At 65.8% G+C, this 56,207-nt stretch carries 55 protein-coding genes and 1 pseudogene (1 of these 56 only partly in view); 35 read left to right on the top strand and 21 right to left on the bottom strand.

What is annotated here, in order from left to right:
- A pseudogene (locus WA983_RS02340) lies at positions 1–129 on the top strand (tRNA uridine-5-carboxymethylaminomethyl(34) synthesis GTPase MnmE); the annotation flags it as partial.
- 45 nt (positions 130–174) lie between these two features.
- On the opposite strand, the gene WA983_RS02335 reads toward WA983_RS02340, so the two are convergent.
- The gene (locus tag WA983_RS02335; protein ID WP_424311545.1) at positions 175–471 is read right to left on the bottom strand and encodes an antibiotic biosynthesis monooxygenase family protein; all 297 of its coding nucleotides are present in this window, start codon (positions 469–471) and stop codon (positions 175–177) included.
- A gap of 226 nt (positions 472–697) precedes the next feature.
- On the opposite strand from WA983_RS02335, the gene WA983_RS02330 reads away from it, so the two are divergent.
- A complete protein-coding gene (locus WA983_RS02330; RefSeq protein WP_424311544.1) occupies positions 698–1,195 on the top strand; it encodes a MarR family winged helix-turn-helix transcriptional regulator in 498 nt (165 codons plus the stop codon).
- Between the two features lie 76 nt (positions 1,196–1,271).
- Positions 1,272–1,697: an organic hydroperoxide resistance protein gene (locus tag WA983_RS02325; protein ID WP_424311543.1), complete on the top strand. Its 426-nt coding sequence runs from the start codon at positions 1,272–1,274 to the stop codon at positions 1,695–1,697.
- A 179-nt stretch (positions 1,698–1,876) separates the two neighbouring features.
- Here WA983_RS02325 and WA983_RS02320 read toward each other — a convergent pair whose 3' ends face one another.
- A complete protein-coding gene (locus WA983_RS02320; protein ID WP_424249273.1) occupies positions 1,877–2,161 on the bottom strand; it encodes a heavy-metal-associated domain-containing protein in 285 nt (94 codons plus the stop codon).
- 142 nt (positions 2,162–2,303) lie between these two features.
- On the opposite strand from WA983_RS02320, the gene dinB reads away from it, so the two are divergent.
- Positions 2,304–3,437, top strand: coding sequence for a DNA polymerase IV (dinB, locus tag WA983_RS02315; RefSeq protein WP_424311542.1), 1,134 nt, complete (start codon positions 2,304–2,306; stop codon positions 3,435–3,437).
- Positions 3,438–3,459: 22 nt separating this feature from the next.
- Here dinB and WA983_RS02310 read toward each other — a convergent pair whose 3' ends face one another.
- Entirely contained in the window at positions 3,460–4,332 is an 873-nt protein-coding gene (locus tag WA983_RS02310) for an MOSC domain-containing protein (protein ID WP_424311541.1), read from the bottom strand.
- Positions 4,333–4,475: 143 nt separating this feature from the next.
- Here WA983_RS02310 and WA983_RS02305 point away from each other — a divergent pair, with 143 nt between their 5' ends.
- The gene (locus WA983_RS02305) at positions 4,476–4,799 is read left to right on the top strand and encodes an EamA family transporter (RefSeq protein WP_424249280.1); all 324 of its coding nucleotides are present in this window, start codon (positions 4,476–4,478) and stop codon (positions 4,797–4,799) included.
- Between the two features lie 52 nt (positions 4,800–4,851).
- Positions 4,852–6,042 carry an acetylornithine transaminase gene (locus WA983_RS02300; RefSeq protein WP_424249282.1) on the top strand — a complete coding sequence of 397 codons (1,191 nt, stop codon included), beginning with the start codon at positions 4,852–4,854 and terminating at the stop codon, positions 6,040–6,042.
- Positions 6,043–6,080: 38 nt separating this feature from the next.
- Here WA983_RS02300 and WA983_RS02295 read toward each other — a convergent pair whose 3' ends face one another.
- The gene (locus WA983_RS02295) at positions 6,081–6,662 is read right to left on the bottom strand and encodes a PIN domain-containing protein (RefSeq protein ID WP_424249284.1); all 582 of its coding nucleotides are present in this window, start codon (positions 6,660–6,662) and stop codon (positions 6,081–6,083) included.
- Complete coding sequence (locus WA983_RS02290) at positions 6,650–7,840, bottom strand: TIGR03862 family flavoprotein (RefSeq protein WP_424249290.1); 1,191 nt, start codon at positions 7,838–7,840, stop codon at positions 6,650–6,652. The genes WA983_RS02295 and WA983_RS02290 overlap by 13 nt, the downstream gene beginning before the upstream one ends.
- A gap of 202 nt (positions 7,841–8,042) precedes the next feature.
- Here WA983_RS02290 and WA983_RS02285 point away from each other — a divergent pair, with 202 nt between their 5' ends.
- On the top strand, positions 8,043–9,164 hold the full coding sequence (locus WA983_RS02285; RefSeq protein ID WP_424249286.1) for a 5-methyltetrahydropteroyltriglutamate--homocysteine S-methyltransferase: 1,122 nt from the start codon (positions 8,043–8,045) through the stop codon (positions 9,162–9,164).
- A gap of 4 nt (positions 9,165–9,168) precedes the next feature.
- On the opposite strand, the gene WA983_RS02280 is transcribed toward WA983_RS02285, so the two are convergent.
- From WA983_RS02280 to hydA, 4 genes are all read right to left on the bottom strand, one after another.
- A complete protein-coding gene (locus WA983_RS02280) occupies positions 9,169–10,128 on the bottom strand; it encodes a DMT family transporter (protein ID WP_424249292.1) in 960 nt (319 codons plus the stop codon).
- Between the two features lie 118 nt (positions 10,129–10,246).
- Positions 10,247–10,633: a hypothetical protein gene (locus WA983_RS02275; protein ID WP_424249287.1), complete on the bottom strand. Its 387-nt coding sequence runs from the start codon at positions 10,631–10,633 to the stop codon at positions 10,247–10,249.
- A 154-nt stretch (positions 10,634–10,787) separates the two neighbouring features.
- Entirely contained in the window at positions 10,788–12,962 is a 2,175-nt protein-coding gene (locus tag WA983_RS02270) for a malate synthase G (protein WP_424311540.1), read from the bottom strand.
- Positions 12,963–13,169: 207 nt separating this feature from the next.
- Positions 13,170–14,573: a dihydropyrimidinase gene (gene hydA / locus WA983_RS02265; RefSeq protein WP_424252148.1), complete on the bottom strand. Its 1,404-nt coding sequence runs from the start codon at positions 14,571–14,573 to the stop codon at positions 13,170–13,172.
- 385 nt (positions 14,574–14,958) lie between these two features.
- Here hydA and WA983_RS02260 point away from each other — a divergent pair, with 385 nt between their 5' ends.
- The 5 genes from WA983_RS02260 (at position 14,959) to WA983_RS02240 (ending at position 19,680) form a co-directional block, all read left to right on the top strand.
- Complete coding sequence (locus WA983_RS02260) at positions 14,959–16,029, top strand: TRAP transporter substrate-binding protein (RefSeq protein WP_424252146.1); 1,071 nt, start codon at positions 14,959–14,961, stop codon at positions 16,027–16,029.
- A 23-nt stretch (positions 16,030–16,052) separates the two neighbouring features.
- Positions 16,053–16,682 (top strand): TRAP transporter small permease subunit, encoded by a 630-nt coding sequence (locus WA983_RS02255; protein WP_424252144.1) that lies wholly within the window; start codon positions 16,053–16,055, stop codon positions 16,680–16,682.
- Positions 16,675–17,973, top strand: a complete 1,299-nt coding sequence (locus WA983_RS02250; protein WP_424252142.1) for a TRAP transporter large permease — start codon at positions 16,675–16,677, stop codon at positions 17,971–17,973. Before WA983_RS02255 ends, WA983_RS02250 begins: the two co-directional genes overlap by 8 nt.
- A 46-nt stretch (positions 17,974–18,019) precedes the next feature.
- The gene (locus tag WA983_RS02245) at positions 18,020–18,748 is read left to right on the top strand and encodes a maleate cis-trans isomerase family protein (protein ID WP_424252140.1); all 729 of its coding nucleotides are present in this window, start codon (positions 18,020–18,022) and stop codon (positions 18,746–18,748) included.
- A 269-nt stretch (positions 18,749–19,017) separates the two neighbouring features.
- Entirely contained in the window at positions 19,018–19,680 is a 663-nt protein-coding gene (locus WA983_RS02240; protein ID WP_424252138.1) for a GntR family transcriptional regulator, read from the top strand.
- Between the two features lie 21 nt (positions 19,681–19,701).
- On the opposite strand, the gene pyk is transcribed toward WA983_RS02240, so the two are convergent.
- From pyk to gcl, 6 genes are all read right to left on the bottom strand, one after another.
- Complete coding sequence (gene pyk, locus WA983_RS02235; protein WP_424311539.1) at positions 19,702–21,120, bottom strand: pyruvate kinase; 1,419 nt, start codon at positions 21,118–21,120, stop codon at positions 19,702–19,704.
- Positions 21,117–21,545: a GlcG/HbpS family heme-binding protein gene (locus tag WA983_RS02230; protein ID WP_424252134.1), complete on the bottom strand. Its 429-nt coding sequence runs from the start codon at positions 21,543–21,545 to the stop codon at positions 21,117–21,119. The genes pyk and WA983_RS02230 overlap by 4 nt, the downstream gene beginning before the upstream one ends.
- Positions 21,546–21,577: 32 nt before the next feature.
- A complete protein-coding gene (locus tag WA983_RS02225) occupies positions 21,578–22,840 on the bottom strand; it encodes a glycerate kinase type-2 family protein (protein ID WP_424252132.1) in 1,263 nt (420 codons plus the stop codon).
- Between the two features lie 143 nt (positions 22,841–22,983).
- Complete coding sequence (locus tag WA983_RS02220; RefSeq protein WP_424252150.1) at positions 22,984–23,874, bottom strand: 2-hydroxy-3-oxopropionate reductase; 891 nt, start codon at positions 23,872–23,874, stop codon at positions 22,984–22,986.
- A gap of 39 nt (positions 23,875–23,913) precedes the next feature.
- A complete protein-coding gene (hyi, locus tag WA983_RS02215) occupies positions 23,914–24,690 on the bottom strand; it encodes a hydroxypyruvate isomerase (protein ID WP_424252130.1) in 777 nt (258 codons plus the stop codon).
- A gap of 58 nt (positions 24,691–24,748) precedes the next feature.
- Entirely contained in the window at positions 24,749–26,530 is a 1,782-nt protein-coding gene (gcl, locus tag WA983_RS02210) for a glyoxylate carboligase (protein ID WP_424311538.1), read from the bottom strand.
- Between the two features lie 229 nt (positions 26,531–26,759).
- Between gcl and WA983_RS02205 the strand changes: the two genes are divergently transcribed.
- The 16 genes from WA983_RS02205 to WA983_RS02130 all read left to right on the top strand — a co-directional run bounded on the left by WA983_RS02205 (position 26,760) and on the right by WA983_RS02130 (position 41,547).
- Complete coding sequence (locus tag WA983_RS02205; protein ID WP_424311537.1) at positions 26,760–27,677, top strand: LysR family transcriptional regulator; 918 nt, start codon at positions 26,760–26,762, stop codon at positions 27,675–27,677.
- Positions 27,674–28,588, top strand: coding sequence for a DMT family transporter (locus WA983_RS02200; protein WP_424251519.1), 915 nt, complete (start codon positions 27,674–27,676; stop codon positions 28,586–28,588). The genes WA983_RS02205 and WA983_RS02200 overlap by 4 nt, the downstream gene beginning before the upstream one ends.
- A 7-nt stretch (positions 28,589–28,595) precedes the next feature.
- On the top strand, positions 28,596–29,552 hold the full coding sequence (locus WA983_RS02195) for a LysR family transcriptional regulator (RefSeq protein ID WP_424251517.1): 957 nt from the start codon (positions 28,596–28,598) through the stop codon (positions 29,550–29,552).
- 151 nt (positions 29,553–29,703) lie between these two features.
- Positions 29,704–31,161 carry a 2-hydroxymuconic semialdehyde dehydrogenase gene (locus WA983_RS02190; RefSeq protein WP_424251515.1) on the top strand — a complete coding sequence of 486 codons (1,458 nt, stop codon included), beginning with the start codon at positions 29,704–29,706 and terminating at the stop codon, positions 31,159–31,161.
- 40 nt (positions 31,162–31,201) lie between these two features.
- On the top strand, positions 31,202–31,630 hold the full coding sequence (locus WA983_RS02185; protein ID WP_424251513.1) for a RidA family protein: 429 nt from the start codon (positions 31,202–31,204) through the stop codon (positions 31,628–31,630).
- Positions 31,631–31,715: 85 nt separating this feature from the next.
- Entirely contained in the window at positions 31,716–32,291 is a 576-nt protein-coding gene (gene nbaC / locus WA983_RS02180; RefSeq protein WP_424251511.1) for a 3-hydroxyanthranilate 3,4-dioxygenase, read from the top strand.
- Positions 32,292–32,323: 32 nt separating this feature from the next.
- Positions 32,324–33,316 carry an amidohydrolase family protein gene (locus tag WA983_RS02175; RefSeq protein WP_424251509.1) on the top strand — a complete coding sequence of 331 codons (993 nt, stop codon included), beginning with the start codon at positions 32,324–32,326 and terminating at the stop codon, positions 33,314–33,316.
- A gap of 16 nt (positions 33,317–33,332) precedes the next feature.
- Positions 33,333–34,118, top strand: a complete 786-nt coding sequence (dmpE, locus tag WA983_RS02170; RefSeq protein ID WP_424251507.1) for a 2-oxopent-4-enoate hydratase — start codon at positions 33,333–33,335, stop codon at positions 34,116–34,118.
- Between the two features lie 31 nt (positions 34,119–34,149).
- On the top strand, positions 34,150–35,055 hold the full coding sequence (locus WA983_RS02165; protein WP_424251505.1) for an acetaldehyde dehydrogenase (acetylating): 906 nt from the start codon (positions 34,150–34,152) through the stop codon (positions 35,053–35,055).
- Between the two features lie 10 nt (positions 35,056–35,065).
- Positions 35,066–36,094, top strand: coding sequence for a 4-hydroxy-2-oxovalerate aldolase (gene dmpG, locus WA983_RS02160; RefSeq protein ID WP_424251503.1), 1,029 nt, complete (start codon positions 35,066–35,068; stop codon positions 36,092–36,094).
- A complete protein-coding gene (gene dmpH, locus WA983_RS02155; RefSeq protein WP_424251501.1) occupies positions 36,091–36,879 on the top strand; it encodes a 2-oxo-3-hexenedioate decarboxylase in 789 nt (262 codons plus the stop codon). The genes dmpG and dmpH overlap by 4 nt, the downstream gene beginning before the upstream one ends.
- 48 nt (positions 36,880–36,927) lie before the next feature.
- Positions 36,928–38,097, top strand: coding sequence for an ABC transporter substrate-binding protein (locus WA983_RS02150; RefSeq protein WP_424251499.1), 1,170 nt, complete (start codon positions 36,928–36,930; stop codon positions 38,095–38,097).
- A 62-nt stretch (positions 38,098–38,159) separates the two neighbouring features.
- The gene (locus tag WA983_RS02145; RefSeq protein WP_424251497.1) at positions 38,160–39,080 is read left to right on the top strand and encodes a branched-chain amino acid ABC transporter permease; all 921 of its coding nucleotides are present in this window, start codon (positions 38,160–38,162) and stop codon (positions 39,078–39,080) included.
- Positions 39,081–39,087: 7 nt separating this feature from the next.
- Positions 39,088–40,074 carry a branched-chain amino acid ABC transporter permease gene (locus WA983_RS02140; RefSeq protein WP_424251494.1) on the top strand — a complete coding sequence of 329 codons (987 nt, stop codon included), beginning with the start codon at positions 39,088–39,090 and terminating at the stop codon, positions 40,072–40,074.
- Between the two features lies 1 nt (position 40,075).
- Positions 40,076–40,837, top strand: a complete 762-nt coding sequence (locus WA983_RS02135) for an ABC transporter ATP-binding protein (RefSeq protein ID WP_424251492.1) — start codon at positions 40,076–40,078, stop codon at positions 40,835–40,837.
- Positions 40,834–41,547, top strand: a complete 714-nt coding sequence (locus WA983_RS02130) for an ABC transporter ATP-binding protein (RefSeq protein ID WP_424251491.1) — start codon at positions 40,834–40,836, stop codon at positions 41,545–41,547. The genes WA983_RS02135 and WA983_RS02130 overlap by 4 nt, the downstream gene beginning before the upstream one ends.
- A gap of 82 nt (positions 41,548–41,629) precedes the next feature.
- Here WA983_RS02130 and WA983_RS02125 read toward each other — a convergent pair whose 3' ends face one another.
- Both WA983_RS02125 and uraD read right to left on the bottom strand, forming a co-directional pair.
- Entirely contained in the window at positions 41,630–42,139 is a 510-nt protein-coding gene (locus WA983_RS02125; RefSeq protein WP_424251489.1) for an ureidoglycolate lyase, read from the bottom strand.
- A 46-nt stretch (positions 42,140–42,185) separates the two neighbouring features.
- The gene (gene uraD / locus WA983_RS02120; RefSeq protein WP_424311536.1) at positions 42,186–42,716 is read right to left on the bottom strand and encodes a 2-oxo-4-hydroxy-4-carboxy-5-ureidoimidazoline decarboxylase; all 531 of its coding nucleotides are present in this window, start codon (positions 42,714–42,716) and stop codon (positions 42,186–42,188) included.
- 128 nt (positions 42,717–42,844) lie between these two features.
- Here uraD and WA983_RS02115 point away from each other — a divergent pair, with 128 nt between their 5' ends.
- On the top strand, positions 42,845–43,792 hold the full coding sequence (locus tag WA983_RS02115) for a LysR family transcriptional regulator (RefSeq protein WP_424251486.1): 948 nt from the start codon (positions 42,845–42,847) through the stop codon (positions 43,790–43,792).
- Here WA983_RS02115 and WA983_RS02110 read toward each other — a convergent pair.
- Together WA983_RS02110 and WA983_RS02105 are read right to left on the bottom strand one after the other, a co-directional pair.
- Complete coding sequence (locus WA983_RS02110; RefSeq protein ID WP_424251485.1) at positions 43,768–45,150, bottom strand: NCS2 family permease; 1,383 nt, start codon at positions 45,148–45,150, stop codon at positions 43,768–43,770. The genes WA983_RS02115 and WA983_RS02110 overlap by 25 nt on opposite strands.
- Before the next feature lie 140 nt (positions 45,151–45,290).
- Positions 45,291–46,274, bottom strand: a complete 984-nt coding sequence (locus tag WA983_RS02105; protein WP_424251483.1) for a LysR family transcriptional regulator — start codon at positions 46,272–46,274, stop codon at positions 45,291–45,293.
- Positions 46,275–46,475: 201 nt separating this feature from the next.
- Between WA983_RS02105 and xdhA the strand changes: the two genes are divergently transcribed.
- Genes xdhA through WA983_RS02080 form a run of 5 tightly spaced genes read left to right on the top strand, consistent with a single transcriptional unit; the run spans position 46,476 to position 54,282 of the window.
- Entirely contained in the window at positions 46,476–47,960 is a 1,485-nt protein-coding gene (xdhA, locus tag WA983_RS02100) for a xanthine dehydrogenase small subunit (protein WP_424251481.1), read from the top strand.
- Positions 47,961–47,970: 10 nt separating this feature from the next.
- A complete protein-coding gene (gene xdhB / locus WA983_RS02095; RefSeq protein ID WP_424251479.1) occupies positions 47,971–50,346 on the top strand; it encodes a xanthine dehydrogenase molybdopterin binding subunit in 2,376 nt (791 codons plus the stop codon).
- 35 nt (positions 50,347–50,381) lie between these two features.
- Positions 50,382–51,419, top strand: coding sequence for a xanthine dehydrogenase accessory protein XdhC (gene xdhC / locus WA983_RS02090; RefSeq protein WP_424251477.1), 1,038 nt, complete (start codon positions 50,382–50,384; stop codon positions 51,417–51,419).
- A 10-nt stretch (positions 51,420–51,429) separates the two neighbouring features.
- Entirely contained in the window at positions 51,430–52,764 is a 1,335-nt protein-coding gene (gene guaD, locus WA983_RS02085; RefSeq protein ID WP_424251475.1) for a guanine deaminase, read from the top strand.
- Positions 52,765–52,785: 21 nt separating this feature from the next.
- The gene (locus WA983_RS02080; RefSeq protein WP_424251473.1) at positions 52,786–54,282 is read left to right on the top strand and encodes an AMP nucleosidase; all 1,497 of its coding nucleotides are present in this window, start codon (positions 52,786–52,788) and stop codon (positions 54,280–54,282) included.
- On the opposite strand, the gene caiE is transcribed toward WA983_RS02080, so the two are convergent.
- On the bottom strand, positions 54,275–54,889 hold the full coding sequence (gene caiE / locus WA983_RS02075; RefSeq protein ID WP_424251472.1) for a carnitine operon protein CaiE: 615 nt from the start codon (positions 54,887–54,889) through the stop codon (positions 54,275–54,277). The two genes, WA983_RS02080 and caiE, sit on opposite strands and share 8 nt — an antisense overlap.
- 148 nt (positions 54,890–55,037) lie before the next feature.
- Between caiE and WA983_RS02070 the strand changes: the two genes are divergently transcribed.
- Positions 55,038–55,586: a YaeQ family protein gene (locus WA983_RS02070; protein ID WP_424251470.1), complete on the top strand. Its 549-nt coding sequence runs from the start codon at positions 55,038–55,040 to the stop codon at positions 55,584–55,586.
- Between the two features lie 47 nt (positions 55,587–55,633).
- Here WA983_RS02070 and WA983_RS02065 read toward each other — a convergent pair whose 3' ends face one another.
- A protein-coding gene (locus WA983_RS02065) for a TSUP family transporter (RefSeq protein WP_424311535.1) crosses the window boundary here: on the bottom strand, positions 55,634–56,207 show its 3' portion. 176 nt of this gene lie beyond the right edge of the window; only the last 574 of its 750 coding nucleotides appear in the window; its start codon lies beyond the right edge, outside the window; the stop codon is at positions 55,634–55,636.

Raw genomic sequence — 56,207 nt, 5'->3', positions numbered from 1 at the left:
GACCAGGTGCTGGACCTGTTCGCCGAGGAACTGCGTCTGGCGCACGAGGCGCTGTGCGGGATCACGGGCCAGTTCACCAGCGATGATCTGCTGGGGGAGATTTTTTCGAGGTTTTGTATTGGGAAGTAGCGGGATCAACGCGCCACACGCCCGGCGCGTTGCGGTCGGCGCCCCTTATTCCTCCACCACCACCTCCGAATGCACCACCTCCGGTGCCTTCTCGAAGAAACCGCCCACCAGCCCGCGCCAGGCCTGGAAATCCTCGGACTGGCGGAAATGCACCATGTGGTCGTCCAGGGTTTCCCAGTACACCATCAGCACGTATTGCTCGGGTTTTTCGATGATGTGGTGCAGCTCGACGCGCGTGCAGCCGCGGGCGCGGTGAAAGAGCGGCAGCGCCTGGCGGACGCCGGCCTCGAAGTCGGGCTGGGTGCCGGGTTTCACGGTGATGTGGGCCATTTCGCGGATCATGTCGAGTTCCTGTGGGTAAAGGGTGAAGACGGAGCCATGATTATGCACCGTGTCATGCGCCGTGCTGACCTGCGCCTGCCAGGCACGGGGATCTGGTGCCGTCTGGACGCGAGGTTGCTCCGGCCGCAGGCGGCCGGGCTTCAGCACGGTTCTCGCTGCTTTCACAGATTCGGATACGGGAGAAATGTAGCTTGCTATTAAATAGTGCACTATATAAAATGACTCCATGAATCGCCTCGCCACATCCGTTCCCGCCGAACCGACCGCCAGCCTGACGCTGGATGCTCAGCTATGTTTTGCGCTGTATTCGGCGCAACTGGCGATGGGCAAGATCTATCGGCGGCATCTGGCGGATCTGGGCCTGACCTATCCGCAATACCTGGTGATGCTGGTGCTGTGGGAAGCCGATGGGCAGACGGTCACGGCTTTGGGCGAACGTCTGTATCTGGATTCGGCCACGCTGACGCCGCTGCTCAAGCGCCTGCAGGCCATGGGTCTGCTGCGTCGCGACCGCGCGGCCGACGATCAGCGCCAGGTGCGGGTGTCGCTGACCTCGGCCGGGCGCGACCTGTGGCATCGTGCCGGCGGCGTCCCCAAGGGCGTGCTGTGCGCGACGGGGTGTTCGCCCGATCACGCACGGGTACTCAAGGCCGAACTGGAAGAATTGCGGGCGAACCTGCTGACCGCGTCTGTTGCCCTCTCAAACCGCACGGTGCCGGATTGACCCCGGCCCGTTCACGGGATGCCGCCGATCGTGGTGCCGGCCGTCTCCCTGGAATCGCACCACAAGGAGTCCAAGCATGACAGTTGAAAACGTTCTCTACACGGCCCACGCCTCGGCCACCGGTGGCCGCGACGGCAGCGCCAAGTCCTCGGATGGACGCCTGGACATCAAGCTGTCCGTGCCCAAGGAATTGGGTGGTGATGCTGGTCCCGGCACCAACCCCGAACAGTTGTTTGCCGCAGGCTATTCGGCCTGCTTTCTGGGCGCCCTGAAGCTGGTCGCCGGCAAGGAAAGCGTCAAGCTGCCGGACAACACCCAGGTGTCGGGCGCGGTGGGTGTCGGCCCCATTCCGACGGGCTTCGGCATTGCGGTGGAACTGACGATCGCCGCTCCCGGCGTCGATCACGCGAAGCTGACCGACCTGGTCCAGAAGGCCCATATCGTCTGCCCGTATTCCAATGCCACGCGCAACAACATCAAGGTCACGCTGACGGTGGCGTAAGCTCGCGCAGTGCAGTGAATGAAGACGGCCGGTGTTTTAGAACCGGCCGTTTTTTTATTCGGACACGGAGCAGCCCGCAGGGACTTCTCAAATTGGGATATCCCTCCACCTCGCCACCTGCAGGTGGCTCGGATGATTCCGGCGGCAGACAGCCCGCAGGGGCTGTCCGCCGTCCGGAATCATCCCCCACATCCCCCGCAGCAGTTGCCGTCTTCGCCATGGGCTGGTTTCAGGGCCTCGTAGCCGGCGTCCTGGACGGCGACTTGCAGGCGCTGGACGGAGACCTGGGCGGTGTCGAAAGTGACGGTGACTTTTTCATCGGCAAGGGATACCGAGACCTGGGAGACGCCGGGTACGGCGGCCAGGGCGCGGTCCACCGTGTCGGCGCAGGAGGGGCTGCGCAGGCCGACCAGGCGCAGGGTGGCGGTTTTCTGGGATGAGCGCTTCAGGGTTGCAGCTTCCATGGGGTCCTCGCGTGCGGGGAAAGCCCTTGATAAGGGCAAGGTTATAGATTCATTTGAAATACATCTTCTCTGCCGGCTAGTATAGCAGGGGTACATCGTCCCGGATTCACCCGGACGATGTACCCAGACTTACGCCAGGCCCATGTCCCCCGCACCCCCCGTCCGCCGTATCGCGCATCTGGACATGGACGCGTTCTACGCGTCCGTGGAATTGCTGCGCTATCCCGATCTGCGCGGCCAGGCCGTGGTGATCGGCGGCGGCGGTGCGCGGCCCGAGGGGGGAGAATATCTCCGCTTGAGGGACTATGTCGGGCGCGGGGTGATCACGACGGCCACCTACGAGGCCCGCGCCCTGGGTGTGCATTCGGCCATGGGCATGATGAAGGCCGCGCGCCTGGCACCCGACGCGGTGCTGCTGCCGGTGGATTTTCCGGCGTATCGCCACTATTCCCGGCTGTTCAAGGCTGCCGTGGCGTCCATCGCGTCCTGCATCGAGGATCGCGGCATCGATGAGATCTACATTGATCTGACCGATCTGCCGCAGCCCTCCGCCGAACTGGCCCGCGTGTTGAAGCGGGCGGTGCGCGAGGCCACGGGGCTGAGCTGTTCCATCGGCATTTCGCCGAACAAGCTGCTGTCGAAGATTGCGTCCGACCTGGACAAGCCTGACGGCATCACGCTGATCGGCCCAGGCGACCTGGAGCGGCGCATCTGGCCGCTGCCGGTATCCAAGGTCAACGGCATCGGCCCCAAGGCCACGCGCAAGCTGCAGGACCTGGAGATCGAGACCGTCGGCCAGTTGGCGCAGGCCGCGCCGGCGCTGCTGCAGCAGCACTTCGGGTTGGGCACGGCGCAATGGCTGCTGGACGTGGCGCACGGCATCGACGACCGGCCGGTGGTGACGCAGTCCGAGCCCAAGTCCCTCAGCCGGGAAACGACATTCGAACGGGACCTGCACGTGCGCCGCGACCGGCCGCTGCTATCGCAGATCTTCCGGGATCTGTGCGAGCGTCTTGCGCAAGACCTGGCCCGCAAGGGCGTGCGCGGTGCGACGGTGGGCATCAAGCTGCGCTTCGACGACTTTCGGGTGGTGACCCGCGACCTGACCCTGGACGCGGCGGTCGGGGATGCCGAGGCCATCCACCGGGCCGCCGGGCAGTGCCTGAAGCGGGTGCCCCTGGAACGTCGTTTGAGGCTGCTGGGCGTGCGGGTCAGCAAGCTGGAGCCGGCGGGGGCGGACGAGCGGCCACATCCGGTACAACTGGATTTGTACTGATAAGGAAAGGCCCCCACGCTGATTAAAAATCGTATTCCGGTTCGATGGCGTCGCCCACCTGAAGCCAGGTTTCGCCCTGCGGCAGGGCGGCGATGGCGTTCATGCCGAACAGCACGCCTTGCTCGAACTGCCGGTGTCGTGCCAGAGTGCGACCGGGCTCGACCGCCGTGCCGCCGGTCTGCGGATCGACGTTGGGGATGGGGCAGCGGGCGCAGGCCTTGACGAAGGCGAAGCCGGCGTCGTTCGTGCGAAATCCGGCCAGGTGGTCTTCGTCGTAAGGCTCCAGGCCCTGGAGCACGATGTTGGGGCGGAAGCGGATCATGTCCACCGGCGTGACGCCCTGTCCGGCCAGTTGGCCATTCAGCTCTTCCAGCGAGTGCTGGTTGGCGATCAGGAAAGGAAAGCCATCGGCAAAGGCGAAAGCGTGCCGCTCCACAGGCAGAAACGAATCCGGCCAGTCTGGGTGGGTCTGGATCCAGCGGGTGACGTACGGCAGGCTGGCCAGGCGGTGCGCCTGGGGGTGCAGATGCAGCAGGCGGCAGGATTCACCGATGAAGGCGCTCAGCCACGCGGCGGCTTCGTCGCCCTGGTCGGCGCCCAGGGTGGGGGTACCCCAGATGGTGACCGACACGGCCTCGGCCTGAGCGGGTGGGGGCGGCACGAAGCAGGCGGCCTGACCGGGCGCGCGCAGCCACAGGCCGTCCGTGACGGGTTCCGGGCGGATCAGCACCATGCGGGGATGCTGGCGTTGGGTCATGAAGCCGCCTTGAGCATTGACGATGACCCAGTGCCGGTCGAAGTCCAGACCGGACTCGGTGACGCGGACGCGCTGATGAGCGATGCCGGCGCAGGATTTGACGGGGTAACTGTACAGGCTGTGAATGGCCAGGCGCATGAAAGTCTGCCGGTGACGGGAGAAGGAAGATATTCTAGAGCGATCAAAGGAAAATGCAGGCATTTGAAATGCCGTAGCATGCGGGATTCGCGGGAGTCCGCACGCATCCTGGCGTGCATCCCAAGCGCCCCGCAGGAGATTCCATGCCCTTGAAAGACATTCTGGCCGCCCTGGTCGTCATCGTGCTGTGGGGGCGGTTGCTGGCCCGCCACCCGGTGACCCGGATCGCGCCGCTCAGCTTGCTGGTTCCGGTGGTAGGGCTGTTGTGCGCCGACTGGTTCCTGGGGGAAAAGCTGGGTTTGTGGCAGTGGCTGGGCGGCGGTGTGGTGCTGATCGGACTGGTGGTGAATCCGAGCGGCATGCAGGCCGCGAGGTGGGCCGCAAGCCGAAGGCGCAGCGTGGGGGCATTTTTTTGGCGCTCGTTGGGCGGGCAGAGTCCGGGAAATCCCGCGGGCGTCTTAGAATAGCGGTTTGCGCGGCGCGCTGCCGCCGGAACCTCGTTTTCAGGAATTTGCACTCATGTCGATCGATCGCGCCGGGCTGAACGCCCTGATGGAAATCACTTCGCGTCCGGAACTGGTGTTCGTCCGAGGCCAGGGTTCCTGGCTGGAAGACCACAATGGCAAACGCTATCTGGACTTCATTCAGGGCTGGGCCGTGAATGCCCTGGGCCACAATCACCCCGCCATGATCGATGCGCTGGCTCGTCAGTCGCAGTTGCTGATCAATCCTTCGCCGGCCTTCTACAACCAGCCGTCCATCGATCTGGCCCGTCGTATCGTGGAATCCTCCTGCTTCGACCGCGTGTTCTTCGCCAACAGCGGGGCCGAGGCCAACGAGGGCGCCATCAAGCTGGCCCGCAAATGGGGTCAGTTGCACCGCAAGGGCGCCTACAAGATCATCACCTTCGATCACAGTTTCCACGGCCGTACCCTGGCCACCATGTCGGCTTCAGGCAAGGCCGGCTGGGACAAGAAGTTTGCGCCGCAGGTCGACGGCTTCCCCAAGGCCGAGCTCAACGATCTGGACTCGGTGCGCGCCCTGATCGACGATCAGACGGTCGCCGTGATGCTGGAGCCGGTCCAGGGCGAGGCGGGCGTGATCCCCGCGACGCGCGAATTCATGCAGGGCCTGCGCGCGCTGACCCGTGAACAGGGGCTGTTGCTGATCGTGGACGAGGTCCAGAGCGGCATGGGTCGCACGGGTCGGCTGTACGCCTACCAGCATGCCGGCGTCGAGCCCGACATCATGACGCTGGGCAAGGGCATCGGCGGCGGCGTGCCGCTGTCGGCGCTGTGCGCGCGCGAGGCCGTCTGCTGCTTCGAGCACGGCGACCAGGGCGGCACCTACAACGGCAACCCGCTGATGACGGCGGTGGGCGTGGCGATCTTCGACACGCTGGCAGCGCCCGGCTTCCTGGACGAGGTCAACGCACGAGGGCAGCAGTTGTCGGAAGGCCTGACGGCGCTGTCGGACAAGTGGGGCATGCACGGCGAGCGTGGTCAGGGGCTGCTGCGCGCGCTGGTGATGAACCGCGATGACGGTCCGGCGCTGGTTCTGGCCGCGCGTGACCGCACGCCGGAGGGCCTGCTGCTGAACGCGCCGCGCGGTAACCTGCTGCGCTTCATGCCGGCCCTGAACGTCACGGCCGACGAGATCGACACGATGCTGGCCTGGCTGGATGAACTGATCACGAAAGTGCGCGCCTGAACAGCCTGAAGCGCGCAGCCGCGCAGGCGTCTCGCGCCTCAGGCCGGCAGCAGGCGGCGCAGCAGCAGCAGGCGTTCGCGGACCAGCCGTTCACGCATCGGCACGCGGGGACGGCCCGAGGGCGGGTCAGCAGCATCGAGTTCAGTGATCGCCCGATGGATCTGCGTTTCGTGCGCCGGCCACCAGGCCGCCAGTTTGCGATCCGGCGTCAGTGCGGATAAGCCCAGGCGGCGCAGTTCGGAGCGGTTGAAGTCCTTCAGGTTCAGCGTCAGGATTTCCACCGGGCTGCCGGGATACCGTTCACGCATTTCCCGGGCGACGGCAATGACATGCCAGTCCTTGGGATCGCTGTAGCGCAGCCCCTGTTTGTATTGATCGACCTCATGCGCCATGGCGCCGGGAAAGGCGGACTGCATGGCATCCCAGTCGGCTTGCAGGTTTTCCGCGGGGATGTCCCACAGGCGTCGGGCATTGCGCATCCATTCGTCGCCGATGCGTTCGCTCCAGGCGGGTTGAAAGAGGCCGCACGCACCCAGCGCCAGCATCAGGCGGCGTTGCAGGCCGGACATCATGACGCAGGCGTCGATCACCAGGATGGCGGACGGCATCAATTCAGCCACGCCAGCGCGCCTTTGGCTGCGGCGCGGCCTGCGGCAAAGCAGGCGGTCAGCAGATAGCCGCCGGTGGGCGCGTCCCAGTCCAGCATTTCGCCCGCGCAGAAGACGCCTGGCAGGGTGTGCAGCATCAGCCGTTCGTCCATCGCCTGCGGGCGGACGCCGCCTGCCGTGCTGATGGCTTCGTCGATGGGACGCATGCCGGTCAGCCGCACGGGCAGTCGCTTGATCGCCGCCGCCAGCCGGGCGGGATCGGCGTAGTCATCCCTGCTCAGGCATTCCCGCAGCAAGCCGGCCTTGGCCCCGTGCAGGTTCAGGCGCGAGCGCAGATGACTGGACAAGGATTTGGCGCCGCGTGGATACGTGACCTGCTCGGCCACCCAGGCAGCATCGCGGTCGGGCAGCAGATCGATGGTCAGCACGGCTTCGCCGGTCTGCTCCAGCGCCCGGCGCAAATCCGCGGACAAGGCGTAGACCAGCCCTCCTTCCAGGCCGTCTTGGGTCAGCATGAGTTCGCCGCGCTGCCAGGAGGCATCGGCGTCGCTGTCCGGCGAGACCGTTTTGAGTACACAGGCGGCGATCGATTTCAGCGGCTCGCCCGCGTGGCGTTCCTGGAAATGCGCGCTCCAGTCCGCCTGGAATCCGCAGTTGGCGGGCCACAGCGGCGCGACGTCCACGCCTTTTTCCGCCAGCATGGGCACCCACGCGCCGTCCGATCCCAGGCGGGACCAACTGCCGCCGCCCAAAGCCAGGATGACGACATCCGCCTTGAGGTGCGTTTCGCCTGCCGGGGTGGCGAAGCGCAATAGGCCGGACTCATCCCACCCGGTCCAGCGATGGCGGGAGTGGATGCGTACGCCTTGCTCGCGCAGACGACGCAGCCAGGCGCGCAGCAGCGGTGCGGCTTTCATCTCGGCGGGAAAGATCCGCCCTGAAGTGCCGACGAACGTGTCCACCCCCAGACCATGCGCCCAGTCGCGCAGGGCTTGCGGGCCGAAATCGGCCAGCCAGGATTCCACCCAGGGGGCCTGTTCGCGGTAGCGCGACAGGAATGCGGGCAGGGGTTCGCCATGGGTCAGATTGAGCCCTCCGCGTCCGGCCAGCAGGAATTTGCGGCCCACCGAGGGCATGGCGTCGTAGAGATCGACGCGTGCGCCCGAGGCCGCCAATGTCTCAGCCGCCATCAGCCCGGCCGGGCCGCCGCCGATCACGGCAATCGAATGCGATGGCAAAGGAATCGTCCTTGAAAACCCGCGTTGTGGAGGTCAGCGGGGGGTGGGCGGAATTGTAGAGGGTTGGTGCAGCCCTTGTCAGCGGCGCGCACTTGACGCAGAATCCAGAGGTCATTCTTCAGTGTGCTGAATAATTTCTACAAGGAGTCTCCGGATGTCCACACGTACTCTCCCGCCGTTTCGCGCCGACCATGTCGGCAGCTTTCTGAGGCCCGTCTATCTGCTCGAGGCGCGTGATCGCCATGCCAGGGGTGAAATCGATGCCGCCGCCCTGCGCGTCGTCGAGGACCGCGCCATCGCCGAGGTCGTGCGGTTCCAGGAGGACATCGGCCTGAAATCGGTGACGGACGGCGAATTCCGCCGCACGTACTTCCATCTCGATTTCCTGCGCCAGCTCGATGGCGTGACCACCGACGATCCCAAGGTGGTGACGGGGTCGGACGGCAAGGAGCACCTGGCGCCGCCGTCGATCCTCGTGACCGGCAAGGTGCGCCACGCGCGCGATATCCAGCGCGCCGATTTCGAGTATCTGGCAAGTCAGGTGTCGGCCGGACATACGCCCAAGGTCACCATCCCCTCGCCCACCATGCTGCATTTCCGGGGCGGGCGAGCCGGCATCGACGCCGTGGCCTATCCGGAGCTCGATCCCGATTTCTACGAGGACGTGGCCGAGGCCTATGGGCAGGAATTGCGCAGTCTGTACGACGCCGGTTGCCGCTACGTGCAGATGGACGATACCAACCTGGCCTACCTGTGCGATGGGCGCATGCGCGAGGCCGCTCAGGCGCGCGGCGACGATCCGAATGAGCTGCCGCACCGGTACGCCCGCTTCATCAACCGGGTGGTGGCGCGCAAGCCCGAGGGCATGGTGCTGGCCATGCACCTGTGTCGTGGCAATTTCAAGAGCACCTATGCGGCCGAGGGCAACTACGAGCCGGTGGCCGAGGCGCTGCTGTCGGAAATGCATCTGGACGCCTATTTTATGGAGTACGACGACGATCGCAGCGGCGATTTCAGGCCCCTGCGCTTCCTGCCGAAGGGCAAGATCGTGGTGCTGGGCCTGGTCACGACCAAGTTCGGCGCGCTCGAGTCCAAGGATGATCTCAAGCGCCGCATCGATGAGGCGGCGAAACACGCGCCCCTGGAACAGCTCGCCCTTTCGCCGCAATGCGGTTTCTCGAGCACGGTGCACGGCAACAATGTGGCCGTCGAGGATCAGCGTGCCAAGCTGCGGCTGGTGGTCGAGACCGCCCGCGAGGTCTGGGGCGACGCCTGAGGCGCTACGAGGGCTTGCCTTTGGCCCCGGTGGCGGCATGATCCGCTGCCGGCGTCGGGGCCCGCCGCCATTCGATGATGCCGATCACGATGCCGCTGCCGCAGACCACCGCGATGCCCAGCCAGGTGAGGGCGTCGGGAAAATCGCCCCAGACCAGCCAACCCAGGATCGAGGCTGCGACGATCTGCAGATAGAGAAAGGGGGCGAGCAGGGAGGCCGGCGTCAGGCGGTAGGCCTGGATCTGCAGGATGTGGCCCAGGGCGCCCCAGAAGCCGGTGCTGATCATGATCAGCCATTCCAGGGGGCCGAACGTGCTCAGGGCGGGCAAGGCCGCCGGTACGATGAAAGGCAGCGCTACGGTCAGGCCGATGGTGCCGACGCCGCCGCTCCAGACCAGGGTGGTCATGGGGCTGTCGACGGCGACCAGGCGGGTGCATACGTACTGGACGGAGAACAGCAAGGCGGTCATCAGGCCGAAAGACACCCCGACCGGGTCCAGGCCGCTGCCCGGGCGGATGATGATCAGAATGCCGGCGAAGCCGACCAGGGCGGCGACCCAGCGCGACAGCCGGGGGGGCTCGCGCAGGATCCACGGCGCGCAGGCCAGCATGATCAGGGGGGCCAGGAAGTTGATGGAGGTCGCTTCGGCCTGCGGCATGTGTTGCAGCGCGGTGAAGAACGTGAAGGTCGCGGTGACCATCACCGCGCCGCGCAGGAACTGGGCGTAGGGGCGCTTGGGGCGCAGCGCCGCCCGCAGCTCCGAGGACGGGATCAGGACCGCGACCAGGGCCAGGTGGACAGTGAACCGCACCCAGCAGACGAAGGCCAGGGGCAGGCCGGCCGCCATGATCCATTTGCCGCTGGTGTCCAGCGTCGAAAGAGACCAGGAGGCCAGGATCACCAGGGCGATGCCGGCGAGGGGCGACGTGCTTGACGCGCGGTGGACGATGCTGGGCAGACGCATGCTGTAAGAAAAGAGCCTGGCGGATTCAGGCATGCAGCATATCAGGATTCCACAGCGGTCAGGACGTCGTGTTCAGGGATGAGGGCGAGGGCAGTCCTGATGCCCTCGCGGGGCCGTGTCAGGGTTTGGCGGCGTGCCAGGCGTTGTTGAGGAAACCGTCGCCCGTCTTGTCGCCGGGCTTGGCGTCCTTGCTCCAGTAGTAAAGCGGCCGGCCCTTGTAGGCCCATTGCTTGCCGCCGTCGTCGCGGGTCACCACGCTCCAGTCGCCGGCGGCGGCCCCTGTGGCCACCATCAGCGGCGGCCAGTTGGTGGCGCAGCCGCCGTTGCACACGCTCTTGCCGGAACCCGTGGCGTCCTTGTCGAAGACGTAGAGCGTCATCTGGTTGGGGCCGACCAGCACGCCGTTCAGGGCGGTGGCCGGAGTTTGCGCCTGGGCTTGAGGCGCCAGGGCGCAGGCGGCCAGCAGCATCGGGCCGAGGGTGGAAAAGGAAGCACGACGTGTCATGACGGTTCTCCTTGCTTGGTTTGGTCTGCGGGAAGCAGTCCGGCCAGGCGGCGTATTCCATTGGACGCCGTATTTTTGGCTCTGGCAATAAAAAACCGCCGGGACCGTGGCCGGTCCGGCGGTTTTCAGCGACGGGGCGGATACCCCGGGGCGATCAGGCCCTGGCGGCCAGTTCCGCCTTTTTCACCTGGCGCCAGTGGTGCAGCAGCGGCTCGGTGTAGCCGTTGGGCTGTTCCAGACCCTTGAAGATCAGGTCGCTGGCGGCCTTGAAGGCGCAGGACGTGTCGAAGTGACCGTCCATCGGTTCGTAGGCGGCATCGCCGGCGTTCTGCTTGTCCACCACGGCGGCCATGCGGCGCAGGGTTTCTTCGACCTGCGCGCGGGTGGCGATGCCGTGCAGCAGCCAGTTGGCGATGTGCTGGCTGGAAATCCGCAGCGTGGCGCGGTCTTCCATCAGGCCCACGTCATGGATGTCGGGGACTTTGGAGCAGCCCACGCCCTGGTCGATCCAGCGCACCACGTAGCCCAGGATGCCCTGGCAGTTGTTGTCCAGTTCCTGCTGGATCTGCTTGGGCGTCCAGGTGGGCGCGGCGGTGACCGGCACGGTCAGGATGCGGTCGGTGTAGTCCTCGTGGTGGTTTTCCAGGGACTTCTGCACCTCGACCACATTGACCTGGTGGTAGTGCAGCGCGTGCAGGGTGGCGGCGGTGGGTGAAGGCACCCAGGCGGTGTTGCCGCCGGCCTTGAGCTGGCTGACCTTCTGTTCCAGCATGGCGGCCATCAGGTCGGGCATGGCCCACATGCCCTTGCCGATCTGTGCGTGGCCGCGCAGGCCGCATTCCAGGCCGCTTTGCACGTTGTTGGGCTCGTAGGCCTGGATCCAGGTCTGGGACTTCATGTCGTGCTTGCGTACCATGACGCCGGCGCGCATGGAGGTATGCAGCTCGTCGCCGGTGCGGTCCAGGAAGCCGGTGTTGATGAACGCCACGCGTTCGGCGGCGGCGGCGATGCAGGCCTTGAGGTTGACGCTGGTGCGGCGTTCCTCGTCCATGATGCCCATCTTGATCGTGTTGGGCGCCAGGCCCAGCAGTTGTTCGACGCGGCCGAAGATTTCGTCGGCGAAGGCGACCTCGTCGGGGCCGTGCATCTTGGGCTTGACGATGTAGACCGAGCCGGTGCGGGAGTTCTTGCGGGCCTTCAGGTCGTGGATGGCGATCAGCGAGGTGCAGACGGCGTCCAGGATGCCCTCGGGCACTTCGTTGCCGTCGCGATCGAGGATGGCCGGGTTGGTCATCAGGTGGCCGACGTTGCGCACGAACATCAGCGAGCGGCCGTGCAGCGTGGCGGCGCTGCCGTCGCGCGCGGTGTATTCGCGGTCCGGGTTCAGGCGGCGGGTGATGGTCTTGCCGCCCTTGACCAGGTCTTCGGTCAGGTCACCCTTCATCAGGCCCAGCCAGTTGCGGTAGGCGACGACCTTGTCGTCCGCGTCCACGGCGGCGATGGAGTCCTCGCAGTCCATGATGGTGGTCAGGGCCGCCTCGACGACCACGTCCTTGATGTGGGCGGAGTCGGTCTTGCCGATGGGATGGCTGGCGTCGAACTGGATTTCGATGTGCAGGCCGTTGTGGCGCAGGATCAGCGCCTGCGGAGCGGCGGCGTCGCCGCGGTGGCCCAGGAAGGCGCCGGTGTCGGCCAGGCCGGTGACGGCGCCGCCGCGCAGCGTGACGCGCAGATCGCCGTCGACGACGGCATAGGCGGCGGCATCGCTGTGCGAGCCGTGGGCCAGGGGGAAGCTGCCGTCCAGGAAGCGGCGGGCGAAGGCGATGACGCGGGCGCCGCGCACCGGGTTGTAGCCGCCGGCGCGGATGGCGCCGTCGGATTCGGAAATCGCGTCGGTGCCGTACAGGGCGTCGTACAGGCTGCCCCAGCGGGCGTTGGCGGCGTTCAGGGCGTAGCGGGCGTTCATCACCGGCACGACCAGTTGCGGGCCGGCCTGGGCGGTGATTTCGACGTCGACGTTGGCGGTGGTGACGGCGACCTGTGCGGGCGCGTCCTTCAGGTAGCCGATGTTCGTCAGAAAGGCGCGATAGGCGGCCGGGTCGGCGATGGGGCCGGGATGCTGGGTGTACCAGCCGTCCAGCGCGGCCTGGAGGCGGTCGCGTTCGGCCAGCAGGGCGCGGTTCTTGGGGGCGAGGTCATGAATGATCGCGGAGAGGCCTTCCCAGAAGGCGGCCGGCTGTACGTCCGTACCCGGCAGGGCTTCCTGTTCGATGAAGCGGTGCAGGGAAGCAGCGATCTGGAGTCCATGGCTGGAGATGCGATCGGTCATGATGGTCCTTGGGTAATCTTGAATGAAGTCGAAGTCTATCTATCAATCCTGGATTATAGGCAGTCTTCTATAAGAGTTAAAGAGGCGGGCGTCCCGCCGCCTGACCCTTGTCCCGCTTTCAAGTCATTGATATGAAATAAAAAAGGGCGCCTCGAAAGAAGCATGCGCGCTATATGCCTGTATGGATAATGCGTATTTTGCGCGGGTCTAGAGCATCGGTTTGTCGCAGTGCATGAATGCGCCTGCGCCGGGCGTGCCGACGAATTCGAAGTCCTTGCTGACGAGCTTGCCGCGAGAAAGCGTCATGACGGGCCAGCCTGTGACCGTGCGCCCCTCGTAGGGGGTGTAATCGACGTCATGGTGCAGCATGCTGTTGCGGATGGTGACCTGGCGCCTGGGGTCCCAGAGGGCGATGTCTGCATCGGAGCCCACCATGAGCGAGCCCTTGCGGGGATAAAGCCCGTAGAGCTTCGCCGGCTGGGTGGACGTGAGCGCGACGAATTGGTGGAGGCTGATGCGCCCGTCGTTGACGCCGCCCGAAAACAGCAGCGGCAGGCGGGTTTCCAGCCCGGGAATGCCGTTGGGAATGTATTGGAATTTCTGTTCGCGGCCTTTGAGTTTCTTGCCGTGCGGATCGTCGTAGTTGAATGGGGCGTGGTCCGAGGAAAAAACGGAAAAGGTGCCTTGTGCCAGGCCTTGCCAGACGGCGTCCTGGTTTGCGCTGTCGCGAGGGGGCGGGCTGCAGATGCATTTGGCACCCTCGTAGTGCCCGTGCCCCAGGTCTTCCGCCGTGAGGTAGAGATACTGAGGGCAGGTTTCGGCGAAGATCCGTTGGCCCCGCTGGTGTGCCCAGCGGATCTGCTCGATGGCTTCGCTGCCCGAGACGTGGACGATCAGGATCGGCACGTCGACCAGTTCAGAGAATGTGATGGCCCTGTGGGTGGCCTCGCGCTCTACGGCCTGGGGGCGGGATGTCGCGTGATATTGGGGGGTGGTTTTTCCCTCGGCGACCAGGCGGTCCGTCAGCCAACTGATGCAATCGGAGTTTTCCGCGTGCACCATCACCAGCGCCCCGCCCTGGCGGGCGACGTCCAGCACGTCCAGTATCTGGCGGTCGTTGAGCTTCAGGTCGTCGTAGGTCATGTAGATCTTGAACGAGGTATAGCCCTCGCTGATCAGCGAGGGCAGTTCCTGTTCCAGGATCTCGGGCGCGGGGTCCGAGACGATCATGTGGAAGGCGTAGTCGATGCACGACTTTCCGTTGGCCCGCTGGTGGTAGTCGTCCACGGCGGCGCGCAGGGATTGGCCCTTGATCTGCGCCGCGAACGGAATGATCGTGGTGGTGCCGCCGCAGGCCGCCGAGCGTGAGCCGCTGGTGAAGTCATCGGCCATGCGCAGGCCAAAGCCTTGGGGTTGATCCAGGTGGCAGTGTGCATCGACGCCCCCCGGCAGGGCCAGCAGGCCGCGGGCGTCTATGGTTTCCCGTGCGGGACCGAGATCGGTTCCCAGTGCTGCGATGATGCCGTTTCGTATGCCGATGTCCGCGTTGAAACGGTCCGCTGCCGTGATGATCTCGGCGCCGGTGATGAGGAGGTCCAGTTCTTGTGCCATCGTTGCCCTTGGGGTGATGTCCCGCTGGTCTTGCCAGGCGGATCATTGCCGGAAATAGTGTGTAAAAGGCTAATGTGACGGAAATATTGTAGACATTAGTGTTTACACCTATTCGACAAAATTAATGCTCTTGATGAAGCGGTTTTATTTTTATTTTATTTAATTGAATCAATATGATATGAGGAAAATCATGCATAAGAAAAATTGCAGAATCATGCCTTAAATTGTCTGATAAATACATTTCAAGGTAGGTAACAGCAGGATTGTTTTGACGAATTGTACACACGTTGTTTATGCTCTGATCATCAGGCTGTTCATGGTCTGCACCGCAGCGTCCCGGGATGGGACGTCACGACTCATACGTATATCCGGCGAGGAGACAATCATGGGATTTCAAGCAAAACGCCTTTTGATGGCGACGGCGATGGCGTTCACTTGCGTCGCGTCGACTGCAGCGTGGGCTGATCCGGAGACGCTCAAAGTGTTGGGCAACTTCACGGGGAACAAAAAACAGGTCGATCTGGTCGAGCGGCCATTCTTCACAGGGCTTGCCAAGGAAACCGGGATTTCCTCCCAGGTCTCCTACAGCCCCATGGATCTGGTGAACGTCAAGGCGGCTGATGCCATGCGCCTGCTGAAATCCGGCGCGTTCGATATCGCATCGGTGCAGATCGGCATGGCTGCGCGCGACAATCCGTTCCTCGAAGGCATCGATCTGGCGGGTGTGGCGACGAATGTCGCGGATCAGCGCAAAGTGACCGACGCCATTCGCGGCGAGTTCGATAAAGAAGTACAGAGTCGCTTCAATGTGAAGACCCTGGCGCTGTGGCCCTTCGGCCCCCAGGTCCTGTTCTGCAAGGATCCGATCGAACAGGCGGCTGACTTCAAGGGCAAGAAGATCCGCACCTTCACCACGTCCATGGCGACTCTGATTCAGGGCCTGGGCGGGTCGCCTGTGACCCTGCAGTACGCCGAGGTCTATCTGGCCCTGCAGCGCGGCGTGGCGGATTGCGGCGTGACAGCCGCGTCGGCGGGCAACGGCGGCAAGTGGCCTGAAGTCACCAAGTATCAGGTTCCCCTGGCGGTCTCGAGCTCCATGCAGGGGCACTTCATCAATCTGGATGTCTGGAACCAGTTCTCCCCGGAGAAGCAGCAGGCTTTGATCAAGTCTTTCAAGACGATGGAGGACGCCATGTGGGGGCTGGCAACGGATGGCGACCAGGACGCCGTCCGTTGCAACACCGGCCAGGCGGATTGCAAGGACCACACCAAGTACAGCATGACGCTCAACCCGGTCACCCCGGAGGAACTGTCGCAGCTCAAGGGGATCGTCGACCGCCTGGTGCTGCCGGAGTGGGCCAAGAACTGTAACGCGGTCGTGCCGGATTGCTCGGATCGCTGGTCCGCGACGGTCGGCAAGGCCATGGGTTACGGGCGTATCGCCGTCGCTCGCTAGCCTGACTTCCTGAGGAGCTCTCCATGGCCAGATCGAATGTGATCGCGAGTGCCTGCCTGCCGGCGGCTCGCGTGGCGGCATGCGTCGCCGGATATGCCTTGGTCGTGTTGTCGGTCATGATCACTTATGACGTCATCGCCCGTAAGCTGTTCAATGCCCCATCCATCGGGACGGACGAAATAGGCGGTTATATCGTGGCGATCATGGCGGCCTTCGGCTTCACGTATGCGCTGTTGCAGCATGCACATACGCGGATCGATATCTTCTACCAATGGTTCCCGGTACGGGTGCGCCTGCTGGCCAATCTGTTGGCCATGACCGCCATGGCGTCGTATGCCTGCTTCCTGGCCTGGCGGGCCTGGGCCACGCTGGCGGAAAGCATCGAGTACAAAAGCACGGCGAATACGCCGCTGCATACACCGCAGTGGATTCCGCAATCCGTCTGGTTGTTGGGGCTGCTCCTGTTTGCGATCGTGTCGGTCGCTCTCCTGGTCCACGCAGTCTGGCTGATGGCGCGTGGCAATGCACCGCAGGCGCTGCAGTTCTATGGGCCGAAGACGCTCGACGAGGAAATCGAGGAAGAGCGTCTCGACATAGACGATTTCGAGCAGCAGTCATCGTCCGCGCAGGCATCGGGAGCTCGTCATGATTGATTTCGGCACGGCCTTCATCGGCTTTCTCATGATGCTGGTGTTCATGCTGCTGGGCATCAGCATCGCCGCATCGCTGTTCCTGACGGCGGCCATCGGGGCGCTGGCCTATCTGGGCCTGCCTACCCTCCTGTCCTTCGGCAATACGATGTGGGGGGCCTTGAATGACTTCATCCTGACGTGCATTCCTTTGTTCATCCTGCTGGGGGAAATCCTGGTGCGCGCCGGTGTGACCGACCGGATGTACCGGTCGCTGTCGGGGTGGTTCTCGCGCCTGCCGGGGGGATTGCTGCATACCAACATCGTTTCGTGCGGCATCTTTGCGGCGATTTCGGGTTCTTCGGTAGCGACGGCCGCCACGATCGGAACCGTGGCCATGCCGGCCATGAACGCCCGCGGGTACAACGAGAAAATGGTGCTGGGGTCGGTCGCTGCGGGGGGAACCCTGGGCATCCTCATTCCGCCCAGCATCAATATGGTCGTCTATGGGGCGATCACCAACACCTCGATCGGCAAGCTCTTCATCGCGGGCATCGTCCCCGGTCTTCTGCTTGCCGGCATGTTCATGCTGTTCATCGCCGTGTACTGCATCGTCAAACCTTCCCTGGCGGGAGAGCCGGAAAAACTGGCGCCCTTGTCCCAGCGCCTGCGCGATCTGGGCGACCTGATTCCTCCGGCCATGGTCTTCATCGTCGTCATGGGCGGGATTTACATGGGTTGGGCGACGCCCACCGAAGCGGCGGCGATCGGGGTCGTGATGTCCTTGGGTGTGGCCGCCTGGTACCGCAAGCTCAGCTTCGCCATGCTGCACGAGTCCTTCCTGGCCGCGACGCGCACGACCGCCATGGTGCTGCTGATCATCCTGGGCGCTTTTTTCCTGAACTATGTGGTCGGCATGCTGGGCGTTCCCCAGGCGGTGTCCAGCTACGTCGCCGCATTGGGTACCACACCGCTGGAGACGATCTGGATTCTGGTGCTGCTCTATCTCGTCCTGGGCTGTTTTCTGGAAACCCTGTCCATGATGATCGCGACGGTTCCCGTGATCGTGCCGCTGGTCGTGTCGCTGGGCTACGACCCCGTCTGGTTCGGCATCTTCCTGGTGATCATGATGGAACTTTCCCTCATCACTCCGCCCGTCGGCATGAACCTCTACGTCGTTCAGGGAATTCGCGGCAAGGGTTCGATCATCGACGTCATCAGGGGATCGTTGCCCTTCGTGCTGGCGATGCTGCTGCTGGTCACGCTGGTGATTTACTTCCCCGGCCTTGCGTTGTGGCTGCCGTCGAAAATATAAGTCGGGCCGACCCCGCCCCGACGTTCAAGCTGTGGAGATCATGGATATGACAAAACGAGTCCTGCTGGGCATGCTGACACCGTCGTCCAATACGGCGCTGGAGCCGCTGACCAGCGCGATGGTCAGCGCAATCCCCGGGGTATCCGCGCACTTCGCCCGCTTTACCGTGACGCAGATTTCGCTGGATCGGCAGTCGCTGGGGCAGTTCGACATCGGGAAGATACTGGACGCCGCCCGGCAGCTCGCGGACGCACGTGTCGATGTGATCGGCTGGAGCGGGACCGCGGCCAGCTGGCTGGGATTCGAGACCGACGAGGCCCTGTGTCGCGAGATCTCGGCCGCGACCGGGATTCCCTCCACGACCTCCGTCCTGGCGCTCAACGAGATCCTGGAAAAGACGGGCGTCAGGAAGCTGGGCCTGGTGTCTCCGTATATCGAGTCGGTGCAGCGGCGGATCATGGCCAATTACGAGGCAGCCGGTATCCAGGTCCCCGGAGAGCGGCATGCCGGCCTGCAGGTCAATTTCGACTTTTCCGAGGTGGCCGAATCCGAGGTGTTGCGCATGGCCCGTGAGGTTGCGGGATACGGCCCCGATGCCTTGACCGTGATGTGCACCAACGTCAAGGCGGCGCAACTGGCCGAGCGCATCGAAAGCGAATTGGGCATCCCTTTGTATGACTCGGTTTCGACCGTGGTCTGGAAGGCGCTGAAGATGGCAGGCGTCGATCCCGCAGGCATACAGAACTGGGGGCGTCTGTTTCGCGAGGTGGCTTGAACGCATTTCGCTCAAGATGCTTTGTATTCAATTTCCTGAAGAAACCTGAGTGAAAAACGCTGATTTTTCAAGAACGACGGATCAGCTTCTCAGGGGTGATTCAGGGGCATTGTGTACAATGTGGCTCCACAAAATTCAGAACCGCGTTCATCGGATATGGCGGCCTTTGGGCTGTTCATGAGCGGTGCATGCCATCGGTGCCGAGTTCCGACATCATGCTGACTCAGATCAAGAAAAATGCAGGCCGCCGCAAACAGGCAAAAAATGCCATGGATGCGGAGGGAATCTATCAACGGATACAGCTTGGGATACTCGAGCGGCGCCTGCTGCCCGGAGCCAAGCTGGCAGAGGAACGGCTGGCCGAGGTCACGGGCGTGAGCCGGACCAAGATCCGCGAGGTTCTGGCACGTCTGGCGCATGAACAGGTCGTGACCCTGATTCCGAATCGGGGCGCCTATGTCGCGCAGCCCACGGTCGAGGAGGCGCGTGAAATGTTCGAGGCGCGCCGCTTGCTCGAGCCGCCGCTGGTGGCCAAACTATGCGGCCAGGTGACTGCGCAGGACCTGGCGGTCTTGCGTGCCCATCTCGACGAGGAGCGCAAGGCGCGCGAGCAGGAAGACATGCGTGCGGTCATCCGGCTGTCCGGCGTGTTTCACATCCACCTGGTCGATATGGTGGCGGGCGGCTTTCTGGCCCGGGCCATTCGTGAACTGACGGCGCTGACCTGCCTGATCATCACCCTGTACGACAGCTCGGCCGCATCGGCCTGCCCGCAGAACGAACACGTCGAGCTGGTCGACCGCATCGAGGCGCGCGATGCCGCAGGCGCCCAGCGCCTGATGCTGACGCACCTGATGCATATCGAGGGCTCCCTGAATCTGAGCGGCGGGCAAGTGCTGGAACCGGATTTCGAGGCGATCTTCGGGCATTGATCGCCCGGGCACGGAGCCGCTTCAGGGCACCTGGGCAATATGCAGCAGGTTGGTGCTGCCGCTGCGTCCGAATGGCAGGCCGGCGATCACGATCAGCATGTCGCCCGTTTCGGCCAGACCGGCCTGGCGGGCGGCGGCCGTGGCGCGGTCGATCATTTCGCTGGATTCGTGCAGTTGTTCCGGGAAGTGGACCGGGCGCACGCCCCAGGCCAGCGCCAGGCGCCGGGCTGTTTCCGGCTGCGAGGTCAGGGCCAGGATCGGCGTGGGGGGGCGTTCGCGACTGGCGCGCAGGGCACTGAAGCCCGAGGCCGTGTAGGCCACGGTCGCGGCGGGCTCCAGCAGGCCGGCGACGCGGCGCAGGGCGCAGCAGATGGCGTCCGGGATGTTGGCTTCGGCCGGACTGTGGGTGGCTTCCAGATTGGCGCGCCAGGACGGGTCGGCCTCGACCTCGTGGATGATGTGTTCCATGATGGTGACCGCTTCGACCGGATACTGGCCGGACGCCGATTCGGCCGACAGCATGACGGCGTCGGCGCCGCTGTAGACGGCGGTGGCCACGTCGGAGGCCTCGGCTCGGGTGGGTACGGGCGCGGTGATCATGGATTCCAGCATCTGCGTGGCAACGACCACCGGCTTGCCGGCGGCGCGTGCGCGGCGCACGATGCGTTGCTGCAGCACCGGCACGCGTTGCGGAGGCAGCTCGACACCCAGATCGCCGCGCGCCACCATGATGCCGTCGGCCTGTGCCACGATGGCGTCCAGGTGCTCGATGGCGGCGGGTTTTTCCAGTTTGGCCATGATCCAGGCGCGGTTGCCGATCAGGCCGCGCGCCTCGACGATGTCTTCGGGGCGCTGCACGAAGGACAGCGCGACCCAGTCCACACCCAGTGACAGACCGAATTCCAGGTCGGCGCGGTCCTTGGCCGTCAGGGGCGAGATCGGCAGGATGACGCCGGGCACGTTCACGCCCTTGCGGTCGGACAGCGGGCCGCCCACCATCACCGTGGTCTCGGCGAAGTCCGGACCGTGGCGGTCCACGCGCAGGCGCAGTTTGCCGTCATCCAGCAGCAGATCGGTGCCGTCTTCCAGGGCGGCGAAGATCTCCGGGTGCGGCAGGTTGGCGCGGGCGGCATCGCCTTCGGCGGGGTCCAGGTCCAGGCGGAAGGCCTGGCCCGTCGCCAGCACGGTCTTGCCGCCGGCGATCTTGCCTACGCGCAGCTTCGGTCCTTGCAGGTCCATCAGGATGCCGATGGGGCGGCCCAGTTCCTGCTCGACCTGGCGGATGATGCGGTAGCGTTCGGCGTGGTCTTCGTGCGTGCCGTGGCTGAAGTTCAGGCGGAACACGTCGGCCCCGGCCCGGGCCAGGGCGCGGATCTGTTCGAAGGTGGAGCTGGCCGGCCCCAGAGTGGCCAGGATGCGGGCGCGACGATCGGATTTCATGACTGGACCCCGGGGAGATGACCGGTGCCATCCAGGGCGGCGACGCCGGCACGGGCCACCTGGGCGTCCTGCACGGCCTGCACGCCGGACACGCCGACCGCACCGATGACGTGGCCGTCGAAATAGAGGGGCTCACCGCCTTCAAGCGGCATGACCGGCATGGACAGGGCGGCGATGCGGCCCTGGTTGACCATGTCCTCGTAGACCTTGCTGGGTTTGCCGCTGAGCACGCAGGTGCGGGCTTTTTCGGGGGCGATCTGGGCGCTCATGAGGGGGGCGCCGTCCATGCGCTGCAGCCACAGGGCGTGGCCGCCGGCGTCGCAGATGGCGATGCTGACGTTCCAGCCGCTGCGGCGGGCTTCGGCCTCGGCGGCGGCGGCCATGCGGCGCGCGTCTTCCAGGGTCAGGACTCGGATGGTCTTCATGATGGTGTGTCTCCTTGGGTGCGCCGCCGGGCTCAGAGGACCAGGATGGCGCGGAAATCGTTGACGTTGGTAAGCGTGGGGCCGGTGATCAGAGAATCGCCCAGGCGTTCGAAAAAGCCGTGGCCGTCGTTGTCGTCCAGGTGCGCGCGCGGCGGCATGCCGGCCGCCCAGGCGCGCGGCAGCGTGTCCGGGCCGATCAGGGCGCCGGCGATTTCTTCCTGGCCGTCCACGCCGTCGGTGTCGCCGGCCAGGGCGTGCACGCCTTCGGCGCCGTCCAGGGTGATGGCCAGGGACAGCAGGCATTCGACGTTGCGTCCGCCGCGGCCCTGGCCGCGCACGGTGACGGTGGTCTCGCCGCCGGACAGCAGCACGCAGGGCGCGGGGATGGGTTGATTGTGGGCGCGCACCTGCAGGGCGATGCCACCCAGGACCTTGCCGACGTCGCGCGCTTCGCCTTCGATGCGGTCACCCAGCAGCAGCGGCATGATGCCGGCTGCGCGGGCCACCGAGGCGGCGGCTTCCAGGGCCATCTGCGGGGTGGCGATCAGGTGGGTTTCGACGCGGGCCAGGCGTTCGTCGCCGAGCTTGAGGGTTTCGCCCGCGCCGGACTCCAGCAGCGCGCGAGCGCCTGCCGGCAGTTCGATGCCGTAGCGGCGCACGATGTCCAGTGCGTCGGCGCAGGTGCTGGGATCGGCCACGGTCGGGCCGGAGGCGATGTCGCAGGGCTGGTCGCCCGGTACGTCGGAGATCAGCAGATTGATCACGCGCGCGGGGGCGCAGGCCGCTGCGAGCCGGCCGCCCTTGATGCCCGACAGGTGACGGCGCACACAGTTCATTTCGGAAATCGTCGCGCCGGACTTCAGCAGGGCGCGGTTGATGGCCTGCTTGTCGGCCAGTGTGACACCGGCGCCGGGGACGGGCAGCAGCGATGAGCCGCCGCCCGAGATCAGGCAGATCACCAGGTCGTCGGCCGTCAGGCCGGCCACCTGTTCGAACAGCCGCCGGGCGGCGATTTCGCCGGCCTCGTCGGGCACCGGATGGGCGGCCTCGACGATTTCGATGCGTTCGCAAGGTACGGCGTAGCCGTAGCGGGTGACCACCAGCCCCTCGATGGGGCCGGCCCAGTGGCGCTCGAAGGCCTGCGCCATGGCGGCCGAGGCCTTGCCCGCGCCGATGACGATCGTGCGCCCCTTGGGCCGTTGCGGCAGGAAGGCGGGGATGCAGTGCTCGGGCTGAGCGGCGCGCACGGCCGCCTGGAACATGCGGGTGAGGAGCTCGCGGGGCGAGAGGTTCATGGTGCGTCCAGGTGGATAAGCGAAGTCGCAAACCGCGACGACCGGGCGGCCGCCGTGGTTTGCGGCCTGTCCGGCGGGTGGACCCATGGCTGGGCGGGGCCGCCGACAAGCTGCGGGGGTTCAGCTTACGCTGATTGGCCGGGTCATTGGCCGATTTCGTGGTTCGCCATGATTTCCAGCGCACGCACCATGCCGGAGTGATCCCAGCCGGCACCGCCGTGGGCCACGCAGGCGTTGAACAGTTCCTGGGCCACGGCCGTGCTGGGCAGGGACAGCCCCAGTTGGCGGGCGGTGGACAGGGCCAGGTTCAGGTCCTTCTGGTGCAGGTTGATGCGGAAGCCCGGGTCGAAGGTGCGCTTGACCATGCGTTCGCCGTGCACTTCCAGGATGCGCGAGCTGGCAAAGCCGCCCATCAGCGCCTGGCGGACCTTGGCCGGATCGGCACCGGCCTTGGAGGCCAGCAGCAGGGCTTCGCCCACGGCTTCGATGGTCAGGGCGACGATGATCTGGTTGGCGACCTTGGTGGTCTGGCCGTCGCCGTTGCCGCCGACCAGGGTGATGTTCTTGCCCATCAGCTCGAAGATCGGCTTGCACTGGTCGAAGGCAGCCTGGCTGCCGCCGATCATGATGGTCAGGCTGGCGGCCTTGGCGCCGACTTCGCCGCCGGACACCGGAGCGTCCAGGTATTCGCAGCCCAGCGCGTTGATCTTCTTGGCGAATTCCTTGGTGGCGACGGGCGAGATCGAACTCATGTCGATGACGATCTTGCCCTCGGACAGGCCGGCGGCCACGCCGTTTTCGCCGAACAGTACGGCGTCGACGTCAGGCGTGTCAGGCACCATGACGATGATGATGTCGGACGCCCGGGCGACTTCGGTGCTGCTGGCGGCGGCCTTGGCGCCGGCGTCCAGCAGGCTTTGCGGAGTCTTGCCGTGGGTGAAGGTGACCAGGGTGTGACCGCCCTGGATGAGATTGGCGGCCATGGGGGTGCCCATGATGCCCAGACCGATGAAACCGATAGTGGCCATGTGAATTCTCCTTGTGGATTCGGGTTTGAGTGCCGGGATGGGGGTTCAGGCCAGCGCCTTGATCCAGCCCAGGCCGTCCTCTGTGCGGGCGGCCGGCTTGTATTCGCAGCCGATCCAGCCGTCATAGCCGGTGGCGTCGATGTGGCGGAACAGCCAGTGGTAGTTGATCTCGCCGGTGCCCGGTTCATTGCGGCCGGGGTTGTCGGCGAGCTGGATGTGGCCGATGGCGCCGAGCTGCTTGCTGATCGTGTTGCCCAGTTCGCCTTCCATGCGCTGCGCATGGTAGATGTCGTACTGCACGCGCAGATTGTCGGAACCGACTTCGGCGATGATGGCCAGCGCCTGATCGGTGCGCGACAGGAAGAAGCCCGGGATGTCGAAAGTGTTGATGGGTTCGATCACCAGGCGGATACCGGCTTTTTTCAGTTCGGCGGCGGCGTAACGCAGGTTCTCGACGAACGTCTTGTGCGCCGTGGCGGTGTCCACGCCCGCCGGAACCTTGCCGGCCAGGCAGTTGACCTGTGGGCAGTTCAGGGCCTGGGCGTATTCGATGGCGCTGGCGACGCCCCGCTTGAATTCCTCGACGCGGTCGGGGTGGCAGGCGATGCCGCGTTCACCGGCGTCCCAGTCGCCGGCCGGCAGATTGTGCAGCACCTGGACCAGGCCGTTGTCTTTCAGGCGCCTGGCCAGTTCCTGCTTGTCGTAGGCGTAGGGGAACAGGTATTCCACACCTTGGAAACCGGTTTTCGCGGCGGCCTGGAAGCGATCCAGGAAGTCGATTTCGGTGAACAGCATCGACAGATTGGCGGCGAATTTGGGCATGTCGTGTACTCCTGATTCTGTTGGCCGCCGCGCGGTGGCGCGGCGGCCGGGGCTCTGTTCAGTCCAGCAGGGTGATGGCGGTCGGGGCGTCCGCGCCGCTCTCGGCCAGTTCCTCGAATTCGTTGACCGTGTCGATGTCGTTACCCATGGAGATGTTGGTGATGCGCTCCAGGATGAATTCGACTACGACGGGCACGCGGAATTCCTTGATCCAGGCACGGGCCTGGGTGATCGCGGGCTGGATGTCCTCGACCTTTTTCACGCGGATGGCCTTGCAGCCCAGGCCCTCGGCGACCTTGACGTGGTCCACGCCGTAGCCGTCGGTTTCCGGCGCGTTGATATTGTCGAAGGCCAGTTGCACGCAGTAGTCCATGTCGAAGCCGCGCTGCGACTGGCGGATCAGCCCCAGGTATGCATTATTGACTACAACGTGGATGTAAGGCAGGTTGAACTGCGCGCCCACGGCCAGTTCCTCGATCATGAACTGGAAGTCATAGTCGCCGGACAGGGCGACGATCTCGTCGCCGGTGTTCGCGGCCACCACACCCAGCGCGGCGGGCACGGTCCAGCCCAGGGGGCCCGCCTGGCCGGCGTTGATCCAGTGGCGCGGGCCGTAGACGTGCAACATTTGCGCGGCAGCGATCTGCGACAGGCCGATGGTGGTGACGTAGCGCGTGTTCTTGCCGAAAGCCCTGTTCATTTCTTCGTACACGCGCTGCGGCTTGAGCGGCGACTGGTCGAAGTGGGTCTTGCGCTGCATGGACTTCTCGCCCTTACGCGCACGGCATGCGCCGGCCCAGGCGGTACGGTCGCGCAGCGTGCCGGCGGCCTTCAGGCGCCTGGCTTCTTCGATCATCAGGCGCAGCGCCGCACCGGCGTCCGAGGCGATGCCGTAGTCGGGGCCGAAGACTTTGCCGATCTGGGTCGGATCGACGTCGATGTGCACGAAGGTGCGGCCCTTGGTGTAGACCGGGGTCGATCCCGTGTGGCGGTTGGCCCAGCGGTTGCCGATGCCCATGACGAAGTCCGAAGCCAGCAGGGTGGCGTTGCCGTAGCGGTGCGAGGTCTGCAGGCCGACCATGCCCGCCATCAGGGGGTGGTCGTCGGGGATCACGCCCCAGCCCATCAGGGTCGGGATGACCGGCACGCCGGTCAGTTCGGCGAATTCCCGCAGCAGGTCCGACGCGTCGGCACTGAAGATCCCGCCGCCCGCGACCAGCAGGGGGCGCTCGGAGGCGTTCAGCATGGCCATGGCCTTGGCGGCCTGGGCCGGGGTGGCCGTGGGCTTGTACACGCCCAGCGGTTCGTAGGTGTCGATGTCGAATTCGATTTCGGCCATCTGCACGTCGAAGGGCAGATCCACCAGCACCGGGCCGGGGCGGCCGGAGCGCATGATGTGGAAGGCCTGTTGCAGGATGCGCGGCACCAGTTCGGGTTCGCGCGCCATCACGGCCCACTTGGTGACCGGCTTGGCGATGGTCTCGATGTCCACGGCCTGGAAGCTTTCCTTGTGCAGTTGCGAGCGCGGCGCCTGGCCGGTGATGCACAGGATGGGGATGGAGTCTCCGGACGCCGAGTACAGGCCGGTGATCATGTCGGTGCCGGCGGGGCCGGAGGTGCCCAGGCAGACGCCGATGTTGCCGGGGTGGGCGCGGGTGTAGCCTTCGGCCATGTGCGAGGCGCCTTCCACGTGGCGGGCCAGCACGTGCTTGAAGCCGCCGTGTTTGCGCAGGGCGGAATACAGCGGGTTGATGGCGGCGCCGGGCACGCCGAACAGAGTGGTGATGCCTTCTTTTTGCAGGACTGCGGCGGCGGCGTCGACTGCTCTCATTTTGGCCATGATTTCTCCTGGATCGGTCAGATTGGTATGGGGGTATTCGTTGACAGGGCCAGAATAAAGAAAGCATCCAGATGCAGGAATCCCATTCACCCTCTGTTCTGTCGATACTATATGTATGTAGTTGGGAAGGTTTGGGGTGGAATTCAATCGATCTCAGGCAGGCTTGTTTTGTTTGAATTCTGCTTTTGTGACAGTGTCTTGGGCGTTTTTTAACCAGCGGGAGATCCTCTTGAGCCGCTATACCGAGCTTCGCAGTTTTGTATTGATTGCCGAGCAGGGCAGCTTCGCCGCCGCTGCTTTGGTCGAGGGTGTGACGCCGGTCATCATGGGGCGGCGCCTGACGGCGCTGGAAAAGCGCCTGGGGGTGCAACTGGTGCACCGGTCCACGCGCGGCCTGGTGCTGACGGACCTGGGGGAACGCTATCTGGAGCACTGCCAGCAACTGCTCCATGATTTCGACGCCGCCGACGCCAGCATCATGTCCCGGCGCCGTTCGCTGACCGGTCATCTGGTGGTGTCGGCGCCGGCTTCGTTCGGGCGCCTGCACGTGGCCCCGCACGCGCTGGCGTTCCGTGAACGCTATCCGGATCTGGCGCTGTCCTTCAATTTCACCGACAGCGTGGTGGATCTGGTGCGCGAGGGCTACGACATGGCGATTCGGATCGGCGAGGTCACCGATCCGAACTACGTGGCGGTGCGCCTGTTCCCGAACCGCCGCGTCGTGTGCGGCACGCCTGCCTATTTCGAGTCGCACGGCGTGCCGCGCGTGCCGGAAGACCTGGTGCGGCACAACTGCCTGGCGTTCAACCTGCAGGGCGGGCAGCATCGCGGCTGGACCTTCGTGCGTGACGGCAAGCCGTTTGCCGTACGGGTGCGCGGCGCTCTGGCCTGCAACGATGGTGAATTGCTGTACCGCTGGGTGTGCCAGGGCCTGGGCGTCGGCTGGCGGTCCACCTGGGAGATCCAGCGCGAACTCAAGCGCGGCGAACTGGTGACGGTGCTCGATGAATTCGCCCTGCCCGCCTACGACATCCAGGCCGTCTACCCGCAGCAGCGCTACCTGCCGGCCAAGGTGCGTTATTTCATCGACGACCTGAGAAACCATTATCATGAATCCGGTTACTGGGAAGGACAGAGAACATCTTGACTGCTGAAAAAACGCCGCCGCGTGGCGACGGGAATCGCCGCAACGAACGGCTCGCGCTGATGGCGCTGGCCGGCATGGCCCTGGTCTGGGGTTACAACTGGGTTGTCATGAAGCGGGTGCTGGCCTATGTCGGCCCCTTCGATTTTTCCGCGCTGCGCACCCTGTTCGGCGCCGTGGCGCTGATGCTGGTGCTGAAGATTCTGCGGCGCCCCATGCGCATCCGGGCCTGGCCCCGCGTGGTGCTGCTGGGCGTGCTGCAGACCGGGGCGTTTTCCGCCCTGATCCAGCTCGCGCTGTTGCAGGGCAGCGCGGGCAAGACTTCGATCCTGGTGTACACCATGCCGTTCTGGGTCATCCCGCTGGCCTGGGCGGTGTTCGGTGAACGGATCCGGGGTGCGCAGTGGCTGGCGCTGGCGCTGGCGGCGGCGGGCCTGCTGCTGATCCTGGAGCCCTGGAATCAGCACGCCGGCATCGTCAGTGAAGTGCTGGCGGTCTCCTCGGGCCTGTGCTGGGCGCTGGCGACCCTGGTCGCGAAATGGATCAAACGCGACCATCCGATGGATGCGCTGCCGCTGACGGCCTGGCAGATGCTGTTCGGCGCCCTGGCGCTGTGCGTCGCCGCCTGGGTGGTGCCGGAACGACCGATCGAGGCCGTGCCCTATTTCTACGCCGCGCTGGCCTACAACGCGATCCTGGCGACGGCCCTGGCCTGGTTTCTGTGGCTGTTCGCGCTGCAGCACCTGTCCGCCGGGATGGCGGGGCTGTCGTCGCTGGGTGTGCCGGTGGTCGGGGTGCTGTCCGGCTGGCTGGAACTGGGCGAGACCCCGGGCGGGCTGGAATTGGCGGGGATGATCCTGATCGGCGTGGCGCTGGCGGTGATCAGCCTGCAGTCGGTGGGCGGGCGGAAATAGGCCCGCCATGCTGTCGGACCAGAGCCTGGCGCGCGTGCGCGATCTGAAATTCAAGCAGTTGCTGGTGTTCGAGCGCGTGGCCACCCTGGGGTCCATGCACAAGGCGGCCGAGGCCGTGCACATGACCCAGCCCAATGTGGTCAAGGTCGTCCGGCAACTGGAGGAGCTGCTGGCGGTCACGCTGTTCGAGCGTCACAGCAAGGGCGTGCGGCTGACCGTGTTTGCCGAGCATCTGCTGGAACGCATCCGTCCCATGCTGGGCGATGCGCGTGCCTTGAGCGAGGAACTGGAGGCGCTGCGCAACGGCGAGGGCGGTCAGGTGGCGGTCGGCACGCTGATTTCCGCGTCGGCCTGGCTGCTGCCCGAAAGCGTGGCCCTGATGAAGAGCCGCCACCCCAAGGTGGGCCTGATGATCCAGGAGGCCACCAACGACATTCTGTACCCCATGCTGCAGGTCGGCGAACTGGACGTGATCGTCGGCCGCCTGCCCGAGAATCCGGGCGAAGGGGTCGAAGTGCACGCAATCTACGACGACGAACTGATGATCGTGGCGCGCGCCGGCCATCCCCTGTCCCATCGGCCGGAGTGCGCGCCTGAGGATCTGCTGGTCTATCCCTGGATCGTGCCGTCCAATGCCTCGCCCGTGCGCAAGCAGGTGGATCGCTTCTTTCGCAGCCGTGATCTGCCGATTCCCCATAACCAGATCGTCTCGCTGTCGATGCTGACCAACCTGGGCATTCTGGCGCGCTCCGATACGCTGGCCATGCTGCCCAGCGTGGCGGCCCGGCCGCTGATCCAAGCGGGGGTGCTGTTCGAAGTCCCCATCCACGTGCGCGTGCCGTTCGGCACGATAGGCTACAGCCTGCGGGCCGACCGCGAACCGGTGCCGGCGGCGGCCACGCTCATCGGCATCCTCAAGGAAGTCGGGGCGCGGGCGGGGCGCGGCGTCGGCGGCCTCGGCTGAACGCTCCGGCAGTTCGTGCTTCCTGGTTGGATGTTGGTTGAAGCGATTCCATTATGGAATCGCAACATTGTTTTTATTGATTAGAAAATAATCTCGACTCCCCCTACAGTGTCTCCATACGCACATTCACACAGCACGAGAGACCAGCACTGTGGCCGAACTCATCACGCACTACATCGGCGGCCGTTTCATTGAAAGCGTCCAGCGGTTCCCCAATGTCAATCCGGTGGACGGCACCATCGTCGGCGAGGTCTGCGAGGCCTCGTCCACCGAGGTCGATCTGGCCGTCCAGGCCGCCCGGGATGCTTTGGCGGGCGACTGGGGGCGGTGCAGCCCGGTCGAGCGGTCCGACTGGCTGCGCAAGCTGGCCGACGGCATCGAGCGGCGCTTCGATGAATTTGTCGAGGCCGAGGTCCGGGACACCGGCCGCACCGTGCGCCAGGCGCGCACGCTGGACGTGCCGCGCGCCATCGCCAATTTCCGTTTCTTTGCCGACCTGGTCCGCCAGGCCCACACGGAATGCTTCGAGACCGTGACGGCCGACGGCGGACGGGCGCTGAACTACACCGTGCGCAAACCCCTGGGCGTGGTCGTGGCCATTTCCCCCTGGAACCTGCCGATTCTGCTGTTCAGCTGGAAGGTCGCGCCCGCCCTGGCGCTGGGCAATGCGGTCGTGTCCAAGCCTTCCGAGGAGACCCCTTCGTCCGCCTTCCTGCTGGCGCAGGTGGCGCACGACATCGGCTTTCCGGCGGGCGCCTTCAACGTGCTGCAGGGCTTTGGCGGCCAGTCCGCCGGACAGGCCATGATCAGCCATCCGGACATCGATGCCGTGACCTTCACGGGGGCCTCGGCCACCGGGGCGCACATCATGAAGACCGTGGCCGACGGCGTGAAGGACGTGTCTTTCGAACTGGGCGGCAAGAACGCCGCCATCGTGTTCGAGGACGCGGACTTCGACGCCGCCGTGGACGGGGTCGTGAAGTCCTCCTTCACCAATTCGGGCCAGGTCTGTCTGTGCAGCGAACGGGTGCTGGTGCAGCGGCCGATCTTCGACCGTTTCGTGGCGGCGCTGAAAGCGCGCACCGAAGCCCTGGTGCTGGGCCGCCCGGACGCTCCGGCCGCCGACATCGGTCCCATGATCTCCAAAAAGCATCAGGCCAAGGTCCTGTCCTATTTTGAACTCGCCCGCCGGGAAGGCGCCACCGTCGTCACCGGCGGCGAAGCCCCCGTGTTCGGCGATGCGCGGGATCAGGGATTCTGGGTCAAACCGACCATCTGGACCGGCTTGCCGGATGATGCCCGCTGCCTGCGCGAGGAAATCTTCGGACCGGTCTGCCACGTGGCGCCGTTCGACACCGAGGACGAGGCCGTGGCCCGTGCCAATGATTCGGACTACGGCCTGGCCACCGCGATCTGGACGCAAAATCTGTCGCGCGCCCACCGGGTGTCGCCGCGCATGCGCAGCGGCCTGGTCTGGGTCAATACCTGGTATCTGCGCGACCTGCGCACCCCCTTCGGCGGCGTGCGCCAGTCCGGCATCGGCCGCGAAGGGGGGCGTCATTCCCTGGATTTCTATTCCGAGATCACCAACATCTGCATCAAGGTCTGAGGCGTTTCAGCACCCGGACTTTTACAGGAGACCGCATCCCATGAGCACCGCATCCGCCCAGGTCGTTCCCGGCAAGGCCACGCCGCGCGGGAAGTTCCCCCATGTCAAGCGTGCGGGCGACTTCCTGTTCGTCTCGGGCACCAGTTCCCGCCGTGCCGACAATACCCTGGCCGGCGTGGAGACGGTGGACGCCATGGGGGCGGTGCGCATGGATATCCGCGAACAGACCCGCGCCGTGATCGAGAACATCCGCGACATTCTGGCCAGCGCCGGTGCCGGCCTGGAGGACGTGGTGGAGATCAGCGCCTACCTGGTCGATATGGGGGACTTCGCCGGCTACAACGAGGTCTACGGGGAATTCTTCGGTTTCGAGGGGCCGGCGCGCACCACGGTCGCCGTCCACCAACTGCCGCACCCGCATCTGCGGATCGAGATCAAGGCCATCGCCTACAGGCCGCCGGTCGCCTGACGACGGGCCGGACACGATGACTGGCGCCCGGGACGGGCGCCGGCACACCACCAGCGTGCGCCCTGCGCACGACAAGGAGACAGACATGGATGCCAAGTACGGTTTGCCCAAGAATCTGATGCAGTGGGTGGACAATCATCGCGACCGGCTGAAGCCGCCGGTGTGCAACGCGGCGATTTTTCCCGACGGCAACTACATCATCAATATGGTGGGCGGCGGCAACCAGCGCACCGACTTCCACGACAACCCGACCGAGGAAATCTTCTACCAGTTGCGCGGCGAGGCCTTTCTGGTCGTGTGGGATCGCGGGCGCTTCGAGCGCATCGACCTGAAGGAAGGCGACATCTTCCTGCAGCCGCCGCACCTGATTCATTCGCCCCAGCGCCCCGACCCCAATGGCCTGTGCCTGCTGATCGAACTGCCCCGCCCTCAGGGCAAGCAGGACAGCCTGCAATGGCATTGCGCCCACTGCGGCGCCGAGGTCTGGAAGGCCACGCAGCAACTGGAAAGCCTGGTGGACGACCTGCCCAAGGTCTATGACCGGTTCTATGCCCTGAAGGACGAGGAGCGCGTCTGCCCGGACTGCGGCACCCAGCACCCGGGCAGGGACTACCGCATCTGGCACGAACAACTGCGCCATTCCAAGGTCCGGGACTTCTGAGCGTGAAACGATAGATACCAAAGGCCATCGACATGATAGATATCCACGCGCACATCTTTCCGGAGATTTCCCGTGCGCAGGCCCATGCGCTGGACCCCGCGCAGGCGCCCTGGCTGAAGATCACCGGTCCGGACACGGGCATGATCATGAAGGGCGACAGCGAATTCCGTCCGGTCGTGCCCGTGCTGTGGGATGCGGATCTGCGCGTCGCCGACATGGACCGCCTGGGCCTGGACGTGCAGATCGTCAGCGCCACGCCGATCATGTTCGGCTACGAGCTGGATGCCCCCAAGGTCGCCGACTGGGCCGCCCGCATGAATGACCTGACGCTGGCGTATTGCGCCGGCCACCCGGACCGCCTGAAGGCGCTGGCCCAGGTGCCGCTGCAGGACACCGGACTGGCGTGCCGCGAGGCGTCGCGTGCCAAGGCGGCGGGCCACGTCGGTGTGCAGATCGGCAACCACGTCGGCGATCGCGATCTGGACGACGCGCAACTGGTGGAGTTCCTGCATCACTGCGCCGTGAGCGACATCCCGGTGCTGGTCCATCCCTGGGACATGATGGGCGGGAGCGGGCGCATGCGCCAGTGGATGCTGCCCTGGCTGGTGGCCATGCCGGCGGAAACTTCGCTGGGGATTCTGTCGCTGATCCTGTCGGGCGCCTTCGAACGCTTGCCGCGCAGTCTGAAGCTGTGCTTCGCGCACGGCGGCGGCTCGTTCGCCTACACCCTGGGCCGGGTCGACAATGCCTGGAAATACCGTGACATCGTGCGCCAGGACTGCCCGAATCCGCCGTCCTCCTACTGCGACCGGTTCTCGGTGGATTCCGCCGTCTTCGATCCCGCCGCCCTGCGCCTGCTGGTGGACGTGATGGGCAGTGAACGGGTGATGCTCGGGTCCGACTACCCCTATCCGCTGGGCGAGCAGCGCATCGGCGCACTGGTGGGCGAGACCGCCCTGCTGGACGACGCCGAGAAACACCGCATCCTGACCGGGAACGCCCGGACCTTCTTCAATCTTGCCTGAACGGAGCCTCTTTTCTATGGAACCCGCGCTGATCGAACGACTGGGCGACGAACTGTACGCCGCCTGGACCGACCGCCAAGCCATCGATCCCTTGACGAGCCGCCACCCGGACATCAGCATCGAGGACGCCTATCACGTGCAGCAGCGCATGGTGGGCCGCCGCCTGGACGCGGGCGCCCGCGTGGTGGGCAAGAAGATCGGCGTCACCAGCCAGGCCGTGATGGACATGCTGGGCGTCTATCAGCCGGACTTCGGCTATCTGCTCAGCGACATGGTGGTTGCGCCGGGCGAGGCGATCTCCATGTCCGGCCTGATCCAGCCCAAAGCCGAGGGCGAGATCGCCTTCATTCTGAAAAAAGATCTGCGCGGGCCGGGGGTGACGGTCAGCGACGTGCTGGCCGCGACCGAAGCCGTGACCGTCTGCTTCGAGATCGTCGATTCCCGCATCCGCGACTGGAAGATCAAGATCCAGGACACCGTGGCGGACAACGCATCCTGCGGGGTGTTCGTGCTGGGCGACCGGCTGGTCAGCCCGCGCGGGCTGGACCTGCGTACCTGCGGCATGGTGTTCGAGAAGAACGGCGAACTGCTGGGCACGGGGGCGGGCGCCGCCGCGCTGGGGCATCCCGCCAATGCCGTGGCCTGGCTGGCCAATGCGCTGGGGGCGCTGGGGGTCGGTTTGAATGCCGGAGAAATCATCCTGTCCGGGGCGCTGGCGGCCATGACGCCGGTCGTGGCCGGGGACAGCCTGCAGGTGTCGATCGGCGGCATCGGCGCCTGCGGCGTGCGCTTCATCGCATAGCAAGCGCGCATCGCAAGCAAAGGAAATCACAATGGAAAAGATCAGATGTGCCTTGATCGGATCGGGCAATATCGGCACCGACCTGCTGTACAAGCTGAAGCGCAGCACGGTGCTGGAGCCGGTCTGGATGGTGGGCATCGACCCCGAATCCGAGGGCCTGGCGCGCGCCCGCGAACTGGGTCTGAAGACCACGGCCGAGGGCGTGGATGGTCTGCTGCCGCACATGACGCAGGATCGCATCCAGATCGTCTTCGATGCGACCTCGGCCTACGTGCACCAGGAAAACAGCGACAAGGTGACGGCGCGCGGCGCGCTGATGATCGACCTGACGCCGGCGGCCATCGGCCCGTACTGCGTGCCGCCGGTCAATCTGCAGGCGCATCTGGAACGGCGTGAGACCAACGTCAACATGGTCACCTGCGGCGGCCAGGCCACCATCCCGATGGTGGCGGCGGTGTCGCGCGTGCAGCCGGTGGACTACGCCGAGATCGTGGCAACCGTGTCGTCGAAATCGGCGGGGCCGGGCACGCGTCGCAACATCGACGAGTTCACCGTCACGACGGCGGGCGCGGTCGAGCGGGTGGGCGGCGCCAGGAAGGGCAAGGCCATCATCATTCTGAACCCGGCCGAGCCGCCGCTGATCATGCGCGACACCGTGCACTGCCTGACCGAGTCGGATCCGGACGAGGCGGCCATCACGCAATCCGTGCAGCAGATGGTGGCCGAGGTCCAGCGCTACGTGCCGGGCTATCGCCTGGTCAACGGGCCGGTGTTCGAGGGCCGCCGGGTGTCGATCTACCTGGAGGTCGAGGGCCTGGGCGATTACCTGCCCAAGTATTCCGGGAACCTGGACATCATGACCGCGTCGGCGACGCGAACCGCCGAAATGTTCGCCGAGCGCATCCAGAAGGGCGAATGGACGCTGTCCGCCGCGTAAAGGAATCATCATGAGCACAGACAAGAAGACCATCACCCTGCACGACATGACGCTGCGCGACGGCATGCACGCCATGCGCCACCAGATCACGCTGCAACAGATGAAGGACGTGGCGCGAGGGCTGGACGAAGCCGGTGTGCCGCTGATCGAGGTCACCCACGGCGACGGCCTGGGTGGTGCGTCGGTCAACTACGGCTTCTCGCTGCACAGCGACGAGGAATACCTGAGCACCGTGATCCCGCTGCTCAAGCGTGCCAAGGTGTCGGCGCTGCTGTTGCCGGGCATCGGCACGGTCGGGCACCTGCGCATGGCGTACGACCTGGGCGTGCACACCATCCGGGTCGCCACCCATTGCACCGAGGCCGACGTCTCGCAGCAGCACATCGAGGCCGCCCGCAAGCTGGACATCGACACCGTGGGCTTTCTGATGATGAGCCACATGAACACGGCCGACGGCCTGGTCGCGCAGGCGAGGCTGATGGAAGGTTATGGCGCCAACTGCATCTACATGACCGATTCGGCCGGCCACATGCTGCCGCATCAGGTGACGGAAAAGATCGGCGCGCTGCGCCAGGCGCTGAAACCGGAGACCGAACTTGGTTTCCACGGCCACCACAATCTGGCCATGGGCGTGGCCAACAGCATGGCGGCCATCGACGCGGGCGCCAATCGCATCGATGCCGCATGTTCGGGCATGGGCGCCGGATCGGGCAACACGCCGATGGAGGCGCTGGTGGCCGTCTGCAACCTGATGGGCATCGAGACGGGCGTGGACCTGTTCAAGGTGCAGGACGTGGCCGAGGACATCGTGTACCCGATGATGGAAGAACCAGTGCGCCTGAGCCGCGACTCGCTGACGCTGGGCTATGCCGGCGTGTACGGTTCGTTCCTGCTGTTTGCGCGCCGCGCAGAGCAGCGCTACGGCGTGCCGGCGCGGGAAATCCTGGTGGAGATGGGGCGTCGCGGCATGGTCGGCGGCCAGGAGGACATGATCGAGGACACGGCGCTGAATCTGGCGCGCAAACGGAGTGCGGCATGAGTTTGAATACGGCAACCATCCAGGCCCTGGCCGAGCGTCTGGAGGACTGCGAACTGCAGGCGCGCGACACCCTCAAGATCACCCTGGACCATCCGGACATGGACTGGGACGATGCCTACGCCGTGCAGGACGCCATCCTGCGGCGCAAGCAGTCCCGGGGAGCGCGGATCGTCGGCCTGAAAGCCGGCCTGACCTCGTTTGCCAAGATGCGCCAGATGGGCATCGAGACCCCGATCTTCGGCTTTCTGACCGATGCATTCGTGGTGCCCGACGGCGGCAAGTGCCGTCATGCCGATCTGATCCACCCCAAGGTCGAGCCGGAAATCGTCTTTGTGACCAAGGCACCGCTGACCGGGCCGGGCTGCACGATCGCCGAAGTGCTGGCCGCGACGGATTTCGTCCTGCCCGGCATCGAGGTCATCGACAGCCGTTACCGCGATTTCAAATTCGACCTCAAGAGCGTGGTGGCTGATAATTGTTCGTCCTCACGCTTCGTGGTCGGCGGCATCCCGTGCGATCCGCGCGATCTGGATCTGCGCACCACGGGGGTGGTGATGGAAAAGAACGGCCAGATCGTCGCGCTGGGCGCCGGAGCTGCGGTGCTGGGCCATCCGGCCAACGCCGTGGCCATGCTTGCCAATCACCTGGGTGCGCGCGGTGCTTCGATTCCGGCCGGCACGCTGATTCTCTCCGGCGGCATCACCGAGGCGGTGTCGGTGGCGGCGGGTGATCATGTCATGTTGCATATGCAGGGCATGGGTTGCACATCGCTGACTTTCGTGTAATATCAACAAAACTTTACAACTAAACTATAAATTCTTCAGGAGACAAACATGGCATTTCGCACAACCATGCTGACGACCGCCCTGGCCCTGTCCCTGGGCCTGACCGCCGGATCGGCGCAGGCCGAGGTGAAGATCGGCTTCCTGGCTACCCTGTCCGGCTCCGGCGCGGCCCTGGGCCAGGATATGGTCGACGGTTTCAACCTGGCGCTGGAACAGAATGGCGGCAAGCTGGGTGGTCAGGACATCGTTTTCCTGAAGGAAGACGACCAGCTCAAGCCGGACGTGGGTGTCCAGGCGATCCAGAAATTCATCGAGAAGGACAAGGTCGACATCGTCGCCGGGGTGACGTTCTCCAACGTCATGATGGCGATCGCCAAGCCCCTGGCCGACGCCAACATGACCTTCGTCGGTTCCAACGCGGGGCCGGCTCCTCTGGCCGGCAACCAGTGCAACGCGGGTTTCTTCTTCGCGTCCTGGCAGAACGATGGACAGGCCGAGGTCATGGGCCAGTACGCCACCGACCAGAAGTACAAGGACGTCTACATGATCACGCCCAACTATCAGTCGGGTCGTGACCAGGTCAAGGGTTTCACGCGCTTCTACAAGGGCCGCGTGTCGGGCGAGATCTATACCCAACTGGGTCAGCAGGATTACTCCGCTGAGCTGCTGGCGCTGCAGGCCGCCAATCCCTCCGCTGTCTGGGTCTTCCTGCCCGGCGGCATGGGCGTGAACTTCGTCAAGCAATACAAGCAGTTCGGCCTGATGGGCAAGATCCCGCTGCTGACGGTCTCCACCGTGGACGGCAGCACCTTGCCGGCCCTGGGCGATGCCGCTCTGGGTGCCTACGCCGGCACGTTCTGGGGCCCTGACTTCAAGAACCCCACCAGCGAGGCCTTCGTCGCCGCCTTCGAGAAGAAGTACAAGCGCATTCCCTCGCAGTACGCCGCCCAGTCCTATGATTCGGCGCTGCTGATCGATAGCGCCCTGAAGAAGACCGGGGGCAAGGTCTCCGACAAGAAGGCGTTCCGGGATGCCTTGCGCGCGGCGGATTACGCGTCTCTGCGCGGGGCCTACAAGTTCAACACCAACGGCTTCCCCATCGAGGACTTCTACGCCTTCCAGGTGGCCAAGGACGATCAGGGCCGTGTGTCTCTGAAGACCATCGGCAAGCCGCTGACGAACCACGCCGACGCCTACGTCGGGAACTGCAAGTATTGATCGGTTCGTCCAGCGAGCCCTGAACGACGGGCGGCGTGCGCCGCCCGTCACGGAGGACGGACATGAGTCCGCAGTTGTTGTTCATGCAGGCTCTGAACGGCCTGCAATACGGTATTTTGCTGTTCCTGCTGGCCGCCGGCCTGACCCTGGTCTTCGGCATCATGAGCTTCATCAACCTGGCTCATGGCGCGCTCTACATGATGGGGGCCTATTTCGCGGCCGCCGCTTACAGCCATACGGATTCGTTCACGCTGGCCATCCTGGCGGGCCTGGGCGGCGCCATGGTGCTGGGCGTGGTGCTGGATCGCTGCGGGTTCTCGCGCCTGTACCCCAGAGAGCACCTGGATCAGGTGCTGGCGACCTTCGGGCTGATGCTGTTCTGCAACGAGGCCGTGCGCATGATCTGGGGCTCGGCGCCGATCTTCATGAGCCTGCCCGACGCGCTGAGCGTAACCGTCATGGTGTTCGGTACGCCCTACCCGCTGTACCGCCTGCTGATCATTCTGGTGGGCCTGCTGGTGGCCCTGGGCCTGTATCTGTTGATCGAACGCACCCGCGTCGGCATGCTGATCCGCGCCGGCGCCAGCAATCGCACCATGGTCGCGGCGCTGGGCGTGAACATCGGCTGGCTCAATACCTTCATCTTCGCCCTGGGGGCCGGTCTGGCGGGCCTGGGCGGCGCCATGGTGGGGCCGATCCTGTCCGTGCAGCCGGGCATGGGCGATTCCATCCTGATCATGACGCTGGTGGTCATCGTGATCGGCGGGATCGGATCGATCCGCGGCGCCTTTCTGGGCGCCCTGGTGGTCGGCCTGGTCGATACGCTGGGGCGGACCGTCGCGCCGACCCTGCTCGGCCGGATGCTGGAACAGGAACTGGCCAGCACCCTGGGGGCGGCGGTGTCGTCGCTGGCGGTCTACGTGTTGATGGTGATCGTGCTTGCCGTCAAGCCCGAAGGCCTGTTCCCTGTGAAGAAACGTTGAGTCCCGGATGAAAATGGAATCCTCGACCCTGAATACACGCGCGTCACGCGCCCCCGCCGGCGTGTCCTGGCCGGCGGCGCTGACCGCCCTGATTTTCGTGCTGTTGCTGCTGGTGCCGGTGTACGCCAGCGTCACGGACAGCGCGTACGTCCTGCTGCAGTTCAGCCGCATCCTGGTGTTCGCCCTGGCGGCCGTGGGCCTGAACCTGGCCCTGGGCTATGGCGGCCTGGTCAGCTTCGGTCATGCCATGTACATCGGCATCGGTGCCTATTGCGTCGCCATCGCGTCCCATTACGGCGCCGACAGCGGCGTCCTGCACCTGCTGCTGGTGGTCGTCGTCACCGCTCTGATTGCGGCACCCGTGGGCCTGATCGCCTTGCGGACGCACGGAATCGCTTTCATCATGATCACGCTGGCCCTGGCGCAGATGTTTTATTTCCTGGCGGTGGGGCTGAAGCAGTACGGTGGTGACGAAGGCCTGCCGATCCAGCAGATCAGCCGTTTCGGCGACCTGACCGGCAGCCACGTCGGTCTGTACCTGGCGCTGCTGGCCTGCCTGGGCGCCAGCCTGTTGCTGCTGCGTCGCGTGATCCGGTCGCGCTTCGGACTGATCCTGCGGGCCTCCAGCATGGATGCCCGGCGTGTGCGGGCCGTGGGCACTTCGCCGCTGGCCTACCGCCTGCTGGCCTATGTGCTGTCGGCCGAACTGTGTGCGCTGGCGGGGTTCTTTCTGGCGAATCTGACCGCCTTTGCCTCGCCTGCCTACATGGCGTGGACGGCGTCCGGCGAACTGATCATCATGGTGCTGCTGGGCGGCGCCGGCACCCTGATCGGACCGGTGGTGGGCGCCGCCGGCTTCCTGCTGCTGGAAGAGGTCCTGAAAGGCGTGACCGACCACTGGATGATCATCATGGGACCGGTCATCGTGCTCATCGTGCTGTTCCTGCGCAATGGGCTCTGGGGCATGATCGTTTCGTCCAAGGAGGAGCACTGACATGCAGCCCTTGCTTTCGATCCGCGGCCTGGTCAAACGCTACGGCGGCCTGCTGGTCACGGACCACGTGGACCTGGACATCCTCCCCGGCGAGATCCACGCCATCATTGGCCCCAACGGCGCCGGCAAGACCACGCTGATCAGTCAGATCATGGGCGAAGTCCCTTGCGATGCCGGCACCATCCGCCTGGGCGACCAGTCTATCGACGCGCTCGACATGGCGCAGCGGGTCCGCGCCGGGATCGGGCGGTCCTATCAGATCACCTCGGTGATCCAGCGCTTCACCGTGCTGGAAAACGTGGTGCTGGCGGTCCAGGGCTGTCGGGGGCACGGGTTTCATTTCTGGACGCCGGCGGTGGAAACCCCCGCGCTGACGGACCGGGCGGACGAGCTCATCGAATTGATGGGACTGACGGCCCGGCGGGACACGCCGGCCATGTCGCTGTCCTACGGGCAGCAGCGCCAACTGGAGATCGCCATGGCGCTGGCGGCAGAACCCAAGGTGCTGCTGCTGGACGAGCCCATGGCCGGCATGGGGCATGGCGATACCGGCTCGGACATGATGGTGGACCTGTTGCGGCGCCTGAAGAGCCGCTACGGCATCCTGCTGATCGAGCACGACATGGATGCGGTGTTTTCCCTGGCGGACCGCATCAGCGTGCTGTTTTACGGCAAGGTCATCTGCTGCGGCGACGTGGACACCATCCGCCGCAGCCCCGAAGTCCGCGAAGCCTATCTGGGTGACGAGGAGGTGCCGGCATGAGCGAAAATCTGCTGAAGGTCGAAGGCCTGGAGTCCGGCTACGGGCGCAGCCAGGTGCTGTATGGCATGCACCTGCAGATCGATGCGGGGCAGTGCGTGACCTTGCTGGGCCGCAACGGCATGGGCAAGACCACGACCATCAAGAGCATCATGGGCATGCATCCGGCCTGGAAGGGCCAGGTGCGGTTCAACGGCGCGAATATCCAGAACCTGCCCAGCTACCGGGTGGCGCAGCGCGGTGTCGGTCTGGTGCCGGAAGGCCGTCAGATTTTCCCCAATCTGTCGGTCGGGGAAAATCTGATCGCAACGGCTGCGGACCGCCGCAAAAAGGCCAATCCCTGGACGCTGTCACGCATCTATGAACTGTTTCCGCGCCTGCGGGAGCGCGCCGGCAATTTCGGCAACCAATTGTCGGGCGGGGAGCAGCAGATGCTGGCCATCGGCCGGGCCTTGATGACCAATCCCGAACTGCTGATCCTGGACGAAGCCACCGAAGGCCTGTCGCCCCTGGTGCGCCAGGAAATCTGGACGGCGCTGGCGCTGCTGCGCCGCGAGGGCATGGCGATTCTGGTGATCGACAAGAATCTGGCGCCGCTGCTGCACCTGGCCGACCATCATTACGTCGTGGAAAAGGGCCGGATCGTCTGGAGCGGCGATTCGGACGCACTCAAGGCCGACGAGGACGCCCGGCAGAAATATCTGGGGGCTTGATCGCCGTTGCCGCGCGCTTGCCGGACTCCGAAAACATCAGGGCCGCCCGCGGGCGGCCCTGTACATGTCGGCGGCAGCCGGATCAGCCCGGTTCGGGAATCACGCCGGGCGCTTCCATCTGCACGATGTCGCAATTGTCGCCCGGGCCGGCGCGATCCACGATCAGGAAGTCCGACACGGCTTCCAGCCCCAGCAGCGGGTGGTGCCAGACGCCGCGCGCGTAGTTCACGCCCTGGTCGCCGTTGCACAGGAACACGCGCAGATCGGCGACCGTGGGTGTGGCGTCGGGCTTGGCCACCACGACCAGATAGGGCCGGCCGTTCAGCGGGATGAAGGCCTGACTGGCCTTCGGGTGGCGTTCCATCATGGTGACGGTGAACGGCAGCGTGCGCGGCAGGCCCCGGAAGATCGAGACGATGGCGCGGCCGTCCGCGCCCGGATCGACATGGGCCAGGTCGTGATAGCGCTCGGTGTTGCCTTCGTTGATGGTGAAGTGCTGGACCGTGTCATCGGCCTGGATCACGTCGCCAAAGGGTGCGAAGGCTTCCCGCGTCAGGGGCTCGATGGTCAGGGTTGTCAGCGTGGCGGTCATGAGGGACTCCGTGAAAATCCCGGCGCGGCGCCGGGATCGGCCGATATCAGGCGGCGAAGCGGGCGTCGAGGCGAAAGCGCGCGATCTGCCCGATCTGATCCAGGCAGGTGTCGAATTCGGCGTTGCGTTCATTGTGCAGCCGTTGTTCGACGGCGTCCATGATCTGGTAGCGGCTGCGGCCCTTGACGGCGATCACGAAGGGAAAGCCGAACTGCTGGCGGTAGGCGGCGTTCAGGGCACGCAGGCGTTGCAGCTCTTCGGGGCTGCACTGGTCCAGGCCGGCGCCGCGCTGTTCGCTGGTGGAGTCGCTGGTCAGGGTGCCGGCTGCGGCTTCCTTGCCGGCCAGTTCCGGGTGGGCGACGATCAGGGCGAGCTGTTCGGCCGGATCGGCTTCGCGCACCACGTGCATCATGGCCTGGTGCAGGGCGTCGACGTCGGCGAAGGGCCGGGCCGCCCAGGCGCGTTCCGGAATCCAGGGGGAGTGTTCGAAGATCGACCCGAGTTCCCGTGAAAACTCGGCCTGGGTCAGTGCGGACAGTTCGTTCAAGGTCATGACAGAAAGAGGTGAGTGCATCATGATGGAAAGTCTACGGTGTATCGTGCGTCAAATGAAGGGCGCGACTCGGTATAAGTGGTATATGCTGTGCCGAATTTCCGGGGGCGCCCGCAGGTCGGCGAGCCTCCGCCCGAACGGAGACCCCCACGATGGCGACACGACGCGGTAGCGAAACGCTGGATACGTATCTGCTGAAGGTGTTCAGCATCCTGATGGCCGAACGCAGCGTGTCGCGTACGGCGCTGAAGCTCAACCAGTCCCAGCCCGCCATCAGCGTGGCGCTGAAAAACCTGCGCCAGATCCTGCAGGACCCGTTGCTGGTGCGCGAAAAAGGCGGCATGGTGCCCACCGACCGGGCGCTGGCCATTCTGGAGCACGCACGCACGGCGCTGAGCTCGATCGATTCGATGCTGGAGACCGGCGAGGCCTTCGAGCCTGACAGCAGCCGCCAGGTCTTCCGCATCGGCTCGCCGGACTATCTGGCGCCGGCCTTCGCCGCGTCGGTCGTGGCGCGCTTCCGCCGCGAGGCGCCGCATGCGCGGCTGGTGCTGCATTCCCTGGGGCCGGATTTCGATTTCGAGCATTCCCTGGCCGAGGGCGAACTGGATGTGGTGATCGGCAACTGGCCCGAACCGCCCGACCGCATGCACCTGTCGGTGCTGCTGGAAGACGAGATCGTCTGCATGGTGGCGGCCGACCATCCGCTGGCGCGGCGCGGCATGACGCTGGACGACTACCGGCGCGTGCCGCACGTGGTGCCGACGCCGTATTCCATCACCCAGCGCGGCATGATCGACACGGTGCTGACGTCCCTGCGCATCCAGCGCGAGGAATGCGTCGAGGCGCAGTCCTTCATGCTGGCGCCCTATCTGCTGCCGGGCACGGACCTGGTGTTCACCACCACACGGCATTTCGCCCGCTATTACACGGAACTGCTGCCTCTGGCGATCCTGGAGCCGCCGGTCGAATTCCCGCCGATGCGGTTCTATCAGTTGTGGCATGCGCGCAATCATCATGCACCTTCTCATCAATGGCTGCGTCACCTGCTGGGAGACTGTGGGCGAACCATGGCTCAGATGGCCCAGCCGCCCAGGTAGAACACGGCCAGCGCAATGGCGATGACCAGCGTGCCGATGTTCAGCCTGCGCCATTCGCCGGCGAACAGACGGCCGATCACCAGGGTGCAGAAGCCCAGCATGATGCCGGTGACGATGTTGCAGGTCAGCACGATGAACACGGCGCAGACCATGCCGGCCATGGTGTCCACGGTGTCGTCCAGGTGCAGCTTGCGCACGCCGCCCAGCATCAGCAGGCCGACGTACATCAGGGCGGGAGCGGTGGCGTAGGACGGCACCAGGCCCGCCAGCGGCGACAGGAAGATCAGGGCAAGAAAGCCCAGGCCGACGATGGTGGCGGTCAGGCCGGTCTTGCCGCCGGCCGCCGTGCCGGCCGCCGATTCGATATAGGCCGCCGCCGGGGCGCCGCCCAGGCCGGCCGACACGATGGAGCTCACCGAGTCTGCCGTCAGGGCGCGGCCGCCGTTGATGATCTGGCCGTTTTCGTCCAGTTGGCCGGCCTGGCCGGCCACGGCGCGAATGGTGCCGGTGGCGTCGAACACGGCAGTCATGACCAGGGCGAGGACGCTGGGAATGACCAGCGCGTTGAGCGCGCCGCCGACGTCCATGGCACCGATCAGCGAGTGCTCACCGCCGAAGGACGGCAGGGCGAACAGGCCGTTGAAGGTCACGGCCGGGTCCCAGATCAGGCCGGCGGCCGACAGCGCCAGGATGACCAGCAGGATGCCGCCGGGCACGCGCCGGCGCTCCAGGCCGAAGATCGCCGCCAGGCCCACGACCGACAGCAAGGCCGGCATGGCGTTGATGGCGCCCAGGGACACCGGCAGGCCGGGACCGGGGTTCTTCACCACCAGACCGACTTCGTTGGCGGCGATCAATAGCAGGAACAGGCCGATGCCGATGCCGGTGCCGTGCGCGATGCCGGCCGGCAGGTTGCGCAGGATCCAGCTGCGTACGCCGGTGGCGGAAATGGCCGTGAAGATCACGCCCATCAGAAAGATGGCGCCCAGTGCGACGGCGGGCGACAGGCCCTGGCCCAGGACCAGGTCGAAGGCCGTGAAGGCCGTCAGCGAAATCGCGCAGCCCACGGCGATCGGCAGGTTGGCCCACAGGCCCATCAGCAGCGAGCCGAAGGCGCTGGTGAGACAGACCGCGATGAAGACCGAGGAGGTGTCGAAGCCCGCCTTGCCCAGCATCGCGGGGACGACGAACACGGAATAGACCATCGCCAGGAAGGTCGTCAGCCCGGCCAGGGTTTCCTGGCGCACATTGGTGCCACGGGCTGCAAGCTGGAAGCGTCGTTCCAGCCAGGGGGTGGAAGATGCGGGGGTCGCGGGGTTGCCAAGCCCTGTCGGCAAGGCGTGTTCCTGTTCGCTCATGAGCGGTGTCTCCTGAATGGTGGGCGCCTTCTGATGGGTGGGCGCTTGACGGTCAGACCATTCTAGGGACGGGTTTTTCGGATTTGTGAGCGTCGTCCTGATGACGACTATCAAGCCCGGATGATGTTTTCTGGGGAGGCTTAGGGTTTGTCTGAATGCGGCGCAGGCGCTTGGTGATCGCGGTCGCGGCCGCTGTCCAGGCTGGCCTGCAGCATGGCGGCGACCTTGGCGATGCACTGGCGCAGCCAGACGACTTCCGGGGCGCCGTGGCAGCGGCGGTGCCACAGCAGGTAGAAGCGCATGGGCGGAAACGGCAGCGGCGCGGGCAGGATGGTGATGGGCAGATAGCGCGCGTAGTGCTGGGCGAATTGCCGGCCGGTGGTGAAGATCAGGTCGGTGCGCAGCAGCATGCCGGCCACCTGGCCGAAATACGGGATGGTCATCTGGATGTTGCGCCGCAGGCCCTGGGACGCCAGATGGCCGTCGATGAAGCTCTGGCGTGCGGTCACGTGGGGGAAGGGCGCCAGATGCGGCAGTTCCAGGTACTGCTTCAGGTTGAGTTCGCGGTGGGCAGCCGGGTTCTGGCTGCCGATCATGCAGACGACCTCGTCGTCGAACAGCCGCGCCATGTGCATCTGCGGCGGCGGTTCCAGCCAGTTGCCGATGACCACGTCCAGGCCGCCGTCCTCCAGGCCGCCGGCGTAGTCGTACTCGGCGTTGATCGGGTGTACGATGAACTTGGCGTGTGGCGCCTCCCGGCGCAGGATTTCGGCGATGTTCGGCAGGAACATCGCATCCAGATAATCCGGCGCCCCCAGGTGAAATTCGCGCGTGGTCCGGGCCGGGTCGAACGCCCCCGGCGGCTGGGTGATGCGCTCGATCGCGCTCAGCGCCTCGTTGGCGTGCGCCAGCAGTTCCAGGCCGCGGGCGGTGGGTACCATGCCGGTCTTGCCGCGTACCAGAATCGGATCGCCGGTGATGTCGCGCAGACGGCGCAGCGAATTGCTCAGGGCCGGCTGCGATAGCCCCAGCTTGATGGCGGCGCGCGAGACGCTTTGTTCGGTCAGCAGGATCTGCAGGATGCGCAGCAGATGCGTGTCCATGGGGTCGCGGGTTCGTTGCATCGGCCTATTATTCACGGGCCCGCCCTGCCCGTCTACCGAATCCCGGCATGATGTTCCCCATCATTGCCGGTGAATGGTCGGGGCGGTTGCGCGGTGATATTGTGGACGCAAGGGAACCGCAGACCGCCCGAGCCCGCAGAGGCACGCGGCGCGAGGACTTGTTCAGCGGTTCCAGACCTGCTCAATGAAAAGAGGGATGCGATGGAGACCGAGGTGATTCGCTTTCACTATCGTGGCCAGACCCACGAAGTTGCCGACCAACCCACGACCCGCACGGTGCTGCAGTATCTGCGCGAAGACCTGGGCTGCATGGGGACCAAAGAAGGCTGCGCCGAAGGCGACTGTGGCGCCTGTACCGTCATGGTGGCCGAGCCTGATGGTCACGGCGGTGTGGCGATGCGGGCGGTGAACGCCTGCATCCAGTTCCTGCCTACGCTCGACGGCAAGGCGCTGTACACGGTCGAGGACCTGCGCGGCGAAGACGGGGCGCTGCATCCGGTGCAGCAGGCCATGGTCGATTGCCACGGCTCCCAGTGCGGCTTCTGCACGCCGGGTTTCGTCATGTCCCTGTGGGGCATGTACCTGGCGCACGGCGCCAACGATCCGGCGCCCACGCGCACCGAAATCGACGATGCGCTGTCGGGCAATCTGTGCCGCTGCACGGGCTATCAGCCCATCGTGCGCGCCGCCGGCGAAATGTTCGACTATCCGGCCGTGACCTTCGATCGCGCCGCCCTGGCGGACATCCTGGCCGCGCTGCAGCGCGACGAGGTCTTCACCTACACGCATGACGGCCATACGTTCCATGCGCCGCGCACTCTGGCGCAACTGGCGCAGTTGCGCGTGGCCTATCCGGACGCCCGCATCCTGGCCGGCAGCACCGACGTGGGCCTGTGGGTGACCAAGCAATTCCGCGACCTGCCGCACCTGATCTACATCGGCCAGGTGGCCGAACTGCGCGATATCCACCTGGAAGGCGATGACCTGCTCATCGGCGCGGGCGCGCTGCTGAACGACGCCTTCGACGCGCTGGTCGAACACCTGCCGGAACTGGCCGAAATGCGTCAGCGCTTCGCGTCCTTCCCGATCCGCAACGCGGGCACGCTGGGCGGCAACGTGGCCAATGGCTCGCCGATCGGCGACTCCATGCCGGGTCTGATCGCCCTGGGCGCCAGCATCATCCTGCGCCAGGGCGACCGCGTGCGCGAAATGCCGCTCGAGGACTATTACCTGGGCTACCAGAAGAACGCGTCCGAACCCGGCGAGTTCGTGCAGGGCCTGCGCGTGCCCGTGCGAGTGGCCGGCCGTCAGTTCCGTCACTACAAGCTGACCAAGCGTTTCGATCAGGACATCTCGGCGGTGTGTGCGGCCTTTGCCGTGGTGCTGGACGCATCCGGCGTGGTCCGGTCCGTGCGCACCGGTTTCGGCGGCGTCGCGGCCACGCCCAGCCGTGCGCGCGCCGTGGAAGCCGCCCTGCAGGGCCAGCCCTGGGACGAAGCCCATGTGCACGCCGCGATGGATGCCGTGGGGCAGGATTTCAAACCCCTGACCGACATGCGCGCCAGCAGCGAATACCGCCTGCTGGCCTCGCGCAATCTGCTGTACCGCTTTTATCTGGAAACCGCCCCTGGGGCGCCGTTGGCGACGCATCAGGTCAGTACGGCCGCGCTGGCCGACATCGCTTGAGGGAGCCGTCATGAACATGCGTATCCATTTGCCGGACGAACTGGACCGGCTGGCCGTCGGCAACGACAGCATCCCCCGGCCCGTCGAGGGCGAACTCGCCGCGGGCGCCTCCAGTCCGCACGAGTCCGCCGTGCTGCACGTCACCGGCGAGGCCGTCTACACCGACGACATCCCCGAACTGCGCGGCACGGTCTATGGCGCCCTGGGTCTGTCGGCCAAGGCGCACGCCCGCGTGCGCGGCATGGACCTGGACGCGGTGCGCCGCGCGCCGGGCGTCGTCGCCGTGTTCACGGCCCGCGATATCCCGGGTGAGAACAACTGCGGCCCGGTGGTCCACGACGATCCCCTGCTGGCCGACGGGCTGGTCCAGTACGTGGGCCAGCCCTTGTTCCTGGTGGTGGCGCGTTCGGTGGACGCCGCGCGCCGCGCTGCGCGCCTGGGCCAGATCGACTACGAGGAACTGCCCCATCTGCTGACACCGGTGCAGGCCAAGGAAGCCGGTTCCCGCACCCTGCCCGACATGCGTCTGGTCCAGGGCGACGTCCAGGCGGCGCTCGCCGCCGCGCCGCGCCGCCTGCAGGGGACGTTCGACTGCGGCGACCAGGAGCAGTTCTACCTGGAAGGCCAGATCGCCTACGCGGTCCCGCGCGAAAAGGACGGCATGCTGGTCTGGTGCTCCACCCAGCACCCGACGGAAATGCAGGCCGTGGTCGGCCATACGCTGGGCTGGCATGCTCACCAGGTTCAGGTCGAGTGCCGGCGCATGGGCGGCGGCTTTGGCGGCAAGGAATCCCAGTCGGCGGTCTTTGCCTGCCTGGCCTCGGTCGCCGCGCACCGACTGCAACGTCCGGTGAAGCTGCGGGCGGACCGCGACGACGACATGATGATCACCGGCAAGCGCCACGGTTTTCATTACGACTACGAAGTCGGCTACGACGACGAGGGCCGGATCCTGGGCATGCGCCTGGACATGACGCTGCACTCCGGCTTTTCCGCCGACCTGTCCGAGGCCGTCGCCAGCCGCGCCGTGTGTCACTTCGACAATGCCTACTACATCCCGGCGGCCGACGTGCGCGCCATGTGCGGCAAGACGAACACACAGTCGAACACGGCCTTCCGCGGCTTTGGCGGCCCGCAGGGCGCGCTGCTGACCGAGGTCGTGATCGACCGCATTGCCCGTGAACTGGGCCGTGACCCGCTGGACGTGCGTCAGACGAATTTCTACGGCATCGACGAGCGCAACGTCACGCCCTACGGCCAGGTGGTCGAGGGCAATCTGATCGAACCGCTGGTGGCCGAACTGGTCGCCAGTTCCGACTACCGGGCGCGCCGCGAGGCGGTGAACGCATTCAATGCCTCCAGCCCCATCCTGAAAAAGGGCCTGGCGCTGACGCCGGTGAAATTCGGCATTTCCTTCAACGTGCCGGCCTTCAATCAGGCGGGCGCGCTGGTGCACATCTACCGCGACGGCTCGGTGCTGGTGAACCACGGCGGCACGGAAATGGGCCAGGGCCTGAACACCAAGGTCGCTCAGATCGTGGCCAATACCCTGGGCCTGGATCTGGACTGCGTGCGCGTCACGGCCACCGATACGTTCAAGGTGGCCAATACCTCCGCCACGGCGGCCTCCACGGGCACTGACCTGAACGGCAAGGCGGCCGAGGACGCCGCGCTGCAATTGCGCACGCGCCTGGCTGATTTTGCCGCCCGAAAATACGGCGGCAAGGCCGAAGACGTGGTCTTTGCCTGGCGCCAGGTCAACGTCAACGGCCGCAATATTCCGTTCGGCCAACTGGCCGACGAGGCCTACTGGGATCGTGTGCAACTGTGGTCCGACGGTTTCTACGCCACCCCGGGCATCGTCTGGGACAAGGCCACCATGCACGGCCGGCCGTTCTTCTATTTCGCCTTCGGCGCAGCGGTGTCGGAAGTGGTGGTGGACACGCTGACCGGCGAATGGAAACTGCTGCGCGCCGACATCCTGCATGACGTCGGGGCGTCCATCAATCCGGCGATCGACCTGGGTCAGGTCGAAGGCGGCTACATCCAGGGTACGGGCTGGCTGACCACCGAGGAGCTCTGGTGGCGCGACGACGGCCGTCTGATGACGCATGCGCCGTCCACCTACAAGATCCCGGCCATCAGCGACTGCCCGCGCGATTTCCGCGTGCGCCTGTTCCGGACGCAGAACCTGAAGGACACCGTGCACCGTTCCAAGGCCGTGGGCGAACCCCCGCTGCTGCACGGCATCAGCACCTTCAACGCCCTGTGCGACGCGGTGGCGGCGGTGGGCGACGGGCGGACTTCGCCCGATCTGCGGGCGCCGGCCACGCCGGAAGCCATCCTGAAATCGGCCGAGAACCTGCGCAAGCGCAGCGCGGCCTAGCCGCCTGTACCCATGCAGGATCAAAGGAGCCAGTGATGCACGCATGGATCGATCAGGCCCTGTGGTGCCTGGATCGGCAGCAGGCGGTGGTGCTGGTCACGGTCGCCTGGGTCCAGGGATCAGCCCCGCGCGAGGCCGGGGCGAAGCTGCTCGTGTCCGCCGACCGCCAGTGGCTCACCATTGGCGGTGGGCACCTGGAATGGAAGGCTGCCGAGTTCGCCCGGGCACGTCTGTGCGCGGACGATGGCCCCGACCGCTGGGTCGAGGCCCTGCCCCTGGGACCGGCGCTGGGTCAGTGCTGTGGCGGCATGGTGCATCTGCTGTTCGAGCGCCTGCGGGAATCCGACCGGACCTGGTTGGGCGCCTTGCGCACCGGCTTGCAGTCACCGGCCGGCTGTGTCCGCGAAGTCGGCCTGGGCGGCCCGGGTGTGGAGCCCTGGGTGCGCGTGTCCGCGCTGGACGCGGCGGCCGACGACCTCTCTGCGGCCGGCCCGGATACCGACCGGTTGCTGCGCCCCGATCCCGTCCCGGGCTGCCTGACGCTGCGCGAGGCCGTGCGCCCCGATCCCTTGCATGTGGTGGTCTTCGGCGCGGGCCACGTCGGTCAGGCGCTGGTGCACATCCTGGGTACGCTGCCGTGCCGGGTGACCTGGGTGGATGCGCGCGACGATCTGTTCCCGGATGGGGTGCCTGCCAACGTGACGATCGAGGCGACCGACACGCCCGAAGCCGTGATCGACGCGGCCCCGCCCGAGAGCTGTTTTCTGATCATGACCCATGACCATGCGCTCGACCAACGGCTGTGCGAGCAACTGCTGCGGCGCGACGACGTGGCGTATTTCGGCCTGATCGGTTCGCAGACCAAGCGGCGCAAGTTCGAGCACCGGTTCCGCGCGCGCGGCATCGCGCCCGAACGGGTCGCGCGCATCGTCTGCCCCATCGGCGAGCCCGGCATCGAGGGCAAGCAGCCCGCCGTGATCGCCGTCGCGGTCGCCGCCCAGTTGCTGCGCCTGCGATCCGAACGAGAACGGCAGGCCGCCACGCCGGTACGCGCCGAAGCCCCCGCTCATTAAAGGAGACACGATGACCGCTACGCCCCCGTCCGCAGCCCCGGACACCGCCGGCCCGCAGGCCTACCGCGCCCAGTTGCTGTATTTCCGCGATACCCCCAAGGCCGAGGATGAAGCCTGCGAATGGGTCCACGACGGCCTGCTGGTCGTGCGTGACGGCCGCATCGAGCAGTGCGGCGACTACGACCGGCTGATCGGCGGCCTGCCCCCCGGCACGCCGGTGCATGACTGGCGCGGCCGCCTGATCACCCCGGGCTTCATCGACACCCACATCCACTATCCGCAGACGGACATGATCGCCTCGCCGGCGCCGGGCCTGCTGCCGTGGCTGGAAACCTATACCTTCCCGACCGAGCGGCGCTTCGAGAACCCGGAATACGCCCAGGACGTGGCGCGCTTCTTCCTGGATGAACTGCTGCGCTGCGGCACCACCACCGCGCTGGTGTACTGCACCGTGCACCCGGGGTCGGCCCAGGCCTTCTTCGAGGAAAGCCACACGCGCAATCTGCGCATGGTGGCGGGCAAGGTCATGATGGATCGCAACTGTCCCGAATACCTGCGCGACACGGCCGAATCCGGCGCCCGCGACAGCGAGGATCTGCTGCGCCGCTGGCACGGCACGGGGCGCCAGTCGTACGCCCTGACGCCGCGTTTCGCGCCGACCTCCACGCCCGAGCAGCTCGGCCTGTGCGGCGAATTGGCCAAGCGCTATCCGGACGTGTTCATCCAGTCGCACGTGTCCGAGAACCGCGACGAGGTGAAGTGGGTCATGGATCTGTTCCCCGGCTATCGCAGCTACCTGGACATCTACGACCAGTACGGCCTGCTGCGGCCCCGCTCGGTCTACGGGCACTGCGTCTGGCTGGACGATGACGACCGCCGCCGCATGCGCGACGCGGGCGCCGTCGCCGCCCACTGCCCCACGTCCAACCAGTTCCTGGGCAGCGGCCTGTTCGACTTCACTGCGGCCAGGAACTTCGGCATGCCGGTGGCCCTGGCCACCGACGTGGGGGGCGGCTCGTCCTTTTCCATGCTGCTGACCATGAACGAGGCGCACAAGGTCGCGCGCCTGTCCGGCCATTACCTGACGGCGCGGCGCATGTTCTGGCAGGCTACCCAGGGCGCTGCCAAGCACCTGGGCCTGACCGGCCAGATCGGCACGCTGGAGCCCGGTGCCGAGGCCGACTTCATCGTCCTGGACCCCAAGGCCACGCCGCTGCTGGAGCGCCGCAGCGCCCTGGCCGACTCGCTGGAAGAGCTGCTGTTCGCCCTGGCGATGCTGGGCGATGACCGCGCCATTGCCGCGACTTACGCGGCGGGGCGGGAAGTGCACCGGCGGCGGCAATAAAGACCTGCCATAATCGGGCGCATGGAAAAATTCATTGATTCTGCGCGTCCGACCCGGCTGCCGCCGCTGATTCCGTTCTCCAGCTACGAGGACGCCGACGCGGCGGTGGACCGGCTGCTGGAAATCTACCGGCGCAATACGGCGTTCATCCGCGACGCCTTTCGCGAATACTGCGTGAATGGCCTGGAAACCGGCCAGCGGGTGCGCGCCTGCTATCCGGCGATCCGCATCCGGGTGAATTCCTACCAGGAAGTCGACAGCCGCCTGTCCTATGGACACCTGGTCGAGCCGGGCATCTACATGACCACGGTCACGCAGCCCGCCCTGTTCCATGACTACCTGCGCGAGCAGGTGCGTCTGCTGCTGCGCAACCACGGCGTGCCGGTGGAGATCGGCGAGTCCGACATGCCCATCCCTCTGCATTTCGCCTTCCCGGAGGGCGAATACGTCGAGGGCGAGTATTCCGAGGCCCCGGGCCATGCTTTGCGCGATCATTTCGACGTGCCCGATCTGGCGGTGACCGATGACGCCATCGTCAACGGCACCTGGCGCGGCCGCGCCAATCAGCCCCGGCCTCTGGCGCCCTTCACTGCGCCGCGCATCGACTATTCCCTGCACCGGCTGCAGCACTACACCGCCACGTCGCCAGGGCATTTCCAGGACTTCGTGCTGTTCACCAACTACCAGTTCTACGTGGACGGCTTCGTCCAGTGGGCGCGCGAGACCCTGGCCTCGGGTGCGGGCGGCTATACGGAACTGGTCGAGCCCGGCAACCGCATCGTCACGCGGGACACGCTGGACGAGACCCGCGAAGGGCCGGCCCCGCTGCCGCAGATGCCGTCCTACCACCTGAAACGGCCCGGGCACACCGGCATCACGCTGATCAACATCGGCGTGGGGCCGTCCAACGCCAAGACCATCACCGATCACGTCGCCGTGCTGCGGCCGTCGGCCTGGCTGATGCTGGGTCACTGCGCCGGGCTGCGCACCACCCAGCGGCTGGGGGATTACGTGCTGGCCCACGGCTACGTGCGCCAGGATCACGTGCTGGACGATGACCTGCCCCTGTGGGTGCCGGTGCCGCCGCTGGCCGAGGTCCAGGTCGCCCTGGAACAGGCCGTGGCCGACGTGTCCGGACTGTCGGGCTGGGAACTGAAGAAAATCATGCGCACCGGCACGGTCGCCACGATCGACAACCGCAACTGGGAACTGCGCGACCAGCAGGAACCGGTGCAGCGCCTGTCGCAGTCGCGCGCCATCGCCCTGGACATGGAATCCGCTACCATCGCGGCCAACGGCTTCCGCTTCCGCGTGCCCTACGGCACGCTGTTGTGCGTGTCGGACAAGCCGCTGCACGGCGAACTGAAGCTGCCGGGCATGGCCACCGCCTTCTACCGCACCCAGGTCAACCAGCACCTGCACATCGGCATCCGGGCGCTGGAACTGTTGCGCGAGATGCCCGGCGAGCGCCTGCACTCGCGCAAGCTGCGCAGCTTCATCGAGACTGCGTTCAAGTAGACGGCGGCGTCTGCGCCCGGCGGACGGCACCCAGATCCGTCACTCCGCTCAGACGCGGCCGGTCGGGCTCGATCTCGCGCAGCGGCGGTGTCTCGATCATGCTGCCGGCGCTGCGTCCGACCAAGGCCTGGTATTCCTGGGTGGCCAGACCTTTCCAGCGCAGATCCTCGTCGGTGATGGCGCGGACGACGCGTGCGGGCGAGCCTGCCAGCAACTGACGGGGCTGGCCCTGGAAGCCGATCTTCACGAAACTCATGGCCGCCACGATGCTGTCGGGTCCGATCACGGCACCGTCCATGACGACCGCGTTCATGCCGACCAAGGTGTTTTCTCCGATCTCGCAGCCGTGGATGATGGCGCCATGGCCGATGTGACCGTTGCGCCTGACGATGGTTTCAGCGTCGCTATAGCCGTGCATCATGCAGTGATCCTGCAGATTCGAGCCTTCCTCCAGGATCAGGCGCCCGAAGTCGCCGCGCAGGCTGGCCAGAGGGGCGACATAGACGCCGGGGCCGACGATCACGTCGCCGATCAGGACAGCGGTGGGGTGGACGTAAGCGCTGGGATGGACAACCGGCGTCAGGCCTTCGAACGAATAACAGGGCATGGGAGACTCCGAAAAAGGGGATTCCAGATGGGACGCGATGCGACCGTCAGGTGGGCCTTGATGTGGCCCCTGGTGAGGGGATGGATTATCATCCGGATGCCTCAAGGGAACGTTTCTTGCCCTCGCTCACCCTTCCGCCGGATCATCCATGGCTCTGCGCGCCACCATTTACAAAGCCGAACTCCACGTCGCGGACAATGACCGCGCCTATTATGGCACCCATGCCGTCACCGTCGCCCGGCATCCGTCCGAGACCGACGAGCGCCTGATGGTGCGGCTGCTGGCCTATGCCCTGTGGGTCGAGGCCGACGAACGGCTGGTCTTCACCAAGGGCCTGAGCGACACGGACGAGCCGGACCTCTGGAACCTGGATCTGACCGGCGCGATCGTGCAGTGGGTCGAGATCGGCCTGCCCGACGAGCGCCGCTTGCTGAAAGCCTGCGGCCGGGCCGATCAGGTCATCGTGCTGGCCTATGGCCGGGGCGCGGACGTTTGGTGGGCCGGGGTGCGCGACAAGCTGGGCCGGGCGGCCAATCTGCAGGTCTGGGTCCTGGAGACCGAGGCCTCGCGCGCGCTGGCGGCGCTGGCCGAGCGCAACATGAGCCTGAGCGTGAACATCACGGATCGCACGGCCTGGGTGTCATGCGAACGTGGGGACGTCAGCCTGGAAGTGCGCTGCCTGCGCGAGGCGGGCTGAGGCGGCCGGGCCCCGGACGCACGATGTGGCGCGGCCCGTTGCGCGGCTCACTCCAGCAGCATCTTCACTGAGACGATCAGCGCCATGACCACCATCAGGACGCGGATCAGTTTGTGGCCGCGCGTGACGGCCAGGCGCGCGCCGATGGTGCCGCCGATCCATTGGCCCGCCAGGATCGGCAGGCCGAAGGCCCAGGCGATGTTGCCGTGCAGGGCAAAAAAGACCAGGGCGGCGCTGTTGCTGCACAGGTTCAGCAGCTTGGCGTGCGCCGTGGCCTTGAGCAGGTTGAAACCCAGCAGCGTGACGCAGGAGATGGCCAGGAAGGTGCCCGTGCCCGGGCCGAAGAAGCCGTCGTAAAAGCCGATCAGCGGCGCCACGGCGGCGGCGTACAGGGCGGGGGCGATGCGCTGGGCGCGGTCCTCGGCGCCCACGCGGGGCGACAGCAGGAAATACAGGGCGAAGCCGATCAGCAGAAAGGGGATCACCTGGCGCAGCACGCCGCTGTCGATGCGTGTCAGGGCGATGCCGCCCGCCAGCGATCCCAGGAAGGCGCCCAGCATCATCCAACGGCTGCGCTTCAGGTCGATCTGGCGCATGCGCAGGAAATGCAGTGTGGCTGCG

Source organism: Castellaniella sp., from assembly GCF_049650445.1.
GTDB lineage: Bacteria > Pseudomonadota > Gammaproteobacteria > Burkholderiales > Burkholderiaceae_B > Castellaniella.
Note: the sequence above shows the minus strand (reverse complement) of the source record. Positions and strands in the feature narration are given on the sequence as shown.

Coding starts and splice junctions, on each gene's coding strand:
- WA983_RS02225 (WP_424252132.1), bottom strand. CDS start 22,840: ATGAACCTCTCGCCCCGCGAGCTCCTCACCCGCATGTTCCAGGCGGCC.
- WA983_RS02080 (WP_424251473.1), top strand. CDS start 52,786: ATGGAAAAATTCATTGATTCTGCGCGTCCGACCCGGCTGCCGCCGCTG.
- WA983_RS02240 (WP_424252138.1), top strand. CDS start 19,018: ATGGATGCGGAGGGAATCTATCAACGGATACAGCTTGGGATACTCGAG.
- WA983_RS02250 (WP_424252142.1), top strand. CDS start 16,675: ATGATTGATTTCGGCACGGCCTTCATCGGCTTTCTCATGATGCTGGTG.
- WA983_RS02105 (WP_424251483.1), bottom strand. CDS start 46,274: ATGCAACGAACCCGCGACCCCATGGACACGCATCTGCTGCGCATCCTG.
- WA983_RS02325 (WP_424311543.1), top strand. CDS start 1,272: ATGACAGTTGAAAACGTTCTCTACACGGCCCACGCCTCGGCCACCGGT.
- WA983_RS02305 (WP_424249280.1), top strand. CDS start 4,476: ATGCCCTTGAAAGACATTCTGGCCGCCCTGGTCGTCATCGTGCTGTGG.
- xdhB (WP_424251479.1), top strand. CDS start 47,971: ATGAACATGCGTATCCATTTGCCGGACGAACTGGACCGGCTGGCCGTC.
- hydA (WP_424252148.1), bottom strand. CDS start 14,573: ATGGCACAAGAACTGGACCTCCTCATCACCGGCGCCGAGATCATCACG.
- WA983_RS02165 (WP_424251505.1), top strand. CDS start 34,150: ATGGAAAAGATCAGATGTGCCTTGATCGGATCGGGCAATATCGGCACC.
- dmpH (WP_424251501.1), top strand. CDS start 36,091: ATGAGTTTGAATACGGCAACCATCCAGGCCCTGGCCGAGCGTCTGGAG.
- WA983_RS02270 (WP_424311540.1), bottom strand. CDS start 12,962: ATGACCGATCGCATCTCCAGCCATGGACTCCAGATCGCTGCTTCCCTG.
- xdhA (WP_424251481.1), top strand. CDS start 46,476: ATGGAGACCGAGGTGATTCGCTTTCACTATCGTGGCCAGACCCACGAA.
- gcl (WP_424311538.1), bottom strand. CDS start 26,530: ATGGCCAAAATGAGAGCAGTCGACGCCGCCGCCGCAGTCCTGCAAAAA.
- WA983_RS02285 (WP_424249286.1), top strand. CDS start 8,043: ATGTCCACACGTACTCTCCCGCCGTTTCGCGCCGACCATGTCGGCAGC.
- WA983_RS02150 (WP_424251499.1), top strand. CDS start 36,928: ATGGCATTTCGCACAACCATGCTGACGACCGCCCTGGCCCTGTCCCTG.
- WA983_RS02145 (WP_424251497.1), top strand. CDS start 38,160: ATGAGTCCGCAGTTGTTGTTCATGCAGGCTCTGAACGGCCTGCAATAC.
- WA983_RS02140 (WP_424251494.1), top strand. CDS start 39,088: ATGAAAATGGAATCCTCGACCCTGAATACACGCGCGTCACGCGCCCCC.
- WA983_RS02115 (WP_424251486.1), top strand. CDS start 42,845: ATGGCGACACGACGCGGTAGCGAAACGCTGGATACGTATCTGCTGAAG.
- WA983_RS02290 (WP_424249290.1), bottom strand. CDS start 7,840: ATGGCGGCTGAGACATTGGCGGCCTCGGGCGCACGCGTCGATCTCTAC.
- WA983_RS02135 (WP_424251492.1), top strand. CDS start 40,076: ATGCAGCCCTTGCTTTCGATCCGCGGCCTGGTCAAACGCTACGGCGGC.
- WA983_RS02125 (WP_424251489.1), bottom strand. CDS start 42,139: ATGACCGCCACGCTGACAACCCTGACCATCGAGCCCCTGACGCGGGAA.
- WA983_RS02300 (WP_424249282.1), top strand. CDS start 4,852: ATGTCGATCGATCGCGCCGGGCTGAACGCCCTGATGGAAATCACTTCG.
- xdhC (WP_424251477.1), top strand. CDS start 50,382: ATGCACGCATGGATCGATCAGGCCCTGTGGTGCCTGGATCGGCAGCAG.
- WA983_RS02230 (WP_424252134.1), bottom strand. CDS start 21,545: ATGAAGACCATCCGAGTCCTGACCCTGGAAGACGCGCGCCGCATGGCC.
- WA983_RS02330 (WP_424311544.1), top strand. CDS start 698: ATGAATCGCCTCGCCACATCCGTTCCCGCCGAACCGACCGCCAGCCTG.
- WA983_RS02255 (WP_424252144.1), top strand. CDS start 16,053: ATGGCCAGATCGAATGTGATCGCGAGTGCCTGCCTGCCGGCGGCTCGC.
- WA983_RS02310 (WP_424311541.1), bottom strand. CDS start 4,332: ATGCGCCTGGCCATTCACAGCCTGTACAGTTACCCCGTCAAATCCTGC.
- WA983_RS02275 (WP_424249287.1), bottom strand. CDS start 10,633: ATGACACGTCGTGCTTCCTTTTCCACCCTCGGCCCGATGCTGCTGGCC.
- dmpE (WP_424251507.1), top strand. CDS start 33,333: ATGGAACCCGCGCTGATCGAACGACTGGGCGACGAACTGTACGCCGCC.
- WA983_RS02110 (WP_424251485.1), bottom strand. CDS start 45,150: ATGAGCGAACAGGAACACGCCTTGCCGACAGGGCTTGGCAACCCCGCG.
- hyi (WP_424252130.1), bottom strand. CDS start 24,690: ATGCCCAAATTCGCCGCCAATCTGTCGATGCTGTTCACCGAAATCGAC.
- WA983_RS02335 (WP_424311545.1), bottom strand. CDS start 471: ATGATCCGCGAAATGGCCCACATCACCGTGAAACCCGGCACCCAGCCC.
- caiE (WP_424251472.1), bottom strand. CDS start 54,889: ATGCCCTGTTATTCGTTCGAAGGCCTGACGCCGGTTGTCCATCCCAGC.
- nbaC (WP_424251511.1), top strand. CDS start 31,716: ATGGATGCCAAGTACGGTTTGCCCAAGAATCTGATGCAGTGGGTGGAC.
- WA983_RS02185 (WP_424251513.1), top strand. CDS start 31,202: ATGAGCACCGCATCCGCCCAGGTCGTTCCCGGCAAGGCCACGCCGCGC.
- dmpG (WP_424251503.1), top strand. CDS start 35,066: ATGAGCACAGACAAGAAGACCATCACCCTGCACGACATGACGCTGCGC.
- WA983_RS02195 (WP_424251517.1), top strand. CDS start 28,596: ATGCTGTCGGACCAGAGCCTGGCGCGCGTGCGCGATCTGAAATTCAAG.
- WA983_RS02130 (WP_424251491.1), top strand. CDS start 40,834: ATGAGCGAAAATCTGCTGAAGGTCGAAGGCCTGGAGTCCGGCTACGGG.
- WA983_RS02320 (WP_424249273.1), bottom strand. CDS start 2,161: ATGGAAGCTGCAACCCTGAAGCGCTCATCCCAGAAAACCGCCACCCTG.
- dinB (WP_424311542.1), top strand. CDS start 2,304: ATGTCCCCCGCACCCCCCGTCCGCCGTATCGCGCATCTGGACATGGAC.
- uraD (WP_424311536.1), bottom strand. CDS start 42,716: ATGATGCACTCACCTCTTTCTGTCATGACCTTGAACGAACTGTCCGCA.
- WA983_RS02280 (WP_424249292.1), bottom strand. CDS start 10,128: ATGCGTCTGCCCAGCATCGTCCACCGCGCGTCAAGCACGTCGCCCCTC.
- WA983_RS02245 (WP_424252140.1), top strand. CDS start 18,020: ATGACAAAACGAGTCCTGCTGGGCATGCTGACACCGTCGTCCAATACG.
- WA983_RS02175 (WP_424251509.1), top strand. CDS start 32,324: ATGATAGATATCCACGCGCACATCTTTCCGGAGATTTCCCGTGCGCAG.
- guaD (WP_424251475.1), top strand. CDS start 51,430: ATGACCGCTACGCCCCCGTCCGCAGCCCCGGACACCGCCGGCCCGCAG.
- WA983_RS02260 (WP_424252146.1), top strand. CDS start 14,959: ATGGGATTTCAAGCAAAACGCCTTTTGATGGCGACGGCGATGGCGTTC.
- WA983_RS02070 (WP_424251470.1), top strand. CDS start 55,038: ATGGCTCTGCGCGCCACCATTTACAAAGCCGAACTCCACGTCGCGGAC.
- pyk (WP_424311539.1), bottom strand. CDS start 21,120: ATGAAATCCGATCGTCGCGCCCGCATCCTGGCCACTCTGGGGCCGGCC.